This window comes from Mycobacterium sp. KBS0706, assembly GCF_005938675.2.
Taxonomy (GTDB): Bacteria; Pseudomonadota; Alphaproteobacteria; order DSM-16000; family Inquilinaceae; genus Inquilinus.
The window spans coordinates 1-55,249 of record NZ_VCCH02000028.1; the positions used below are offsets into that span (position 1 = coordinate 1).

A 55,249-nucleotide genomic window follows, 5' to 3' on the forward strand; every position below is an offset into this window, starting at 1 on the left:
AAGCCGCAATCGATTCGCGACGAGCAGGACGACCGCCTGGCCATCTGTGTCCTGCTGTGCCTTCTCGCCGCGCACCCCGACCTTGGCGAGGAGGTCGGCGAGGGCTTCGCCAGGATCGAGATCGCCGATTCGGGCCTCGATGCGCTGCGCCAGACCCTGCTGGCGCGAACCGCTGATCCACAGCCGACTCGATCCTGCCTGACTGTTCCCGAAGCCGATGGATTGCCGCCGGCGCTGGTCGACCGCATTCGCAGGAAATGGCCCTTCACCCGGCCGGAGGCTCCTGTGGAAGAGGCGCGCGCCGGCTGGGCCATGGTCATGGGGCATCTCGAGCTGCGCGCTCTGCGGCGCGAATTCGCGGATGCCGCGCGCGATATGGCCAGGCTGGGGACAGAGGCCGCGCTGGAACGCTGGCGCGGGCTGCGCCAGGAGATCGAACGTCGGACTATGAGCGCTGCGTAGCCTGGGCTTGGGCAAAGAGGCGGGATAGCGGCCACATCCGCTGAGGCACCTGTTGGGCGCGGCTCACCGCGGCCGGTTCCTATGTGGCCGCACCGGATCGACATCGCTCTCGGAGGGAGGCTCGGTTTTTGCCGCCCCGTGTGCCGGCGCCTGGCCGCGCAGTCCGGACGCCACGAAGCTCACCGGAGCGCCCCGCTGGGCGCTCTCGGGAAGGTCGGCAGTCCAGCCGACAAACAGGTGGCCGTCCTGCCGCATCAGAAAGTTCTCCCCCTGCCATCCGACCAAACGGCCGTCGTAGCGCTGGCCGGGCGTCGTCGTGGCGACGTAGAGCTCATTCCAGTCGAATGGCTTTCCCCCGACCTCCTTGATGCCGGCGAGGAAACGTAGGGCCTCGCCCAGCGGGCGCACGCGTTCGGGGTCGCTGATCTCGGCGAACATGCGCCGCATCATATCCGGCTGCCGCTTGCTCGCCTGGACGCTCGCCTCGATCATTCGCTCCTTGCTGATCACGCTGAAGTCGAGCTCGTGCCCGGCTTCGCCCGCCAGGGCTTCAATGAATGCACGTTGCGTCCGGCCGTTACCCTCACGGAAGGGGTGCAGAGCGTTGATGCCGGCGAAGAGGTCCGCTGCCTGGCGGGAGAAGGTTTCCCGGTCTAGCCCTTGCAGCTGATTGTGGTGCTCGAGCGCGGTGAAGATTCGCGCCGCGCGGGGGGCAATCTCATCCGGCGTGGTGAAGGCCGCCAGCGGTCCGCCGTCATATTCCCGCTTGTACAGGTTGGTGGTTCGAGGTTCCCCGGCCCAGTCGTAGACGTCGTGGAAGATGTACCGATGCGTCGCCTTCAGCCGTTCAAAGTCGAAGGGGCCTTGCGGCCCCTCCGTTTCGATCAGGAACAATCGCGCTCTGGAAAGATCGGCTTCCCGCTGTGAGAGCTCGTCCGCATCGGCGATGCCGAGCCGGTTGCGCAGCGTACCGTTCGGCTGGACATACGGGTCAGGCGCCATGCAGCGCCCGGGTCTGCGCTCCCATCTCCTCATTCGAGATCTCGCCGCGCAGCCAAGCCTGGGCGACGGCCTCGGCCTCCGGCGTTGCCGTCAGCCCCTCGATCCGCAGGCTGTGGGTGGCGCGCTCATAGGCGCGGCGGCGGCGCTCTAGCTCCTCGGCAGCGATTGGCGGGACCGGGGTCCGGCGAGCGGCGACAGCCATTTTGCCCTCCTCATCTCTGGTCAAGCATCATAGCTCTTTTTTGGCGGAATTCCAAACACTTAGGCTCTGAACCGAGCGCCTCGTCCACGCGGTTGTGTCGGGGCGAAAGGCGAGGCAAGGGCGCCAGCATCAGCCTCGCCGCCGACGTCATCACCACCGAACGGATCCTCTCCCACGTCCAGGGCTGTTTCGGCCGCGCGCCGCGCCGCAAGCCACCGCGAGAGCGTTGAAGCACTGACACCGATCTCCCGGGCCACCTCCGTCTGCGATCGTCCTGCGTCGAGCAGCGCCGCGGCCCTGGCCTCCTTGTCGGGGGTCATCGCTGTTCGGCGCGGGGCCTCGTCGCGCGCGGCGTCCTCGCTCGCCGCCACGAGCTCCTCCAGGGCCTGGTCGTCGATGTCCCAGCTCTGCGGTGACCCGGCCTCCGGCATCGCCGACGGGTGCCCAGCCTGTACCGTGGGCGGCAGCGTTTGCGACAGGATCTCCATCATCATCGTCTGGTGCCGCAGATTGGCGTCCGCCAAGCGCTGCTCCTTCCGAATCCGCTCTCGCGCCTGCTCGATGCCCGCGTCCCCGCCGGCGAAGCCGGCCATCGGCGACCGCACCGCCACGAAGTGCGGCAGCCGTAGCTCCTTCGTCTCGGGCATGTCGCCGGTGAAGTAGGAGAGGTATCTCACGACCCTCGCGCCGCCGCGGCCCGTCGCGTCGCCGGCGCCGACGATCATGGTGAACTCGCCGTCCTTCTGCTTGTTCAGGTCGTCGACGCTGATCCGCTCCCGTTCCTCCATCCGGCTGGTGCGCGACAGCTCGGGCGCCCCAATGTCGCCGGGGTGGTACTGCGCCTCCTGGATGACCTGGACCTGGGTGCGGCCGCCGGCGCCTGCGAGCTTGCGGAACGTGTCGGAATCGTAGCCGCTGGTCGTGCGGCCCGCATACTTGACGTTCGCGTTGCCCCAGGTCCTCTCGCCCTCGACCTTGTCACTGGCGAGCAGGTCGTCATAGGTCTGGATCCCGAACAGCAGTGAGACCAGGAAACCGCGCGCCTGGGCGAAGGCCTTCGCGAAGCCCTTCACCAGGTAGTAGCCGTACTCGTCGAGGATGATGAAAAACGGCGTCCGCGCGTTCTCGGCGGCGGCCTCAATGATCTGGCGCCGCGATCCCTCCATCGGGGTGTCGAGGAATTGGGCGAGGGCGCCCTTGATGGCGGCCACCGACAGGCGGCCTAACATCTCCGAGCCCTTCTCGCTGCGCTCGAGCGAGGGCAGCAGCACCAGCAGCAGCCGGCGATTCAGGATGACATCCCGGAAGTCCACCTCGCCGATCTCGTCGTTGTAGATCTTCCGATAGCCGAAGGTCAGCGTGCCGATCGCCGGCACCATCTGCGATTCCAGGTAGCCGTGCTGGTTGAGGGTCTCCTCGCGCGACAGTTTCGGCCCGTCTCCGGGCGGATCGCCGTCGCGGCCGATCGCCGGCCGGGGGTAGCAGATCTCGGCCTCGCCGTTGGGGCCCGGCCCTGGACCGCGCCAGCTGCGCTTGAACTCGATCCAGACCATCGGGTCGAATTCCGGAAGCAGATGCGGCACGCGCGGCCGCGTCTCGGTATAGGCGGGCAGCGAGTTGAGCGAGAACTCGATCAGCCCGAAGTCATGCGCCTTCATCTTGGCGAAGAGCTGGGCGAAGCCGCTGCCGCGCACCCTGCGGCCGTTGACCGTCTCGTTGCGGAGGTCGACCAGATTGCCGCGCAGGTCCTGGAACACCCCGAAATGCACCAGGTTCTCGATCCGCTGCAGGTTGACGAAGCGGGCGAAGAGCTCCGGGTTGGAAACGACGAGCCCGGCGCGGCTCAGCCGAGCCAGGCTCATGGTCACGCCCTGGACGAACGAGATCGCCCGCTCCTGCCAGGATCCGTCGCCGCTTCCGGTATCCGGAAGCAGGCTGACCAGCAGCTCCGATTTCATGTCGGCGGATCCAAGCGCGACCGGGTTGAAGGTGTGCGAGGATTTTGCGTCCTCGACCGCGTCGTGGTCGCGGCCGCCCTTGATAAAATTCATCACCAGGAAGTCCTCATCCCGCCCCATGATCCGGGCGATCCGGAACATCGAGTCCCGGGTCTTGTGATGGGCCTTGCCGTCGATCAGGATCGCGCCGGAGCCGAGCATCATGGCGTTGTGGACGAATCCGAGCAGCGCCTCTGTCTTGCCCGATCCGGTGGTGCCGACCATGCCGCCATGGGTGGTCACGTCCCGGCAGCTCGACCAGACCTCGCGGCCGGAATTGAACTCACGGCCGATATAGACCTCGCCGTCGCCGGGCTTGCCCGTCGTGCGGTCGAGGAAGGTGGAGCCGTCGGCGTTGACCCAGGCCGGCACCCGGAACGGCATGTCCCACAGGCGGCGCCGGTAACGTCCGCGGTGGTAGTAGAGGAAGAAGAGCGGGATGGCGCCGAGCAGCACGATCGCCTCCGGTAGAAGCGGCACCCAGCAGAACAGGAGGGACGCCCCGGCCATGGCGCCGAACAGCTTGAAGGTTCCTGCGGGGCTATCCGCCAGGTCCGACAGCTTCTGCGGCAAACTGCGGACGTCTTCAATCCGGGTGCCGTGTCGGATCTCCTGCTGGCGCTCCACCCCCTCGAAATGCACCTTCCTTCCGGCCATCGCCTAGTTCCTCTCAAGCCAACGGGCGATCTTGCCGGCCCGGCGCCAGGCCACGATCCCGCCAATCGCAAACACCGCCGTCAGCAGGACCGCCGCGACGAGCTGAAGCTCATTCCCGGATGTGAGGTAGAGGCCGAGCGCACCGCCGCCCGTCACGGCGCAGCACACCAGGGCGAGGACGACCGTACGCCGCAGCTCTCGCAGCACCCGGCTCGGCTGGCGCCCATCCAGGACCGGCTGCGGCGCCTCGGCCGCGTGCCGCGCTGAGCGCCAGGCCGCGGCTCCCAGCGCCCCCAGCTCGCTCGGGCGCCGCACAGGGTTGAGGAATCGGAGGACGCGCCAGATCATGGCTGCCCTCCCGGATCGTCGAGCATCTGGCAGATGTTATCGACGCCGATCTTCAGGCCGAACGTGTTGCCGACGAGGGTGGTCGCGTCGACGATGAAGAAGCACACGGTGCCGGCGATGAAGAAGACCCAGGCCTCGCCCATGCCGCGCCGGTGCCCGGCGGTCACCTGGTAGGAGACCATGAAGCCGCGGTGAATCGCGGTGACGCCGATGAAGAAGAAGAACAGCACCACCACGGCGTTGATGCCCTGGCAATAGGTGCTGCTGCCGACATCCGGCTTCGTGTAGGCGAAGATCGTTGTCTCTCCGGTGCCCCCCAGGACGAAGGTGTTGCCCGATTTCCACAGGAGGAAGGGCATCACCACCATCGCGCCGCCGATCAGGAGCTTGCCGACGACACCGAGCCAGGTGACCTCGCGCCGGCCGGGCGAGATCGCCATCGCATAGGCGTCGCCGAGTGCTCGCCCGGTTATGATCAGGCCGACGATCGCGATCAGGATCGTCACCAGCTCGGTCGCGACCGGGAACGCCGTGGCGAGGTTGATCAGAAGCCTGCCGAGATCGGCCGTCATCGCGTGGCCTCCTGTCCAATCAGCCGTCGCACGGCGAGACTGACGCCGATCATGCTGGCGCCGGCCATGGCGGCCGCCGTCAGTTGTGGCAGCAGTGGCGACGCCTCGGGGTCGCTGCCCCTGATCAGCCAGGCCATGCTCGCGGCCAGGAAGACGAAGCCTCCGACTTCGACCCCGAGGGCCAGCCGGCGGACGACCCGTCGCGCGATCGCGGACAGCGTCGAGGCGGATTCGGACACCGAGATCAGCTCGATCACCGCAAACAACACGACCGCGGAGGCGACAGCCCGCATCGATCCATCGCTCCACAGGGAGCTGTCCCCGCCCTCGATCCAGCCTGGGCCAAGGATCCACAGCGTTATGTGCAGCGAAGCGTGCACGGTTGCGATCGCTGCCAGCGTCGTTGCGATCACCTCGATCGCGATGTCGATCACTGTGAAAAAGGGATTGCGATCGCGTCTCATGGCGTCCGCTCCTCGCTTTGGGGTGGCTGCCGCTTCTGACGTTGGATCGCCTCGAGCCGGTCCAATCTTGCTTCGATCGCAGATAGCCTCGCGCCGAGCTCACGGATCTCGAGGCGGTCGAGATCCTCCGGCCGCGGCGGCAGCTGATAGGGTGAGACCGGCGTGCGATCCGGCACATATTCCGGCCCGGCAGCCTGCGCCGGCAGGGTTGCCAAGGCGATGGTGATCGCGGCTGCGCGCATCATGCGGCTCTCACCCGCGCCGCGGTCGCGCGCAGGCGCCGCACCGTGTCGTCCGTCAGATACTTCCGCGCCTCGACCCGGAGCGCCCGATAGGCTTCCGCGAATTGCGGCGTCTCGATCGGTCCTCCGGCCTGGCGCTCCGCCAGCCAGTGCGCCTGGGCGCCGGCGGCGATCGGCGTCGAGGCCGGCGCCCCCACGACGCGCACGAAACACCACAGGGGATAGTCGACGAATCGGAGCCACCGAAACGATTCCGGGGGGAAGATGCCGGCCGTCCTGGTTTCGACCAGCACCGTGGCGAGGCAGCCGGAGAGATAGTGGTTGCGCTTCAGAAGCCCGAGCAGCTCCGGATGTTCCCGTGCCACCGCGTCGGCCAGCCAGCGACGGTCCGGCGCCGCCGGATTGTCCTCGCGCAGCACCTCGGCAAGCGTCAGGCTGCCGTCGGGAGCGCCGTCGGCGCCGAGCACCAGCTTCGTGCCGTGCCGCGCCTTCAGCGCGTTGAGGTGGCGCCAGACATCGTCCATCCGGCGCGCCACCGCCGAGACGGTCCCGGCGAACGCTTCCGCGGTGCCGGCCTGGTCACGGCCCGCGATCCGTTCCAGCCCGGTCCTCAGCAGGATCGCGGCCGGCCAGGGTAGGGCCTCGATCGCCGCCTCGACGACCGGCATCGTCAGGAACGGGTTCGGCCCTCCCAGCGAAAGCATCAGCTCTTCCCGGAGCCGATCCTCCCGAAGCACGAGGTCGGGACCGGCATAGGTCCCCGCAGGCACCTCGCCCAGGGGCGGGTCGAGCACCTCGACGATCGCGCCCGTCCGTTCCAGCAGGTCCAGCGCCCGCTCGGGCATTCGCGCCGGGCCACGATCGAGTGGCATCGACGACAGGTCATAGTCGAGGAAGAACCGGTTTGCCGGATGCCGGCGGCTCTGGGCCTCCATCACCGCCCGCCATCCCCGCGGCTTCGGTGATGCGGCCAGCCCGTCCAGATGGTCCAGCTTGACCCTGATGATGGCCACGGCGCCGATCGCTGCCACCAGCACCGTCATGATCAGGCCGAAAGGCACCGACGCCTTAGCCATCGCCATGACCCCCGGCCGATAGGATGCGGCCTGGGCGAACACTTGGTCCCAGCCCCCGCTCCACAGCGGCCATGTTCCGGCACTCTCGACCATCCGCAAGGCGTGGAACGCCGACCCCAGAAGTCCCGGCTTGGCGAACCACAGCAGCGAGACCAGGAGATACAGGGCGCCGAGGAAGAACAAGGTCAGGCCCGGTATCGTCTGCAAGAACTGTTTGGGCCGCTTCTCCATCACTCGCTCCTCCGCGCCACGATGCGCGGCCCGTTGCTGAAGCTGCCGGCGCTCCGGCCTTTGCCGCGGCTCTTCCTCCCAGATCCCTTGCCGCCCGACATCACCTCGTCGATCAACGCCGATGCGCGGAGCTTGCTCAGGCTTGGCCAGCCCGGCGGTGCCTCCATCTGCCCTTTGTCGATTGCAGTCCGCAGCACTGCGATCTGCTTTTCGCTCGCGGGCTCGGCCGACAGGCGCGCCTTGGCCTGGCGGTCCGCCCGCTTGACCGCAGCATCGATCCAGGCCGAGAGCTTGCCGCGGTCGGCCGCCACCGCGGGGTCCAACGCCTCGCCCAGCCGCTCCGCCAGCTGGGCTGCGAAGACCTTCTGCGTCGCGGACGGCGCCGAGCCTACGTTTTCATCGAGCCAGGTCCTGCAGGCGGCATAGGACCCTTCCACATTCTCCGGCAGGACGAGGCCCCGCTCGGCGGCAACCGCCCTGGCCTTCGCGATCATCGCCTCGCTCGGCGGCCGCTTGATGGCCCCCTCGCTGGCCGCACTCTCCTCGGCAAGCTGTGCATGCAGCCGGGACACCACCGAACGGTAGTCGGCGCGGCCCTCTGCGATCGCGTCGAGCTCCTCTTCCATCGCCCGCGTGAAGGCCAGCTCGATGAAGCCGAACCGGCCGCAAAGCGCGTCGACCACCATCATGCCCTTCGCCGTGGCGCTCAGCTGCCGCTTGCCGTCGACCGCCACATAGTCGCGCCGCACGATCGTCTCCATGATCGCCGCGTATGTCGACGGCCGGCCAACGCCTTCGGCCTCGAGCGCCTTGACCAGCGTCGCCTCCGTGTATTGGGGCGGCGCCTTCGTCTTCTTCTCGACCACCCGCCCGCCGGAGGCGCCGAGGATCCGGCCCGGCTCCAGAATTGGGACCGGATTCGCCACCACCTCGTCCTCGCCCTCCCCCTCGCCGGCGTCGGTCTCGACCGCGGCCAGCGCCATCCATCCGGCGAAGATCCGCGTGCGGCCTGTCGCGTCCAGCCGGATCGCGGCCTGGTCGAGCGGTTCCGCTGCTTGCAGCACGGCCTTGCGCACCTTGAACCGGGCGTCGGCGAGCTGGCTCGCCATCGCCCGCTCCCGGATCAGGGCGTACAACCGCCGCTCGGCGTCGGTTTCCCCGGCCTCATCCGCCTCGAAATGCGCCGGCCGGATCGCCTCATGCGCCTCCTGGGCGCCGTCCTTCGCCTTCCAGCGCCGCGGCTGCGGCGCCACCTCGAGCCCCAGCTCGCGCGCCCGGCGCCAGATGGCCACCACCGCCTCGTCCGAGAGGTTGGGGTTGTCCGTCCGGTGATAGGTGATGGCCCCCTGCTCGTAGAGCCGCTGCGCCGCTTCCATCGCCGCCTTCGGCCGCAGCTTCAGCCGCGTGGACGCAGCCTGCTGCAGCGTCGAAGTCGTGAACGGCGCCGGCGGCGCCTGCGTCTCCTCCTTCTCGGTAAAGGCTTCGACGGAGAAGCCGCGCAACAGGGCCACCCGTTGCGCGAAATCCCGGTCCAGCCAGTATTCCTGTCCCGGCGGCAAGTGTGGCTTGACGCGCCACAGAGCGGTCCACGGGCCGCCCTCGCCATCCGGAAAGGTGATCTCCACGCCGTAATGCCTGGTCGAGGAGAAAGCCTCGATCGCCCGCTCACGCTCCACGACCAGCCGCGCCGCCGGGCTCTGCACCCTGCCGGCGCTCAACCCCGCGCCGCCCTGGCGCGACAACACCGCGCTGACCATCCATCCGACCAGCCGGTCCAGCGCCCGCCGCGCCTCCTGGGCCGCGACGAGCTTCAGGTCGATCTGCCGCGGCTCCGCCATAGCCCGGCGCACCGCCGCAGCGGTGATCTCCGTGAAGGTGACACGCCGCGGCTGCTTCAACCCGAGCACCTGCTGCAGGTGCCAGGCGATCGCCTCGCCCTCCCGGTCCGGGTCGGTCGCGAGATAGACCTCGTCTGCCCGGGCAACCGCCGGCTTCAGCCGAGCCACCACCTCCGCCCCGCGTTCGGTCAGGACGTAGCGCGGCCGGAACGCAGGCGGCTCCACGCCGATATCGCCCTTGTCCGGAAGGTCGCGAACATGCCCGACGCTGGCCACGACCTCGTGGCCAGCCCCGAGATACTCGCGGATCCTCCCGATCTTTCCGGGACTCTCCACGATCACCAGTCGCATTGGACAGGCTCCCTTTCGCGCGCCGGTCAATGCGGCCGGTTTGTCTGCCTATGCTCTTGCCGGTGGTCGTTTCCCTGGGTGGGGAGCGGCGCCGGCGCCTGGCGCGGTGCCGGGGTGTGCTCTGCCACGCGATCTATCACGACGTCGGTCGTGTAAACCTTCTCCCCGTCCTTCTCGTATGAGTTCTGGCCGATGGTGCCCGTCAACGTCAGGCGGTCGCCGACCTGGGCTGTCTCCAGCTGGCCGCGAACACCTTCGTCGAACGCCTTGAAGCTGTGGTACCGCGGTTCTCCGTCCCGGCTTTCCGAGACAAGGCTCCCCATGGTGACCTTGTCGTTCGCCAGGAAGCCACGGCGCACCTCACCCGTGACCGTCAGCGTCGCCTCATGCGCTGCGCCCGGGTCCTCGCGGTCGATCCGGCGCGCGATCACGTCGGTCCGGTAGGTCTCCTTGTCACCCTTCGGAAAGACGTTTTCGTGCACCCGGGCGTCGAACCGAACCGTGGCGCCGTCCTCGATCGCCGACGCGACGCGGCGCGCCGCGGCGTCAAACAGCAGCACCTGGTTGTACCGGCTGTAGCCATCGGCCAGATCCGACCGCACCGTCACTGCGGTCATGCGGTCGAACTCCGTCTTGCGCTCGACCGTGCCGGTGATCGACGCATGCGCGCCCGGGATAAAGTTCTGCTGCTGGGACTGATTGGGTTTCATGACTTCAGACCTTTCGATCGGTTGCGACAGATCGGTCCGAGAGTTCGTCTCCAAGGGTTGAGGTAAGGTGGAATGGGTGGTCGCCGGCGCGATGCCAAGAGTCCTCTGCGCCAGATCGAGTGCTTCGGCTGCGCGTTCTGCGGCGCCCGCGGCGGTTTCGGACACGATCATCCGCTCGCGGTCGTTCTCCAGCCAGTATTCCAGCTGCATCGATTCTTCCTGGGCCACCTCGCCAAATGCCGCGAAGCGCTCCCAATCGGTGTCGGCCAGATGGAAGAGCTCATCCACGCTGTACTTGGCGGCCGCGACCGCGTCATATGCCTTCCATTCCGCACGCAGCTGATCCGCTCTCGCAGCCAGCTCCTGCGCCCAGACGAGTCGCGCCGCGGCATCCGGTTCCGGCCAGAACTCCCGGATCTTCGCCAGATCCGGCAGCCCGCGCACCAGGTCCTCCGGCTCGCCCAGGCTCAGCGCCTCCGTGTTCCGGTACATGTCCAGGCTGAACGCCTCTTCCGGAGACAAGGCCTCGCCCCTCTCCTGTCTCGCAATGGCCTGCGACACCGGCGGCAGCAGGGACTGCATCTCGAGGATCGCGGCTGTCGCGGCGTCGTGCGCAGGCCATTTCCGGTCCAGCTGGAGGTTGGATCTGGCATCCCGCATCTTGGTCTCGATGCTGCGGAGCGAGCGCTCCCGCTTCCAGGCGACCTCCCAGTCTCCGGCCTCAGCTGTCAGTTCTGCCTTCGGTTGGGCAAGCGTCTGTTCCATGGGCTCGAACCTTTCGATCGGATGCGATGGATCGGTTCGAGAGTTCGTCTCCAGGGGTTGGAAATTGTATGGGGCCGACCTCAATCGACAAGCCCAGCGGGCGGCGGCCACCCGCTGCCGATTTTGACCTTGCCGTCCTGGCCCCGGATGACGAACGCAGGGACGCCTTCGATCTCCTGCGGCCAGCCGCGCGCCAGGGCCAGGAATCCTGCGGTATTCTCCTCGGACTTGGCCCGCAGATCCGCAGTCATCTCCGCCGCCGGAGGCGCTGGTCCGAACGCCGCCTCGAGCACAGCCTTGCCCTCGCCGGCCCGGCCGAGCACGGCCGCGACCCGTGAAGCGTTCGGCGCCTCCCGTCCCAGCGCCGTCACCGGCAGCCACAACAGGTCCATGTCCTTGGGGGCCAGATCCGTCCAGGCGGCATGGCAATAGGGACAGCGCGGGTCGAAATAGACGATGCCGCGCGGCTCGGCGCCGGCGACCGGTGCTGGCCGCACGCCGGTCAGCACCTGGCCGAGAGCCAGCATGTCCTCCGCCGACGCGGCCTGGTGCGGTGCCGGAGCTGGTTGGGCCGACGCGACGGACGGTGCGGCCGCCATCAGGGGCGACGGCTGTACCGGCATTGCCGGCCCCGCAGCGGGCACCGGAAGAGCCGGCGTGCTGGACGGCCTGCCAATCGCTTCCGGAGTCCCCGACGCCGCGAGGGCTGTCGGTGCCCGTGGCTCGAAGACACCGAGCTCCGCCAGGTCGCGCCCAGTATAGGCCAGGATGCCGACGCTGATCACCAAGGCGCCGGCCCAGATTGTCGTTCGCGCCAGTCCGGCTGATCCCGAGTGAACCTCCTGCATAGAGGTGGGTGGATGGTGTTCCACCCCATGGGCCAGCCGTACCGCGATGCGCTCCAGCCGCGCCCGTTCTTCCTGAAGCTCCCGGATCGCCCCGACGATCGCCCGCGACTGCCAATGGTCATGGTTCCTGCTCATGATCTCATTTCCTCATGCTGCACGGGTCTAGCCGCCGCCCTCGGCGACAGGACGGCGGAACAGCCTCTTGAGAGCTTCACGATTCTGCTGGCCGCGCCCCATACGACCCGGCACCGCCGGCAGCGTCGTCGCGCCACGGCCGAGCGGCCCGGCCGGGTTGACCGGCGCCACCACATGGTCGGACAGGTGGTCTCGGCCCATGCTGCCGACGTAGCCGCCGATCAGCCCCATCACGCCGTCCCCGAGCCCGGAGATGAAGCGGCAGGCCACCAGCACCACCACGAAGCAGGCGATGCAGTAGAACACCGCCAGGATCCCGAAGAAGACGATGCCGAAGAAGCCGCCGCTCGGGTTCGCCAGCACGAACATCGTGGCGAACACCAGGTCGACATAGGGCGCCACGATCCGTGTCGCCGCCATCATCACCACCAGGCCGGCCACGATCAGGAACGGCCGCAGCAGCAGCCCGAACAGCGTCTTCACCCCCGGCAGCGCCGTGTCCAGCCAGGTCCCGCCTCGCGCCGGGGAAAAGAATGTCACCAGCAGCACCGGCACCGAGAACATGCACTCGATCACCAGCCCCAGCCAGCCGACGATCGCGCCGACGTAGTAGAGGATCGGCACCACCGGCAGCACCACCATCAGCGCGATGCCGGCGCCGCCCACGATCTCGATCATCCGCTCCAGGAAGCTGTCGATCGTCGTCACCGCGCCGCCCACAAAGGGCAGGTCGGCGCCAAGAGACGACAGCATCTCGGCCGATGCCAACACACCCAGCACGTTGAACATGCTCGCGCCGAGCTGCTCGTACTGCAGCATCGGGTCCGCCGCCCGGTCTCCGGTCATTGTCCGGGTCAGGTCGGCCCAGGTCCGGCCGAGCGTCGCCTTCGCCTCCCCAGGTTGGGTCAATCCGGTCCCCGCAGTACCGGTCCCGTTCGTCTCCTCGCCGGGGGGTGTCCACACATCCTGTAGCGTCGCGAGCCGGGCCTGATGATCGTCATTGGCGCGGACCAGGCCCGCCAGCGTCGAACTTTGCTCGATCGCGCTCGCCCCGAAATACTGCCGGGCCGACGACGGCGTCCGCGGCACCTCCACGGCCATCGCCGCACGCAGCCCTGCGACTGCCCGGCTGATATTCGCCCCCATCCGCTGCCAGCTCGCGGCAAACATCCATCCGTCGCCGCGAGCGGATTCCTGCAGGCTTTGTCCGAGCTGGAATTCCCCCATTTGCTGGGTCAGGCCGCCGCCGACCTGGCCGAGATACGTCTTCGCCGCCAGGACCGGCGCCGTCGCCGCGATCTGTTCGATATCGGCATCCGTGCCCTGTTGTGTGCCGCGGATTATCCCCGCGATCCTGAGCGCCTGAGGGCCGAGGACGTTCTGCACAGCATCGATCCCCGCCTTCATCGTGACGTTGACCGCCAGCGCATCAATCTTCTCGCCCATGTCGATCGCGGTCGATCCGAACTTCAGGTCGCCGAGAGATAGTTGGTCGGTGTTGAGCCCCGACTTCACGAAGATCTTCACGCTGCCGCAGAGCGCCGCGCTGTAATTGTAGTTGTTGCGGTTCGCGTTCTCCCAGCCCGGCCCGCCCGCGCCGGGCGGAGGCTGTGGCTTCGATGTGTCCCGGTACAGCCAAAGCCTTGTCGTCCAGCCGCTGAAACCGCCATCGACCGTCTCCATCGACAGCGACGGCGATTCCAGAGCGAGGGCGTTGGCGATGTCGTCGAAGTCCCTGGCGCAGACCTCCATCGCCGTCATCTGGCGCAGCACCGCCGCGAACTTCAGCACCGTCTCACGGTCCGGCCGGTCGATCCCCGCACTCGGCGACGTCGTGTAGTCGCCGGCCGACACGATGGCGTCCGCCGTCTTCGTCCAGGCGTAGTCGGCGAGGCCGATCCCGGAGGCCGCCAGCCACACCACCAGCAGCTGGATCAGGCTCATCCCCCCTTTGATCGGAAACAGCAGCACACCAGCGCCTGCAATCCGGCCCATTGTCCGGAACGGGCTCGCGCCGCGCCCGCCGACCTGTCCAGTCGTCGCGCTCTCCGCCGAGCCCTCGAGGAAAGTCAGCGTCGCGATGATCGCCGCGAACACCAGGATCGCCAGATTCAGCGTCCCGTAGATCGTCCCCAGGATCGAGCCCTGGGTCTCGTAGCTTCCGCTGCCGTAGAACGCCCAGCTCGCCGCCCCGTTGCTGATCTGGTCGAGGAAGCCGACCCCAAAGGGGCCTTCCCGCGGCGTGAACAGGCCGGTGGTGTTCTCCATCGCCTTACTCCGTTGCCGCCAGCGACGTCGCCAGCGTCGCCGTTTCCAGCTCGTCGAGCTGGGATTCGAGCCGCGCCAGGTCGAGCAGCACGGCATCGAGCCGCGCCTCCTCCTGGTCGAGCCCCCGTGGACCCAGAGTCACGAGCCCCAGGCGCCAATCCTGGTTTTGCGGGCCGGCGCCGTAGCGCGCGATCACCCAAGCCAGGGAGTCAATCACCGACACCTTCCCCAGCTCGGCCTCGGCCGCGGCCCGCACCGTCTGCAACGTTCGGACCAGCGGTCCCCGCAACGCCCGCAGCCGGGCCGCGTCGACCGCCGCGGCGGCCAGGGCCACCGTCCCACTCCCGCGCTCGCTCGCGCTCGGCGGCGGCAGCCCCCCGATCGCCGAGATCGTGCGGTCTTTCACCTCTGCCGGCACCGAGGCGTCGAGCAGCACTGCAGCCTTCTGCTGAGCCGTCCAATCTTCGAGCCGCGCCCGCGTCGCATCGCCGAGCCGGGCATCGGGGCTGATGCTGTCGATCTCACCGGGCTGGCTCAGCGTTCCCGCCCGCGCGTCGAGCTGCGTGACGCCGTCGCCCAGCTGCGCGCCCTTTTCGGCCGTCACGCACGGATCCAACGCCTGCCCGGCCGGGCCGTAACTCTCCACGGTCTCGGACAGCGCCTGCCTGCGCATGATCTCGCTCGAGGTGGCGGCCAGCGCCTGCGCTGCCGCTCGCGCCGCCGTCGCATTCTGGTCACCATCCAGCGATTTCTGCTTGGTCAGGACGGCGATGATCGAGGTCAGGATCTGCGTATTGATCGCCTGCTGCTGCGACACCGCCGCGCCGAGCCCGTCGACGCCGGCATTGAGGCTGCTCTCCGCTGAGGAGTGGCCGCTCCGCCACTCGCCGTCGTTGACGTATTTGCAGGCCGCGACGGCCGGTCCCGACGCCAGAGCCACGACCGTGGCCAAGCCCGCGACCGACAATGGGCCCTTCATCGCGCACCCCCCGCCAGTCCGGCGCCCGCGTCGATCCGCACCGCGGCGTCGGCCGCGACCGCCATAAGGCGGCGCAGGCGTCGGTCGAGCCGGTCCGCCATCATCGCCGCCTTGGCCGCCTTGATCGCAATCGTGTCCAGCTGCGTGCCGCGACTGTCGCCTGCGACCATCGTCGCGCTCCATGCCATGCCCCCGTCGAGGCCTGACCAGCGCCGGGAGATCGGATCCATCGGCGCCGGCGGCGCCACCGCCACCATCGCCTCGAGCGCGGCCGAGCGCCGGGCGCCGGCCTCGCGCTGCGCCACCAGCCGCACCGCCTCGTCGGCGCCGGAGCCGTCTCCAAGGGGCTCCGGCGGCCCCATGACGAAGTCGATCCAGGCTTTCGCCTTCTCCTGGTCCCCCGACAGGAGGTCGTCCGGGCTCGGCAGCGCGCTGCCGCCATTGAACCGCTGGTACCAGTCGCGCCGTTCCTCTTCGGTGCCCGTCTCCCCTGGCCGATTGGACACCGCGTTGCGCAGGTTCTGCCGATATTGCGGCGTGGCAGCGATCTGGCCCGCCGCCGTCGACGCCAGCGTCACCAAGTGGCACGGCTCGTAGCCCACCGCCTGGAAGCGGTCGACCTTCTCCTTCAACGCCAGCGCCTGCCACTGGGCGTTCATCACCCCAGAGGCAGCCTCCAGGCTCTTCGTCAGGGCCGTAGAGGCCGCCTCCGACGACAGGTTCTCCTGGCGATTCAGGATCGCCAACGCCGAGCTCAGCTGCTGCTGCTCGGCCACCGCCTGGGCAACCAGCTTCGACTGCACGCTTCCGATCGTTTCCGCAACGGAGCCTTCCAGCTCGCTCGTCCGTTCGAGCACCCGCTCCTCGACACCGGCACACGACGCGGCCAGGGCCGCGCCGGGAACCGCCGTGATCAGTGCCGCGACCGCTAGAGCCGCCCGCCTCACCGCTTCCTCCCGGGAGACGATATTTCCGCTATTCCCGACATCACGGCTCCTCCCTCTCTGCGGCGACCGCGTATCGCGCCGCCATCACGGATGCGGCGCGGCGCAGTTCGGCCCAACGCCGAACCTGGTTTGCCGTCGATGCGGATGCCGGCGTCACCGGCGGCAGCGGCATCCCGACCGCAAGCAGCGTGGCTCTCTCGCCGCCCTCCTCGTCCCCGACCTCCGGCACGGGCCCCACCCCGGCGAAGGCGCGGCGCGCGTCGCTGTTCGCCAGGCTGCGGCCCGTCATTCCTGCGTCGTCGACCGAGCGGTTCCCGGCCCGGCCTGCCGATACCTCCGGACACGTGCGCCGCGAGGTGGCGTATTCCCGAGCCGCCGGCAGCTTAGCGAGCGCCAGGCGCTGCGATTCCGTCGCGCCGGCGAAGCCCTCGACCGACTTCCTCAACTGCACCGAGACCTGCTCCTCCGACAGCCCCGTCTGCCGGGCCATCGTCGCGATACCGCTCAACAGGCCGTCGACCGTCGCGATCCGGGCTGCGAGCGCACTGTCTGTCGCCGACTGGGCCCGGGCTTCCGGCACGAACGCCGACGACGCGAGCACGGCGACGGTGATGACCACCGGCCTCATGAAGGGCCTCCATGGGGCGCCTTCGGCCCCGAAAGGGTGCGGCCGCGATCCGTTTCCCCTACTCTCGACCGACAGGCCGCAGCCTGACGAGCTCCCCTCCCGCAGGGGACGGACCTTGGTGTTCTCGGCCGGACCGCGCGGCCTCTGGAGACGCGGGAGGAAACCATCAGCCGCACTGCCCCAGAAAGGCGCAGCGCAAGCGCTTCTCTTCGTCGGATTGTCCTGACGTCGTCGGGGACGACGAGGGCGGCGGCGCCGGCGGCGTGTAGGTCAGGACTGGTGGTGGCGTGAAGCTCTGCGACTTCAGGCTGTAGTTCGACCCGCCGCCGCCGTAACTGCCCAAGCCCGTCAGGTTGATCCGGTCGAGACCGCCCCGGTTCGTCACCCGGTCCAGCGCGTCCTGGATCGCCCGGTCCGGGCTCACCACCTGGTTCATCACCCGGCGCATGTTGCCGACCGCGCTGCCGAGCTGATCATTCAAGACATCGCAGACCTTTTGCTTGGCCGCGTTCAGCACGTTCTGCCCGAGCTGGTCGGTCAGCGTCCGAACGAGGCCCAAGGGGTCGGGAATGATCGACGACACGTCGAAGGTTTGTAGAAGGCTGCTGTCGATGCAGCTTTTGGCACCCGAGAAGAAGTCCGCCGGGTCGACCTTCAGGCCATCCAGCAGTTGGATTTCCCGCTGCAAGGCGGCGTCCGCCGCCTGCGACACCGGGCACTCGGACGCGGCCCAGGCCCCGCCCGACCACAACAGCACCGCTGCCGCGACGCCGACCACGCCACCACGCATCGTATTCACTCCAATGATGCCCCAGCACCCGGCTGGGACGTGCCGTTGTCCGCGCGGCGCCGCTCGAGGCGGTCGACATCCGCCAGCACACGCATCGCCCAGAGCAGCCCCAGCCGTCGCTCCGCGTCCATGCGCTGCGCCTCGATCTGCAAGTCCTTGTTCGCCATGATCGCCCGCTCGATCGCGATCCTCTTGCGATCGGCAAGGACCTCCGCTTCCGAATTCCAGGTGTCGCTCGATTGCGGCGATCCCTCGACCAGCGGCGGCACACCGGGTTCTGCCGTATCCGGCACACCAGGCTGAACCGGCTGCAGGTTCGCATAGGCGATACCCGTGATCGCCGAGACGTCGTAGCCGACGCCCTTTCCGAAATACGTGCACACCGAGACGCCGTTGCCATCGATCGCCGGCGACGTCCCCCGGCCCGCCTTCGGCGCCTCGCACCCACCCCGTATAAAGGCCTGGATGCGGCCCAGTCCGAACTGCATGCCGAATAGGATGGCGCTGTCGTCGATGACGAAGCTTTTGCCGCCATAGCTCACTTGCTGGCCGCGCAGCTGACCGAGATACGGTCTGACCTGGCTCCAGCTCGTCCGCGCATACGTCAGGTAGACTTGCACCTGGCCCGGGCGATCGGCCTTGAACTGTTCCTTCGTGCCGCCATAGAGGCTCGTGAACGTCGCGCCGCAGGCCTGGAAGAATCCGACACAGCCGAATTGATTGTCGGATTCCCAGCCGCCCTCGGCCAACGAGATCCGGGCGGCGAACGGTGCCAGGTTTTCCGGCATCCCGCTGGCGATCAGTTCCGATTGTGGCACCCCGGCCCAGGCCGGCACCGCGGCGCAGCTCGAGACCAGCACCAAGGCCAGGGTGCCCGCCCTCACTTCAAGGCGCTCCGGTCGAGCGCGAGCACCCCACCCCGCCCGCCGGGCCACACGGCCTTGCCGTCCGTCCCGGTCCCACCATCGAGTTCGCTGAGATCCGAACAGACGCGGTAGATCATGTCCGCGCCGCGCTCCGGACTGGCCGGCGTGCCCACGTAGACATAGTCGTCGAGCAGCACCGCATCCGGCTTGCCGGGCCGCCGCAGCACGACCCGAACGGGACACTCCGCGTTGCATCCCGGCTCCTCGAGCCGAGATATGACGACCTCGCCGTCCGCGATCTCCGCGGACCCAGCCTCGACATCGACGCCGAAGGTGAGCGGGCGCCGGGCGGCGCGGATCTCCTCCTTTGACCAGATCCCGGCTGGGTCTGTGCCGGTTAGCGTTGTCGGGTGCAGACGAACAACCACCCACGGGGCCCTCTCCGCCGCATGGATCGGCTGCATCACGGTCGTGGCGAGCGCCATCATGATGGCGGGCATAAGAATAGTGTTGCGAGACAAGAGTAGATCTCCCGTCGATGATTTGAGTGAGTGGTCCCGATCCGGCCAGCACGTCTAATCGTGTCATGGCGGGTGCTTGCCGTCCTTTTGGGAGGCGTCGGGAATTTTTAGGGGGTGAGCGAATTACTATTGCAGGATCGCAAACCTAGCCGCATACTACAAGGGGTAATCTTGAGATGGGCAAAAAATGTTCAGTCCCTCCAAGCTCTCCGACAGCATGATCGGACTATTCGTCGGAAAGGCGCGGCAATGGCGTGTCACGCCCGTGAGCTTTGCTACCGGCCGAGAGAATGTCCTTTTGTCCAGCCAAGTCGACGCCATGGTTTCGACACGCGCGCGATGCATCGCGCTTGCGATCGCTCTCTGGATATTCGGCCTGCTGAATGCCGCCGGCGTCGCTTGGGCCCTGTCCGGCCGTCTGGACATCGAACCCTATGTGGCCGACGGCAGCATCTTCGGATGTCAGCCGACCGCGGTCCAGGAGCCCGCCCAATGAAGAACTTCGAGGTCATCCTCACCGAGGCTGCCGTCGTCACCGACGCATTGAACCGCGGCAAGCTACTGTCCTGGCTGCTCGGCGGCTTCGTCGCCCTTTCTCTCTTGCTCAACCTGGTGCTGGGCTACGCCCTGCTGCACGTCTACCCGATCAAGGAGTTCCTCTGGACCAGCGATGCTCGCGCCGTCTGCGCCGCGATCCCGCTGAGCGAGCCCAATATTTCGGCCGCGCGCGTCAAGGACTTTGCAGCCGGGACCGCCGTCACGCTCTGGAGCTTCGACTACCAGAACTGGAAGCGCACCATCGATACGGTGCTCTCCGCCAACTTCACCCGCGAGGGCCGCGCCGCCTACATGAACGAGCTGCAGAGCCTCGGCATCATGAAGCGCGTGGTCGACGACAAGTATGTCGTCACCGCCATTTCCGACGGCGAGCCGATCATTATCGAGGAGGGCAGATCCGCCGGGCGCTACTTCTGGAAGATCCAGGTGCCGATCCGGGTCTTCTACCGCACGAACGTCGATGTCAGACCCGAAAACCGCGTCTTCGAATTCACCCTGAGACGGGTCGACCCCTCCCCAGCCAACACCAACGGCATCGCGGTCGACGCCGTCGCCTCCAAGCAGCGGATGGAGACTCGATGAGACGCGCCATTCTCCTCTTGGCTCTTGTCGCCGTTTCCTCCGCGCAAGCCGCGGACGCACCCGCGCCCCGCTCCGCCCGGGTCACCTGCCCAGCCGACGGCGCCAAGGCCGATCCCGTCGCGATGCTCGAGATGGAGGCGCTGCGCCGCCGCATCGTCGCGCTCGAGGAGCGCGTCGAGGGCCTGGAGCTCCAGCTTCAATCGGAATTCTCCGCAACCCCTCAACCCCAGGAGGACAGGCCATGAGGCGCTTCCCGCTGGCGGCGTCGCTGGCCGTGGCTGCCATTCACACCGCCGCCCTCGCGCAGACCCCCGCCACGACTGTCCAGGCCATGCCCGAGACCGTCTCACCGCAGCAGGCCGGTCAGGCCACCGTCACCCAGCCGGCGGCCGCCAACCAAGGTGAGCCGCCGCCGCCGGCGCCGCTTACGCCCGAGGATCTGGAGCGGCTGCGCCTGGAGATGCTGCAGAACGACAGCGCGACGCAGCTCACCCCGGGCGAGATCGGCTCATTGCGTGACCGCAACCGTGACACCCAGAGGGCGCTTTCCTATCCCTCCTACGAGACCACCCCGCCCCCCGTCGGCCAGCGCCGCGAGATCCAGGTCTCGCCATCGCCCAACACCCCGCCGTATCCGCTGGTGCTGTGGAAGGGGATGGTCACGGCGATCACCTTCCTCGACCGCACCGGCAATCCGTGGCCCATCCTCCGGGTCGCCCGTGATCCGGGTGCCTTTGCCCTGAACGGGCAGGGTTGCGCCGCCGGCGGCGAGCAGAGCGAGATGTCCGCCGGCGAGGGCGACCGCATCACCACCATCACCGTCATGCCCTGCGCATTTTGGTCGTGGGGCAATATCGTCATCTCTCTCGACGGCATGACCGCCCCGATCATCTTCCAGGTGTCGAGCGGCGCCAAGGAAGGCTATGCCGCGGCCGTCGACATGGGCATCACCGTTCATCTGCCCGGCACCTCGCCCCTCAAGCCGCAACGTCCCGCGGGATATGCCGCCGCACCCGACGACGCGACCGGGTTCCGGCCCGATGCCGCCCTGTCGGAATTCCTCAACGGCACACCGCCCAAGGCCGCTCGCCCCGCCAAGGTCCTCAGCAGCGCCGACGCCGCCGCCTGGATCTACGGCGGCGCTCTCTACCTCCGGGGCAACTTCACCGTCGTCAACCCGGTCCATCAGGCCCGCGCCGCCTATGGGGAGCTACAGGTTTGGCGCTTCGACCAGCCGGTTAGCCGCATCCTGGTCAAGGATCGCAGCGGCGCCGAGCAGATCGTCACCCTCGACTTCTGAGGTCCGCCATGCCGTTCGATCCGAAACACCGCATCTACCTCTACGCCGGCGTCGGCGCCCTCACCGCCATCGCGATCGCGGGCACCATCGCGCTCGTCAGCCTCAACCGAGGTCCGGCCTCTTCGGGCATGGCCGGCGCCGAGCTCAACAGCGGCGTCCCCGCTCTGCGCAACGACTACATGCGCCCGGTCGGTGAGGCCGAGGCCTCGCGCCGGGCCGCCACCAACACCCAGCAGGTCGACGCCGCCGCCGCCGAAGGCGGCACCGCCATCGCCCAGCCGGTCATCGCCGAGAGCTACCCGGCCGGCTCGGATCGCGACGAGATGCTCCGCGCAGCCCAGCCCGATGCCTCGGCGCCGACGCCTGCGCCGACTGCCCAGACGAGTCCGGCCGCGGCCCAGCAGCCGATCATCATCTACCAGACCGCCCCGCGTCCCGCGCTTTCGCCCGAGCAGCTCTCCACCTATCGGGACAGCATCAGCGCGCAGATGAAGCTCACCGCACCGGTCCCTCCCCGCTTCACCGTCGTGACGTATCCCAAGCCCGCTCCGCCGGCCCCTGCAGCGGCGCCTGCGGCGGCGCCGGCACAGGGCGGCACCGCTGCCGGCACGGCCGGGCCGCTGGCTTCTCGCGTCCTCGCCCAGCCCGGCGACATCGTCTATGCGACCCTCGACCAGGGCTTCAACAGCGACGATCCGCGGGGCCTCCCGGTCTTCGCCACGATCCGCGATCCCCGCGACGGCGGCCGCGGCCCGCTCGACGGCGACCGCCTCATGGGCAGGGTCACCTACTCCGCAGAGAACGCCTCGCTCACCTTCCAGAGCCTGATCCTCAACGGCCGCTCGGTGCCGATCCAGGCTATGGCGATCACCGAAACGGACGCCCGGACCGGCATCGCTGGGGACGTCGACCACCACACCCTCGAGCGCTACGGCTCGCTCTTCATCGCCGGCCTGCTGCAAGGCGTCGGCGAGGTCGGCCAGATCCTCGCCCAAAACTACGACGCCACCGTCTATCCCGACGTCGGCGCCATCCGGTACAGCAACCGCGATGTCGACTGGGCCACCGCCGGCATGGGCGTGCTGCGGCCGCTCGGCACCCAGATGTCCAGCTTCGCCGGCCGCGGCTTCGACCGACCACCAACCGTTACCGCCCCGGCCGGCATGGGCATGGGCGTCATCTTCACCCAACCCGTCAGCCTCTGACCCTCCAGAGACATTCCCGTGACGTCCAACCAGTCGACCCGCTCCCTCGGCCCGGTCATCGCCATCGGCCTGATCGGCTTCGCCGGCTACGTCATCGCCATCGGGGCCAGGAACGTCGCCAGAGCCCTAACTGTGCCCGCAACCCTCGCGGCGATCGAGCGGCCCCCGACGTGGCAGCTCACGGTTCTCGCCGTCGTCCCCCTTGTCGTTGTTGCTGTCCTCGTCGCGACCTTCATCTGGCGAGCCCAGCGCTGGCGATCATCCCTCTTCCGGCACGTTCTCCAGGCACTGGACATCGGCGCCGCCGCGACCGTTGCGCTCGGCATCGCAGCCTATGTCGCCTTCGCTGCCCGCTACCGCCCGCTCCAATCCTATTTCGACCAGTTCCCCGACGACGCCGGCGCCCAGTTGGCCGCCGCCCTTTATGCCTCGGCTTGGCTGACCATCGCCTTCGGCGTTGCCCTCGCGGCCATCGGATTTCTCGCCCGACGCTTCCTCCTGAAGGCAATGACAACATGACCGGCGATACCCTCACGCTCGCCGACGTGCTCAGGGGCATCGTCGACATCCTGAAGAACGGCGTCGCGGACCTGGTGATCATCGTCTGCGGGGCCATCGGTGTCGCCCTCTGCCTCTACGCGATGTGGCGCCTCTACCTCAGCACCATCGAGTCCCGCGCCATGGGTGACGATGTCCGCACATCCACCGGCGCCACGGCCGCCTTCGTCATCGCCGCCCTCCTTGCGCTCGTCGGCCTGGTCGCCGCGCGCATCTCCTCCCTCTACACCGGGACCTGACTATGGCCGCTTACGTCGACCGCTACTGCGACCTCGCGGGCATGGAGACCGACAGCGCTCTTAAGGTTCTCCTCGGCTCGGACGGCTCCTTCTGCACTCTGATCCGCGTTCACGGCGCCGCCACCATCCTGTCGGCCGAGGAATTCGCCGAGGCCATGTCCCTGCGCCTCGCCGAGCCGCTCGGGGCCCTCATGAAGAAGCCCGGCCATCTCCTCTCGATCAGCTTCGAACGCCACACCAACACCGATGCCTCCGCCGATCGGGCCGGTGCCTTCATGCGCGGACGCTCAGACGGCAAGGCGCTCGACGTCGCCGGCCTGATCGCGGAAACCGAGACCATCATCCGCCAGCAGACCGTCGAGGAAACCATCCTCATCGCCTGCTGGACCTTTCCGGAGGCGGCGGCCGCCTCCGAACGGGCCCGCGATCGTGCCGAGAACGCCCGCCAGGCCGCCGCCGCTGGTCCGCTCGGCATCGGCCTGGTGCGATCTCTCCGCCTCAAATGCCTCGACGGCCTTCACACCGCCTTCGTCCACCAGATCACCGAGGCCCTCGAGAACGCCGGCCTCGCCCTCGAAATCCTCTCCGGCCGTCCCGACGGAACCCGGCCCGATCTCACCGAGATCAGCCGCGCCCTCCTCTTCCATCAGACGCCGTCCGACTGGCGGCCGCGCGCTGTCAACGAGGCCACCTACTTCCAGCCCCGACCTGTCGGCGCCGAAACAGACCTCTCCGGATTCTTCGCGCCGCCTCTCTCTCACCAGCTGATGAACGCGGGCGCGACCGTCTCGGCCGATCACACCGAGATCGCGTTCGGTGGACGCCGCTACTCTCTCGCCGTCGTCACGCTGTTTCCCCGCTACCTGCCTCCGTTCAACCTCATCCCCCGGGCGCTCGCGCATCTCCGAGTGCCCTTCCGTGTCGCCTTCCATCTCGAAAGCGGACCGGTTGCCGGCGACTGGACGATCGTCATGAAGCGACTCCTCGCCGGCGTCATGGCCAAGCTCTCGCCCGCCAATTCCAACTTCTTCCACGCCGTCCGCGCCATCGAGGCCGCGACCGGCCAGGACCTCGCGAGCTTCGCGCGCACGCGCATCGTCGCCACCACCTGGATCGAACCGTCGGAACCCGCCGAGCTGCTGCCGCGCCGTCGGGCGCTCCTCGTCCAGACCCTCATATCCTGGGGCGAAGCCAGCGTCGCCGACATGACGCCTGATCCCTTGCGCACCCTCGTCGAGACCGTGCCGGGCGCCACCATGAGCGGCGTCGCCGCCCCCGCCGCGATCGTGCCCATCGAGGAGATGGTCCGGGCCCTCCCCCTTCATCGCCCCGCACCGGTCTTCACCCAGGGCGAGACCGTGTTCCTCGATCCTGTCGGCAAGGTTTCCTATCACCAGGCCCTCAGCCCTTCGCTCGCGCACTGGCTCCTCCTGATCTTCGCCAGTCCGGGCAAGGGCAAGTCGATGTTGCTGAATCGCCTCAACTTCGATTTCTGCGCATACGGCGCCGGCGGTCGCCTACCGCTTCTCGGCATCATCGACAAAGGCATCTCGTCCTCCGGCTTGATCCGCACGCTTTCCGAGGCGCTGCCGGTTCACCGCCGGCGTGAGGTCGCCTATGTCCGTCTCCTCAACAATCGCGACCACGCCATCAATCCGTTCGACCTCGGCCTCGGTCTTCGCTCCCCGCTCGAGCGTGAGCGCATCTTCATCAAGAACTTCCTCAAGATCCTGCTCCGGCTCGACGATGAGGTCGGATCCGAACTCGTCGACCGCGTCATCACCCGGGCCTATCGCATCAAGAGCGACCTCGGGATGTCCACCTCGCCGAACCGCTGGCAGCGGGGCGACAACCCCGAGCTGGACGCCTTCTGCGCGCGCGAGGGCATCCCGCTCCACGATCGCACCACCTATTGGCAGATCACCGATGCCCTGATGCTGCGCGGCCATCACGACATGGCTGCGATCGCCCAGCGCGGCGCCGCTCCCATCCTCGAAGACATCGTGGGGGTCCTGGCGCTGCCCGAGCTCGAAGCCGACTATCCCGATCACTGTCGCCGGGCGGCGCGCACCGCGGAGGCCGCGGTCGCCGAATTCCCCCTGTTCGCACGGCCGACGGTCCTCGACCTCGGCGATGCGCGCGTTGCGTCGATCGACCTCAACGACGTTCTGATCAGCGACCCGGCCTCACCGGATGCGAAGCGCCGAAACGCCCTCATGTTCCTGGTCGCGCGTCATCTCTTCCTACGGCGCATCTCCGGCCGCGACGACGAGATCCCGCACATGGATCTGCCCGCCGCCGATCCCGATGTCCGCGCCGCCTATAACGCCTGGTGGCGGCGCCACTTCGCAATCATGCAGGAAACCCCCAAGCGCCTCTGCATGGACGAGTACCACGTCACCGGCGGCGGGTCCTCCATCGCGGCCCAGGTCGAGGCCGACACGCGCGAAGGCCGCAAGTGGGGCCTCGAGATCATGCTCGCCAGCCAGATGCTCAGCGACTTCGGCCTGCTCCGGAATCTCGCCTCCGCCGTGTTCATCCTGAACGCAGAGAACGACGAGGTCCGCGCCGAGGCGAAGAAGATCTTCGGCTTCTCGTCCGTGGTCCATGACGTGATGCTCCGCGACCTCACCGGACCACGCGAAGGCCGCGGCGCGAATTTTCTCGCCCGCTATGCCCTCGACTCCGGCGAGCGCTGGCTGCTCCTCAACAATCGGGTCGGCGCCCGCCTCCTTTGGGCTCTCACCACCAAGCTGGAGGACCGCCTGCTGCGCGATGAGATGTATCGCAGGCTCTCCACCTCCGAAGCCCTGGCCTTCCTCGCCCGTCGCTTCCCTGACGGCACCGCGCTGTCCTACTGGCAGCGCCTGGTCGAAGAGATCAGCGACGAACCTGTCGCTGTCCGCGCGGCGAACGCCCTGCTCGCCGGGTACCTCCGCCTAGTCGACGACACGTCGCCGGCCGGCACCTCCCACCGCAGATCCGTCGCTTGAAGGAGATCTCCATGCGAACCCCGTCGCGTATCGTTGCCGCTGTCGTCAGAGACCGCATCACGACGTTCACGCTGCTGCCCCAGGCACGGCTCCATCTGCTGCTGGCGGCGGCCACCGTCATGGTCGCTCGCAGCGCGTTCGCTCAGACCACTGCCGACCCGTCCGCACCCCTGCCCCAGATCTCGGCGGCCCAGACCGCCGCCAAGAAGTCGACGCTCAATGTCACGGACTTCAAGGCTGGGTCGACCAACTTCACCGACGTCCTGATCTTTGGCGGTGCGGCCGGCGGTGCCGCCTGCGTCCTTTATGCCTTCTACGAGATGTATATGGCGAACAGGGACGAGAGCGGGCGCCGATCGAGTGGCCGAGCCGGCGTCAGCCTCATCATTGGCGCATGTCTCGGTGTCTTTGCCGTGTTCATGGCGCTGGTCCAGAACTACGCCACCGGCAACCAGACCGCCGGCTGATGGCACAGGCGGCGGCTCCGGTTGCGGCGTGCAGCGCGCTCTCAGCCCGCGTCCGGCGGTGTCTCGCGCGCACCCTCGCTCGGAACCCCCGGCAGCTCGGCCGGTTCCGCTGCCGCCTGCTTCTTTTCCGCCGGCGCTGCCTTGCGCACAATGCTGCGCAGGTAGCCCGGCGTCACCTTCACCCCCGCCTGGTGGAGGTGCTCGGCGATCGCCGTCAGCGGGATTTTCTTCTCTATCCCCTCTCGGATCACCGGCATCAGCTTCTCCACCATGGCCCGCGTGCCGAGCGGCTTGTCCGCCGGCGCCGGCCTGCTGGTGGCCCGGTACAGCTGCCGAAGCTTCGATGCCGCTTCCTTGCTCACGCGATCGAAGCTGGCGCGGTCCCACTGCTGCGCTTTCTGTGTCGCGGCGCTCGTCATCTCAATGCTCCTGTTGTGACGCGTCGAGTGCCGCGAAGATACGAAGAGAGTGGCGCGCTTGTCGATACTGGAAAGATGTCGATCTGTTCTCAGATTGTAGCGCCCTTCGCGATGGTAGAAGGGCGTTTCAGTGTTGCACTACAAGTAACAAGGGAGAGACAGGATAGGGGATGTCCGTACATGAAACGCAAGCGTTCATGTTCCGGCATCCCATCCTGTGCGGCCGGTCTCGGCGCTGCGCTTCTCAATCCGGCCGATCAACGTCACTCGGCATCCATCGCTGTCACCAACAAGGACACCACGGAATGACACCTCTTCCGCCTCGCGGCACGACACTCCTGGCGCCCTCCGACGAGGGCTTCGTCCAGCACGAAGACGGCACCTTCGCCGCGTGGTCGGAGGCGTTCGAGCACATCGATCAGGCGACGCTCGACGCGCTCGATCGTGAGCGCGATCGCGTTACGCGCGGTGATGCCGCCCGTCGCGCCGGCGACGCCTCCTAACCACACGCCGCGATGCGCCAGATGACCAAATCCGAAAGACCCCGCGGCGGCCTTCGCAGCGACCGGCGCCATTGGAAGAGCTTCCGCGTGTCCGATGTCGAGCTTCTCGAGCTGGAGGCGAAGGCCCGGGCTGCCGGCGTCACCGTTTCGGACCTCATCCGTGACGAGCTGCTCACTGGCGAACCCGACCCGACACCACGCGATGGAGGCACAGGGCATGACCGCTGAGGGGAGCTCCGCTGCCAGCAAGACCCGGCGCTTCGAACTGCGCCTCAGCGACGACGACCGCGAGCGGTTCCAAGCGATGGCCGACAATGCCGGCATCACTCTGTCGGAGTTGATCCGGCGGCGCCTTCATGGGGCGAAGGTCGTTTCGCGTCGCGATACGACCAGGCTGTTGAACGAGATCCGGCGGCAGGGCGGGCTGCTCAAATACCTCCACATGCGTGGTGAACCGGTTCTCGATACGGCACAACAGGTCGCCAGCACCGCGGATCGCATCGAGGCCTTCATCGTCGCGCTCGACGATCCGGCCAGCAGGGGCACGGAACCGTGAGCTCCTCGGTCGTCGCGAAGAAGGTCCCTGCCGGCACCCTCGCCAATGATGGCAAGGCTGGGCGGATCCGTCGCCTGGTCGAGTACATCCTGGCGCCGGAGACCGACAACGCGGCGGAGAAATGCGTCCATTGGAGCGAGCAGGGATTCGGCTCCAACGATGGGCGCGCGATCAAGCAACAGATGATCCTGTCCGCCGAAGCCGCGACGAGAAGCTCCGACACGGTCGCGCACTACGTCATCTCCTGGCAGGCCGGCCTCGCGCCATCCAACCGACAGATCGACGATGCTGTGAAGGAACTCCTCTCGGCACTCGGCGCGGCCGAGCACCGCGCGGTCTGGGCGGCACACAGCGACACCGACAACATCCACGTGCATGTCGTCCTGGATCGCGTCCATCCCCTCACGGATCGCGTGCTCGACCTGTACCGCGACGTGCCGAAGATCCACCGTGCCGCGAAGACGATCGCACTCGCCCAGGGCTGGGGTCCGGTGATGGACAGCCGCTACACCGTCGACCGTGCTGCGGCACGCGACCGGGAGCCTGCCCTGTCCCAGAAGGCGATCCTGATGGAGGCGAAGACCGGCACGATCTCGGCGCAGCGCTACGCCCAGACCGTCGTGCCGGACGCGATCGCCGGCGCCAAGTCATGGGAGGACCTGCACGCCCGCCTGGCGCAGGCGGGGCTCTCCTTTGCGCCCCAGGGCAGCGGCGCCGTCATCCGCATCGGCGACACCTGTGTCAAGGCCAGCCGTGTCAGCCGGAGCGGGTCGCTCTCGCGTTTGGAGAAGACGTTCGGCCCCTTCCGTCCCGCCAGCCCGGCGCCACACTCCACGCCCGAGCGCAAGGCGATTCTCGGCGAATTCCTCATTGCCAGGGATGCACATCGCGCAGCACAGGACGCGGAGCGGAAGCTTCTTGGCCAGCAGCAGGCTGCGGCTCGCGCTGCCCTGAAGACGGAGTTCGGCGCTCGACACAAGTCCATTGTCGGCGACCGGTCCATACCGTGGAAGAAGCGCGACCTGATGCGCCGTGTCCTGGCCGCCCAGCGCGCCAAGGCCATGGCGTCCCTGATCGAAGCACATCGCCTCGAACGCGCCGTTCTCCGGCGCGGCCAGGAGCGCTTCCCGCGATACCGCGATTGGAAGATCCAGAAGGACGCCGCAGCTGCAGCGCTGGCCAGGCCCACAGCTGTCGGTGTCGGTGCCGGCGGCACCGCCTCGGGCCGCGGCGTACGACCCGAGGCGATCGACATCCGTGGCTACACCGTCACCATCTCGGGCGACGAGGTGCACTACACCCTCGCCGGCCGCTGGCAACCCTCGATGATCGATCACGGCCGCTCGATCGCGATCTACGACGCCAACGACGCCGCGATCCGCGCGATGCTCCAGCTCGCCAACACCCGCTGGGGCGGGCTGACCCTCAGCCAGGCAGCCCCGGAGCTTCGCGCGCGCTTCGCCGAGATCGCAAAGGCGGACCACTTCGCCCTCTACGACGGCACCGGCGCCGCCCTCTCTCCTGCTGCGATACGCCACCAGGCGGTCGCCGCCCCGCAACCCACCACGACACGGAGGCCATCGTCCCGATGACACCGACCGCATCCATGCGTCTCGCCCTGTCGATCATCCTGCTGGCATCGGCACTCGGCGCCTGCACCGCCCGGCCGGCTGCACCGACCGACGGCGGCACGATGAAGTTCGTCGCCGACACGCTCACCGCCAAGGGCGTCCGGCCGTGACACGCGACATTCTCGACGAACTCAGGCAGCGCATCGCCCTGCACCGCGGCGGCGGCTACCCGACCAACTTCTACGAGCGCGTCGTCGCCGAAATCGAAGGGCTCCGCACCGCCAATGCCGCGCTGGCCGAGAAGCTGCGGGCAGACGCATCCGTGCGGTCGCCCAAGGCATCCACGAAGGACAACCGATGATTGACCGTCACCACCTGGGCGCCATCACCGCTGCTGCGTTCCTGTCGTTCATCTCGCCGATCGCCGCGGCGGCTGCCACGCCTTCGCCACCTCAGCCGCCAGTTCTGGACGGCGCATCTTCGCCGTCGCTCAGCGATCTCAGCGATGCGGACAGCAGCTTCTACGAGGGCGCCCGCGAACAGGGTGAGGAAGGCGGCATCCGCGAACGCACCCTCGCCGAGGCCGCACGTGGCGTCGGCATCCGCGGCGGCTATGCCGACGAGGCCCGGCGCATCAATGCCGCGCTTGAGCGCCAGTTCGCCCAGCGCCTCAACCGTCGCTTCGGCTTCTCGTCGCTGATGCTCCGCGACGGCACGGTCGTGCCTCCCGTCGTCACGATGATGACGTCGGTGGAAGAGACGTCCGGCGACACCTTCCTCTACACCTCGGTTGGAGCCTACGAGATCGTCAGGGATGCCCGGGTCGCGATCAAGACACCCAGCTGGCGCGAGTATCTGACCCTGCCGGTCGCGGACCCGACGCCACCCCAGGGCTTGTCGCCCAAGACATCCGACGAGCGTGAGCTGTGGCGCAAATCCGTCAACGAGGGGTGGCGGAAGGGAATCGATGAGGCTCGAGAGGAGTTCGCAGCCTCGCTCGACCGCCTCATCCGCGACTATGACGGCATGCTCCGCTACCGCGACCTGCAGCGGCAGGGCATCCTCTCCGCCCCGACCGTCACCAAGCGGAACGCCGGGTATCGTGTCACCGATGACGGCCGCCGCGCCTTCGTCGACGAGTCCGTGATCCGCATCACCGTCATGCCGAAATTCAAGGCCCGGGCGCCCAGGGGAGCGGGCCGGCCCTGATGATGAAGCTTCCCACCTTCGCCGCGATCGTCGCCCTGGTCGCGGCACATGACCCGGCGTTCGCTGCGAAACAGCACGGCCAGTCCGTGGCTCTCGATCCCGGCGGAATCGAGGTCGTCGACGGCGACACCATCCGTGTCGCCCGCGGCTACCGCCTCGGTCCTGACGATCCGATCGGCCACGGGCGCATCCGCTTGCTCGCCATCGATACGCCGGAGCTGCACAACCCTCGCTGCGCGAATGAACGCGTCCAGGGACGCGCCGCGGCTGACAGGCTGCGCGAACTGCTACAGCGCGCCGCCGTCGCGCGCATCGTCCTGACCGGCGACCGCGACAAGCATCGTCGGCCTCTCGCGCGCCTTCTCCTCGGCGACATGGATGTTGCCGACATCCTGCTGCGCGACGGCCTGGCTCTGCCCTGGCGCCCCGGCCGCCCGGCCTGGGTGCAGCGCGGGCTGCACTGGTGTCCCGACTGGCAGCCACCTCCCGAGAACTGAAAGGACCAGCCGATGAGCCGTTCCACGAACCTCGTCATCTTGTCGGGGCACCTCGGCAAGGGTATCGATTTCCGCACCACGGGCCGCAACAAGCCCGTCGCCTCCTTTTCCCTCGCCACGGACGAGGGCTACCGCAACCGCGAGACCGGCGAGTGGATCAACCGCGCCGCCTGGCACCGGGTGGTCACGTACCAGCCGGCACTCGTGGAAATGCTCCGGAAGCATGGCACCAAGGGCCGCTTCGTCGAGGTTGTGGGCAAGCTGCGCCACCGTGCCTATCGCCGGCCCGGGGAAGATGCCGATCGCCAGGTCGCCGAGGTGCTCGTCGAAGCCTCCGGATCCATCATCTTTCCGGTTCCCGAGCGTGTTCCCAGCGAGATGGAGGAGACGCTCGACACCATCCAGGCCGACATCGACCAAGCCCGCGCCGAGGGCCGGCTCGGTGGCGACGACAACGTCGGCGCCGACGATCGGGAGCTTCCGAAATGACCGGCGTCTGGGAGGGACCCCATGCCCCCGAGGTTTGGCAGGGGCCGCAGCTCTCCGACCGCGAGGACCTGGTCCAGCTTCTCGCCCTCGCTGCCCGCCTGGGCGTCGCCGACGTTCTCTTCCAGACCGGCCGACCGGTCCTCTGCAAGCTCCACGGAGAGATCATGGCGCTTGCCCCGTGGCCGCTTCAGAAGCTCCACGTCGAGCGCGCCATGAAGTGGATGACCGGCGACGACTCCATCGTCGCCCGTCTGATCGGCCGTCAGGACGTCGATAGCGCCTTCAACGTGCCCGACCACTCGCAGCGCGATGAGCAAGGCATGCCGGTGCAACATCGCTTCCGCTTCTGCGCAACAGCCTGCGACCACGACGGGGGCACCGGCTACCAGGTGGTGCTTCGCTACATCCGCAGCCGGCCCCCGACGCTCGAGGAGGTCGGCTTCCCTCCCGAGCTGGTCGAACGCATCGCGCCGCGGAATGGCGCAATCTTCATCGCCGGGCCCACGGGCTCTGGCAAGAGCACCACCTTCGCCGCCTGCATCCGCCACATCCTCGAAGGCCATACGGCCATCTCCGGCAACATACTCACCTACGAGCACCCGATCGAATACCTGTTCGGCGACATCCCCTCCCGCTGCTGCACCATTGCCCAGCAGGAGATCGGTGTTCACCTCCGCAGCTTCGCCGATGGCGTCCGCAATGCCCTGCGCCGGGCTCCCGACCTCACCGTCGTCGGCGAGATGCGGGACGCTGCGACGATCGAGGCCGCGACCACGCTGGTGAAGACGGGCCATCCGCTGTACGGCACGGTCCACGCTGATTCTGCCGCTCAGGTTTTCCGGCGCCTCGCCCAGACTTTCTCCTCCGGCGAGCAGGACCAGGCCCTCGCCGATCTCCTCGACACCACCAATCTGATCATCTTCCAGCAGCTCGTGCCGGCCGTCGCCGGCGGCCGCATCTGCCTGCGCGAGTGGCTGATCGTCGACGACAGGGTCCGCGAGGCCGCCCTCTCCGCCCCGCGCCTCGCCGTCACGAGCGTCCTCCGCAACCTGATCGCCACCGGCTCCGCCGGCCGCTCCCTCGTCACCTCCGCCACCCGCGCCCGCGCCGAGGGGCTGATTTCCCCCGAGACCGAAGCCCGCATCCTTCACAGTGCCGGCAGCGCGGGAGACACACATCATGCGTAGGCGCCACCTCCTCCTCGCCATCGCAGCCGCGGCCTCCTTCAGCCAGGCCGAAGCCGCCGAGCTCGCCAGCGCCGAGGCAGCTCTGGCCTCGGACCTGGATCGGCTCTGGGTCCGGCGTGACGATCCCCTCTGCCCGGAAATCGATCTGCGCTTCCGCAAAACCAACGACCGCTCCGTCGACCGCGACGCCCTCCTCCACCTCTCGTGGTTCTGGCGTGACATCAAGGACCATCAGCGCGCGGTCTGGATCGATCCCGAACTCTTCGACCTCCTGTCGCGGCTGCAAGGGGCCGCGGCGGCCCTCGCCGGCGTCCGTCGGCCCGTCATGCTGCTGTCAGGCTACCGCACCCCCGAACGCAACCGGACCCTGGAGGGCGCCGCCCGGCGATCGATGCACGTCTTCGGCCGCGCGGCCGACTTCACCATTCCAGAGTTCACGCCCTCCCAGGTCGGCGCCTTGGCCGCCATCCTCGGCGCCGGCGGCGTCGGCCTCTACGACCGCTTCACCCATGTCGACACCGGCCGTCCCCGCGCCTGGGGCCGCATTGCAACCCGGAGAATCCGCCGGTGAACACCGACCACATTGACTGGCGTTGGACCTCCGCATCGCTGTCCATTCTCGGCCTGCACTACTCGGTCCTGATCTTCCTGCCGCTGCTGCTGTTCTCTCAGCTCAGTTGGTGGGTCGTCATCGCCTGCGCGATCTACTGCGCCTTCCTGGCCTGGTGCAGGCACAAGAAACTCGCCCCCTGGGCCATGGTCCAGTTCCTCATCGTCCGCCTCCACCACGGCGATCGCTACAGCATCCGGAGCTGGCGGTGAACTCGACGGCCCGACCCGTCCGCTGCCCGAGTTCGGCACCACGTTCGGCATCGGCGCTGCCGGGCCGATCGGCCATGCGTAGCCGCGCGCCTACCACTCCGGGCGGGCGCGCGATCGCGCCGGCCAAGTCGCGAGCGGCTGGAGAGACGGCCGAGAGACCGAGCCTCGCGGGAGTTGAGATCTTGGGCTTCCCCGTCGCACCGACGGCTTCGCCGCTGCCGCCGCAGGGGGCACGGCCCCCTGCACCCCCAAGGGGAGCGCGATCACCATTGGCCCGAGCCGCCTGCTGGCTGGGGATCCTCCTGGCGCTTGCCGCCGGCGCGAGGCCCCTGGCAGCGGCGGAGCCAGATCCGTGGTCGTGTCCGACCTGGATCGCTATCGCCGAGCGCGCCTACGGCATCCCGCCCCAGCTCCTGCAGGCGATCGGCCGGGTCGAAATCGGCGATGCCATCAACCGTGGCAAGACCGGATCCTGGATGCTCAACATCGCCGGCCGCACCGTCGCGCCGGCCTCCTTGGCCGAGGCGCTCGATACCATTATCCTCACGCCAGAAACCTCGATCGACGTCGGCTGCCTTCAGATCAACCTTCGCGCCCATGGCGCGACCGTTTATGCGCGGGGCTGGCTTCTCTATCCGAAATACAACGCCGCCTACGGCGCCTGGTATCTAACTTCACTGTTCCAACTGCACGGCAGCTGGGGGAAGGCGGCCGCAGCGTATCATGCGGGCTCCAATCACGAGCGCGGCCGCAGTTACTGCCGCCGCGTCGCCGCGGCCCTCTCGCTGATTCGCCGGGCCGACGCCGGTGCCTTCGTCCTGTCCTGCTGATCTTGAGAGAGGTCGAGAGCATTCCCCTGGTCCAAGGCCCAGGCAACCGACGAAGCTGCTCGAGTCAGGCGGTCTGCTTGGCGCCGGATATGGTACGCGGAGCGTTGCGAGGCTCAAGATCGACAGGCCTGATCCCGGGGATCTGCCTCAGCTCATCCGCTCCCGCTTCATAGACCGCGACAGAACCTCGGTAGCCGCATTCTCGCGCGAACTGCAGCAACCGACTGAAGTCTCTATATGTCCGGTCGGAGCCTCGGGTAGTGCGAAGAATCCGGAATTCAGGTCGCCATGAAGTACTGAAATAAGGTGCGTACTCGCTACCAGCGTCGCCTGAGCGTTCTACAACAATCAGGCGGAGGATTGTTCCGTTATCGCGGATATTATCTTGAATTTCCGACTCTAGGAGGCCGGCATCGGCGAATCGCCCGTTCTCAATCGGTAGCATCTGGGCGTGAATTGCTGGTGTCTCTGTCTTGATCTTGCGAACGAGCGCATCGAGATAGACTGCTAGCGCGCTTTCAATAATCTCCCGATCACCATCGTCAAATGGGGGGAAGGTATTAACCTCGTGGCGGTTGCCCACGAGCATTGCACATCCACTTGGCTTGTCGAATGCCCACATAAGGTATGGCACCCCAATACAAGCTCTCAAGGTGAGAGCGGCTGTTTCGGCTCGATCGGTGGTGCCAGTCGTGTAGTAAAATGCTGGAGGGCGGGGGAGGTCCAGAGTCTCAGGGGGGCGCGAGCTCGAAAAGCCCGTTGATGCAAGTATCGTGAACGTGCTTGAGCTGGCGTCGGCAACCCGCAGCAGCATCGCGCGATCAAATAGCGCGTTCTCACAGATTATCGCCAGCGTCTCCGAGTTAAACGAATTGGAGCCCGTGTTCCGGTCCCATAGCCGATAGATCTCGCGCATCAGCCGGATTACGGTTCGTCGCCGATGAGATTCCCGGAAAGTTGCAGCCTGCTCTTCGGTCGCGCGCGACAGGCGAGCCCCGAGTTCATTACACTCGCGCTGGTAGTAAGCCAGCTCCCGCCTGAGACGGTCTAGATCGTCGGCTCCGTCCGTCACGGGTTGTACCGCATCACAGCGAGGAGGCCGGTCCAGTCCAGCGCGCGAGGCTCACCATCGAATGGCGCAATCTCGACGCCAGAGTATAGCCCGATCAAGGGCGCCGATTGATCGAGGCCGTCGACCACCAAGCTCGCCTCCTCGCGCGCGGCACCGCTGCGGATGCTCGCCCGGCCTGCACAATCGATGTAGAGCGAGAACAGGGTGTCTCCCTGCCCGATAATTTCGTTTGCCGCCCTTACCCCACGACGGACCGAGTCCAGCATCAAAGCGTTATCCCTGGCCATGATCTGCACCTTGGCGCCTAACTCGAAATCGGCTTCGAAAAGAGTAACCGATCCCTCGGCGGGATCACCCGTCAGAATGAGACGGTTCACATAGCTGTGCTCGTCAAAAGGAGCGAATTGGTCACCTTGCTTTTGCCCCAGCGTTGCAAGCAGGGAGATCGTGCCTTCAGGCCCCGTTGTCATCGGGCGTCCGAGGCGCTGTTCCAACACACTCAGGGCCGGCTCACCGTCAAGTTCATAGACCACCGCTCCGTCAATGCGAGTGATCTCGAGGAATGAAGACGCAGGGACACACCCGTTCATGACAAAAGTGTCCGCTTTAACGCCCGACGGCCAGGCCAGGGCAACCAAGCCGTGCTTTCGCACGTCTCTGCCGTCGAATATCCAGCCCTCCGACAAATTGAGATCCGTTAAAAGTCCACCGCCTAGGACCGTCGGCCTCTTGTGTCGGCATCCGTCCATAAGGCCGGCCACGATTCTGGTAGCCATATGCAGCTTCAGCGGAGGATTTGCCGCAACGCTGTCGTAGAATAGCGTTATCGTATCGCCGTAATTGATCCTTTCGGAAATCTCGACGCCGAGTCGTCGTGAGACTTCGTATTCGCCATCAGTAAGGTCATCAGCGATTAGTACATGAGGTGTAACGGAATCAGAAAGTAGAGCTAGAGCCGTAACTTCAAGGCCGCTGTACCCAAACGATTCTCCAGCGATGGCGCCTGCGGCTGCCCCGCCTACAATTGGAATATCTCCGTATTTGTCCCGAAATTGTGATAAAATTCGGAAGCCGTCGAGCTTCCCACCACAAAATACCAGCAACATTTTGGGACTTACGTTGCCAATCGCTTCAATGCACTTGAGGGCCGCAAGTTCGGGGCTCGCTGCGCGGCCATATCCCGTGACAACCGGCGATTTTGCTGTTTGCAGCAACATCAGTCGACCGCTCCACGCATCCTCTCACCTTGGCTGAATCAGCCATACCACACGTGGCGAAGGCTGTCTCTCTTTCGGGAAAATCAATCGTAACACGATTTTAGAATTTTGGCGCTTTCCAAGCGCCCCGCAGCGTGGCACAAAATCCTAAAATCGCATGGGCCGATTTTCCCATTCCTCAGGTGGAGTTTAGGACTTGAGACAGGCGGCTAGAATCACCCACGAGAGGCCATTCACTTGGCGCCCGCGGATCTTCAGGAGCTGGTGCTCGGACCAATCTCATGCTGCCGGGGTGCTCGAATCTACACGCGTGTTTTCGGCCGCCGACAAGCTCGAGATGAAGGACTGGCTGAAGCGGGCAGCGGATTTCGGCTATAACGCCATCTGCAAAGGCATCGCCGATCGTCCAGAAAACCTGATCGAGGTGTATGGGCCACTTGAGCTTGTCCCAGTCGCTATCGTGTATCCGGAGGGCGATCACGGATACGTATTCGAAGGGTTCGACGGAGAGATTCGCGAGACGATGTCGCTCTGCGATGCCCTAGACTTCGTTCGCTACGGATGACCGGCCACGCCTTCAATTGGCCGCGGGCAATGTTGGGCACTGACTATCGCATCCAAGCGACGGCATCTTTTCCGCATTGGCCAACAGGCTGTCTCTTCTCGACCTACTTCGAGCCTGACTTATCCGCTTTGTCAGCGCGTGCTCGCGCTCGCCGGCGTCGTCGGATTTCTGCCTCTACTGCTGAGCGCACGAACGCGGCCCTGTCCTCGCCGGGGTTCAGCACGCCATCTAGACGTGCAAAGGTTCCCTCAACGAACCGAGCTACCATGTTCTCGATGTACTTCTTCGGCCGCGCCATGCGCAGCGGTTTCGGCCAAGTCTCCGTCGGCGTCAACGCGATATCTCCTCGCCCAGACAAAGCGCTTGCGAACAATGCGCTTAACAGATATCTATTAAACCGGCAATGCGAGATATCGCGTAAGGATCATGCATTGCGGCAAAAGCCCGTAACTTCTGGAGGTTGCCTCCTCCAGCGAGATAGCATGTGACACATAGCGCATGTTGCGGGATGGCGTGGTGAACGTCGTCGCAAAACGAAATGGTACGGACGTAAAAATGCACATCGTTTGTGACGCGACGGCAGATCCCCCTATCCGATTCGAGGGTTCCTCGCGGTGCCCTTTGCATTCCAAGAACCGGGGAGATTTGAGCGAATAAGACAACGGCAGTGAAATAGAGCAAGGCCGGACAGGTGTTCCAGCACCTGCCCGGCCGCACCGAAGGGTGTTCCAGCACCCGACGGAAGTTGCCCCGAACGCCTCATTGACCGGGAAGTCTCATGACTCGCCAGAGCAGCATGGACGATACCACGTCCGCGCAGAACAACAGCCATTCGACTGTTCGGTTCCTCGCCGCCCGCCTTCCACGGCGTGACACGGCCGACACTCCTTCTGTTCGTGCCCGCCGGATACGGCAGCACGAGGAGTTCGACCTGCCGCTCTATCAGGCTGCGCTCGCCTCTGACGCGGGCGCGATCCGAAAGCTTTGTCCTCAAGTCTCGCTAAAGCGCGCCGGGGTCATGATCGCAACGGCACGGGCGTTCGCCCGCATCTCCACGGGATGGGACGGTGATGCCTTTTACACCGTGGCGTTCGACCAGACTCTTGGCGTCTGGCGTCGGGTCCTGCTGTTCAGCGGACCCGTCCCGGTTCCGCACTGTGCCGTCTGCGGGCGCCCTTCGATCTACCGACTTCGGGACACGCCCTTCTGTCGAAGGCACAGCCCAGACCACCTTGACCGCCGGGCCGAGTCGCTCTTCTCCGGTCCCGTCGTCAGCGGTCACTGCCACACCAGGCCGGCAGCCGCACGGGATCTACCCATCAACCACTGAGGAGGCGCCATAGAGACCCAGCAGATAGCGCGAATTACACGAGGCCGGTCGGTCTGTTCCGAACGCCCACCGGCCTTCTCCCTTCCAGCGGGAAACCATCAGCCGCTGCAGCAACCCGGGGCACCAGACTATGGCACCGTCACCCCACGGCCCGGAACGTCCAGCCGCAGGCTCGCCTCGGCATCTCGGCCCGATCCTGCACTACCTTCTGCACCGCGTGGTTTGCGGCTTCTACCTGTCCCTCCGCCTACTCGTTGTCTGGCCAGGGGCCTGCCTGGGTGCCATCGTCATCCGCCTACCCCTGCTGTTCGGTGGCCCGCAGCCTGTCGTCGATGCCTATTACCGCGACCTGCCGGCCTCGGTCGCCCGAGGTCCTGCGGCAAAGCCCGCCCATCTCAGGGTGCCCGTTTGCCCAGAGGAACGACCGCGCGATCATCCCGCCCCATGTCCTGCGTTGGGTGTCGAGGAAAGGGCCATCCCGGAGCTCGTGAAGGGCACAACCGCTGCAGCCCTGGGGCTTTCCCTCCTCACCGTCTTCGTGTCGGCCCTCTTCGCCTGCTTCATCTGGACCGGTAGGGGCAGGAAAACCCTCAGAAGCCACGCCCCCGCGCCTCCGATCGTGCCGGGCAGCCGTTCGAAGGTCTCGCCGTGAGCACCGCAACTTCCTCCAGCGGCCAGGGGACCGGCAGGCCTGACACCTCTTCGCCGGCTGCCGTCGCCTATCAGGGTAAACCGCTCGATGCCTACACCAAGAAAGACCTCATCTCGATCATCGAGTTCCTCGTCGCGGACTACGACCTCCTCGCGTCGGAACTCACCGACTGCCGGCAAGTCCTCGACCGGGCCCTCCGCGTCAGCAGCCGCGGATTCGTCCGCGGCCGCCTCCCCCGCCCCTGACATGCCGCCGATCCTTTTCATCCCCTGCCGCCCTCAGGAGGGTGAGCTCCAGCCTTATGGCGAGATCAACGGATATTGCCTCGGCCGCCTCGCCCCCGAGCTGCGCCGCTACTACCGGCCAGGCGGGCGCATGGCACCCAACTCCTGGATCTTCACCGGTGCGCCGCCGGACATCCCGCGCGGCATCTTTCGGCCGCGATAGCCATGCGCCCCGGTTCCTCCCCCCATCTCCGTGACCTTGTTCCAACCCCTGCCGGTCGCTGTGCCGTTCCAGCGCTGGTCCAGGAATGGCTCGACCGCGACGATCTCCACGCCCGCAAGCCACCGGTCGTCGCCCAGCTCCTCGCCTGGCACCGCATCAATGTTCCCGGTGGCGAGCATGCCATTATTCTGAAGAACGCCAGTCTCCTGCCCAGGATTCTCGATTATGAGAACGCCCGCCAAGCGGCCCGCGGCGCTGCGGGGCATCCCCATCGCCGGATCCTCGACCTCGAGCCGCTGCCGAGCCCGATCCCGCATATGCGCTTCGACCCGAGCCGGGTCCGCATCGGCCGGGGCTGGCGCCTGCAGTACAAGGGCATGCAAGGCTCCTTCCGTCTTCGACTGACCGACTCGCACCAGATTTTCTTGATCGCCTGGGGGCCCACCGCCAAGACCACCGAGATGGCGATCGGCACTCGCGCCGCCTTCGAGCTCCTGTACGAGCGGTTGGAGACCCGGCGCCGTCGGTTGCAGGTCAACGCTCCCAAGCGCGGCCTGTGGCGGCTCGACGACACCGAAGTCGGCAACCGTCGGGTGACGTTCTTCGAGCCCGCTGCGCTCGACGCTCCGAGCGCCCTCCGCTTCGCCAGCCACCCCGCGTACCCGGTCCTCGAGACCGATCTCCTCGATTTCTTTGGCAATATCGGCTGGTGGACCCGCTACAGCCAGCCGGGCATGCGCAAGGTCCTCATGGCCGGGCCGCCGGGGACCGGCAAGACCTCCATCGCCCTGGCGCTAGCCGCCAAGCTTCACCCGGGTTTCCTGGTCGTCCAGGCCCGCGACAGTGTCGACGTCGTCCATGCCGCTGAGCGCGCCGCCGCGGCCGGAAGGGCCACCATCATCCTCGCCGAAGAGATCGACATGTTCCGTCGCCCGGACGGCGAGGCCCTCAATTGGCTCGACGGCAGCGCCACCCCACGCAACCCCTCCGGCACCTATCTGATCGCCACAACCAACTATCCACGCTCGATCGATCCGCGGATCCTCCAGCGCCCCGGCCGCATCGACCGGATCTTCCGCGTCGGCGCTCTGAGGACCCGCGCCGCCGGCGACGTCGCTATTTCCTATCTCGGCGAGGATGCCGCCAACCTGTCAGCTCGGGAACTTGGCCAGGTGCTCGACCGCACCACCCCGGCCGAGGTCCGCGAGATCATTAACCTGGCGCTGCGCTCGCTGCCGCCCGGCACTCCCCTCTCCCCCCAGCATCTTGCCGAGACCCGCTCCGCCCTGAAGCAGAGCCTCGCCGGTGCCGTCGACCTTGGCGATGACGATCCCGAGTCCCGCGAGCGTCTGCATGACCAACTCGGCCCCATTGATGAGGAGGCCTGATGCGATGCCGCCGGCCACCGCTGTCTGCCGCCGACCGTTCGTTGCCAACGCCCTCGACGTGTTCGGCGGCTTTGCCGGCATATTCTGCTGGGCTTGGTTCGTCGGCACGCGTCATTGTGTCGATGCTTCAAGGCATTGTTTCTGTGGAGCGACTGCACACCAGCCTTTGTGCCGGTGTGTCTAGGTTTGGGGTTCGTCTCGTTGCGGGCGCGAGGCGAATCCCCATACCATTCATGAATCCGCAACCGCGCATGAGGGGGCCGCCGATGATCCAGTAGCCCAGACAGAACGAACCCCGACCGAGAGGCCCGGCCGGGGGTTCACAAAGTTCAGTGCTCGCAACCCTGAATCTAAGCGAACCCCCACAAGCCGGTCAAGCGAAACCGATTCCTCGGCGCGGGACGACTCATCCTCAGATTCGGAGTGACCCGCATGACCGCTGCTTCGCAGCCGGCAAACGATGGTCTGCACCCGCGATCCAGGCCGACGGCTCAGAACAAGTTGGCTCTGCTTGACGCTTCGTGGGTGTGCCATCACTTGCCGGAGCTCGCTCACCTTACACAGGCCGACAAGGCCATACTCTGTGCGCTCATCCGCCACATTGATCAGGGCAGCCTCGACGCAGGCCGAACGACCGTGTTCCCGTCGACGCTCTGCCTCGCCCTCGACACCGGATACACCGTGCGCCAGGTTGTGCGCTCGCTGGCCCGGCTCGAGACGTGCCAGCTGATCCGCCGGTTCACACAGCCGCGCTGGCGAACGGCGCACACTGATCTCTCCGGCTTCATGGCAGTCGCCGCCGACGCGCTGGAGGCACATGCACAGGAAAAGGATCGGCAGATTCAGACGGTCCGCCGGGGACCGATCGCCGTCCTCGTCGAGCCCGACATAGAGTCCTCCTCAGAGGACATTGAGTCCTCTCCAACAGAAACAGACATTGAACCAGAAATACCTGTCAAACAGAGTGACGCTCCGCGCGGTCGATTTCGTGGGCGGCCGGACTCGCCGGCCGCACCTCATCGCACCATCAAGCCCACCACCCACGCCAGCGCCGACGGCGAGGCCGCAAATTGCTCGCCAAGTCGAGCAGGCTTTTCCGCCGGCGCTGAAACGGGACCATCCATCCCGGCGGAAATGCCCCGCGCCGCGCTTGTGGCGGCGTGGGAGGCGGCCCCAACGTTCCGCCGGCTGGTCGATGTCGACCAGCTGCACTCCGCTCCCGTCGAGGAGCTGGCGGCCGCCGTCGAGAGCGACTACCTGACGACGGTCACCGGGGTGCGCAATCCGCACCACATCTGGGCCTGGGCCGTGAACCGGCATGGCGTCCTCGGCGCCGTCCGCGGCTGGCTCGTTGCCTGCGACACTCCACCCTCGGCGGAGCGGCCCGATCGCAACCCCGGCGGCTGGTTCACGACCTTCGCCACGTCGGAGAAAGCCTGGGACCTGTCCCGCAACCTGCGCCAGATCGCCCGGGCGGCCAAGGCGGCTCCAGCTCCGGTGGCTGAGGAGGAGCCGCCAGCGGCGTCTCATGTGGCAGAGCAGAAACTCGAGGCCGGGCTGACGGCGCTCGATGCCGAGGCTTCTGCCAGCACTCTTGCCGCCTATCGCTCGGCCTGGATCAGCGCTCTCAGCCGGCGTGTCGGCAGTTTCCGCGCCGAGGCGGTCTGGAAGAGCTGGTTGAGCCAGGCCGAGGTGATCGGTGTCGATGATGATCGGTTGCAAATCCGGGTCAGGGGCAAGGCAACGCCGGGCCACCTGTTCCAGAATTTCGGCGACGTTTGTCGTATCGCTGCCCAGGCCGTCGGCTATGACGGAGCGGATTTCAGCGCAGGTCTGGCGGTCCGATGAACGCCGGCGTTCTCGCCCGCCGAGGCGGGCCGTGGGGGCCGAGGGCTTCGCCCTTCTCTCCCCCGAAGCAGCTTCCGCCCAGCTGCCTCCCTTCGGTCGTGCAGCCGGTTCCCCGCGAAGCCGCTTCTCCCCTTCCATCCCACCGGTCGCCCGGCTCCGGGAAGCATGTTCACGAACATGCTTCGCCTTCAACAGGAGGACTGGATGGTCGACTTCAGTAAGTTCCGAGATTGCACGGCCACTGAGAGACGATGATGGGACGCAATTCGATGCCCACCTTGGGTGAGTGGCGGGACGGCAAGATGTACCGGTTCGCCATGCCCGGCGACCAGCCTTGGTACGGCGACATGAACCGCGAGCTGATCTCGTTCGAGGTCCACACGACGACATTCGGCTCGCGCGGCTCTTCGGTGGAGTCCTCCATCCTCGCGACGGCCTGGGCGGACGGAGTAACCGAAATGCTCGCGGCCTTCTACAGCGCCGGGTACAGCAAGGGGCTTCGCGACGGCGAGGCGCAAGCCCGGCGCAACATCCGGTTGGCGCTTGGGCTGCATGAGTGAGGGAAGACAGCTATGGGCATCAGATACGCCGTCTCCTATCTGCGCGAGCAGATCAAGGCCGCTCCCGATACCCTCTACATCTTCGGGGACAACTTCGAGCGAAAGGGCTTCGGCGGCCAGGCGGCCGAAGCGCGCGGGGAGCCGAACGCTGTCGGCATTCCGACGAAGCGCGCTCCCTCGATGCGGCCGGACGCCTTCATGACGGATGCCGACCTGGAAAGGCTTCAGGCGGAGGCACGACTGGCGCTGGACCGGCTGCGCCGACACCTCGACGCCGGTGGCGATGTTGTCATGCCCGAAGCTGGGATCGGGACCGGTCTCGCCCAGATGGCGACACGGGCGCCGGCCTGCTGGGCCTGGCTGTGCGCCGAGCTCCGATCCCTTGGCATCGAGAATCCGGCTTCTTGACCTGGGCGGTCTCGACGAGATGGGAGCGGTTGCGGGAGCCCGGCTCCTGGCATGGTGGGGGGAGCCCGGAGCCGGACTGCCGGAAGGCCGTATCGGTTGCGACCCTCAGGTGCATTGCGCTCCGATTTTGTGATCCGATCCAGGACCGACGGCCCCCCTTTTTTCAACCGTCACAGGTTGCACCGGGACGGTTCCCCAGGTGCCTTCGCCCTCCCGCATCGAGACGGCTCGGCTGCCGGCGCGGAACCGGAACGCGCTCCACTCCGTAGGTCTGTCGAGGAGGTGCTCAGCCATGACGAAGCGCGAGCTCATCGATACCGGCACCGACAAGCGCTATGTGCGCCGCAATGAAAAGGGCCAGTTCAAGGAGTCCGACGATGTCGGTCGGTCGTTGTCGCGGGATGTCCGAAAGAAGGCCAAGACGGTCTCGAAACCAGGCCAGGGCGACCGCGGCGACCGTCGCCGCACGAAGTAAGGATCACGAGTGGGCCCGCCCCGTCGCGGTCCGCGACAGGCCGGCATGGGCCATGCCATCCGAAGGGGACCGTATCGAGGGCACGGGGGTGCTCTACAGTCCGCGGAGCGGGACAAGCTGGACGGGTCGATACCGCGTCGCCTCCCGCATCCGTCGCAATGCATCAGCCCATCGCCCCTACGGCGCCTTCCTCACCGACACCGACGTCGATATCGGCTATCTCGACGAGTTCATCGCTGGAGCGGACCTTTTGCTGCAGCTCGAAGATGGCCGGACGGTGAAGGTCAAGGTCGGGGGCATGGGCTACCGCAAGCTGGGGCTGTTCGGTGCCCGGATGCAGTGATTGTCCGGATCTCAAAAAGCGTGATTACGGTGACCGGCCCAGGTGAGCCCCGGCCGACTGTTTCAGCTCCACATTGCTCTCGCCTTGGCGCCAACATCGACGCGCGCCCGAGCGGCGTTCGGCCCCGCCGCCTGGGCGGCGACGGCGCTGGACCAGGTTGAGACCTCGAACAATCCAAGGATCTGTGATGGGATGAAGCGCGTCCGCGGCGCGTAGACGTGCCGGTCGCCGCGCTTCACTTGACTGTGAGTGTAGAATCGATGGGGCATGACCAGGTGCAGATCGTCCTTCGCCCGGGTCATGCCGACATGGAGAAGGCGGCGCTCCTCCTCGATCTCCTCCGTCGACCCGGTGCCGAGATCGGACGGAATGCAGCCATCGACCGCGTGCAGGATATGGACAGACCGGAATTCGCGGCCTTTGGCGCTGTGGATGGTGGACAAGATCAGGTAGTCGTCATCGAGCAACGGCGGCCCGGCCTGGTTGCCGGTCGCGTCCGGAGGATCCAGCGCCAGGTCGGTGAGGAACTCCGACCGCGAGGCGGAGCTGGTGGCGATCTGCGCCAGCTGGACCAGATCGGCCGCACGGATCTCGGCTTCCTCATGGATCCGTTCCAGGTGCGGCGCGTACCAGTGCTGGATCGCATCAAGCTCTGCTGGCCAGGCCAGGTCGCGATCGCGCAGGACGCGCATCAGGGCGGCCAAATCTGGCCAGGCTGCAGCCGCGGCTGCAGGTGGCTTTGCCCCGGCGAGCGCTGCAAAAGGCATCAGCGCCGATGCCATCTCGTCCAGCACCCGGCCGGAATGGGCCGGGCCGACGCCGGGCAGCAGCTGCAGAACCCGGAAGCCCGCCACGCGATCGCGCGGGTTCTCCGCCCAGCGGAGGACGGCCAGCAGGTCTTTGACGTGCGCGGAGTCGAGGAATTTCAGGCCGCCGAACTTGACGAACGGAATGTTCCTCCGGACCAGCTCGACCTCGAGGGCGCTCGAATGGGTGGCGGTCCGAAACAGCACGGCCTGCTGCTTCAGCGGCACTCCGGCCTCGCGGTCTTCGAGCACGCGATCGGCGACATATCGGGCCTGCTCGATCTCGTCCGCGACAGTGACGAGCCGCGGCCGCTGCTCCGAGAGCCGCTCCGACCACAGCTCCTTCGCATAGCGCTCTGGGGCCAGGTTGATGACCGCGTTCGCCGCCGCCAGGATCGGCTTCGTCGACCGATAGTTCCGGGCGAGCGTCAGCACCGTCGCTGGCGGCGCGAACAGCCCCGGGAAATCCAGGATGTTGCGGACCGTCGCGGCGCGGAAGCTGTAGATGGCCTGTGCATCGTCGCCGACCACCGTCAGGCCGCGGCCATCGGGCTTCAGCCCGGTCAGGATGGAGGCCTGCAGGCGATTGGTGTCCTGGTACTCATCGACCAGGACATAGTCGAACCGGCTCTGGATCTCGGCCGCCAGGTCAGGATCCTCCATCGCTTGAGCCCAGTGCAGAAGCAGGTCGTCGTAGTCCAGCACCATCTGGGTTTGCTTGGCCTCGACGTAGGCGGCGAACAGCCTGCGGAGCTCGTCGCCCCAGCTGGCGCACCAGGGGAAGGTGCCCTTCAACACCTCGGCCAGCGGCAGCTGCGCGTTGACCACCCGGGAATAGATCTCGAGGCAGGAGCGATTGGTCGGGAAACGCTCTTTTGTCGCGGATAACCCAAGCTCATGGCGGATCACGCCTATCAGGTCGGCCGAGTCTTCGCGGTCGTGAATCGAGAACGAGACGTCCAAGCCCAGCTGGTCGGCATGGTCGCGTAGCAGTCTGGAACCGATTCCGTGGAAGGTGCCCGCCCAAGCGAGCGTCGCGGCGGCACCCTCGCCCAGCGCCCGCGCGGCGATCCGCTCCGTCCGGCGTTTCATTTCGTCGGCCGCACGGCGAGAGAAGGTCAGCAGCAGGATCCGGAACGGATCGGCGCCAGCCTCGATCAGCCGCACGACCCTGTGTGCCAGGGTGTTCGTCTTGCCGGTGCCCGCGCCGGCGATGACCAGGAGCGGCCCCGCGGGGTCGTCGCCAATGCCGAACTCGACGGCCGCGCGCTGTTCCGCGTTGAGCGTGTCCAGATAGGTCAGGGGCTGAGCGGTCGACTCGGCGGCGTTCATCCAACCAGTCAGCATCATTCGCGGTTTGTTCGCAATGTGCTTGGGGGTCCAGTCGCGCTGCTGGTCTCGCCGTTTGCCGGTCACAAGCTTGGCTCGACTTGAATTGTACCTCACTTGATGCCATATTCGGCGTCAAGTGAGGTGAAGCCATGACTGCTCTAGCCTTGTCGCCCGAAAGTCGCAGGATGCGGCCGCCGGTTCAGACCTTTGCTGAAGAGGAGGGTCGGCGCCGCCTGACGCCGGCGGCGCTGACGGCGGTTCGCAACCTCGCCGTGGCGTGGAACGTCACCGTCGATCAGATCGCGGCGCTGCTCGGCGTGTCAACCAGCACCTGGGACCGGATCCGCTCCGGCTCGTGGCAGCAGTCCCTGTCGCAGGACCAGCTGACTCGAGTGTCTGCCCTGGTCGGGATCTACAAGGGGCTCCATCTGCTGTTCGCAGACGATATGGCCGATCGTTGGCCGCAGCTGCCGAACTCGGGACCTCTGTTCCAGAACCTGACCCCGGTCGAGACGATGCGGACGGGTGGCATTCCCGTCATGCTCGAAGTCCGCCGGTATGTCGACGCCCTGCGCGGCGGCCTCTGATCCTCCATAGCCGCACCGCGGGAGCTTTTCGTTGGCTGATCTGTCCTACCCGGTCGAACGGCTCGCTCTTCAACGAACCGTTCGACTGGTCTCCACGGCGCGACTTCGAGATCCTGTCCTTCTAGGCTTGGTCGCAGGCGACCAGCTCGGTGACCTTGAAGAGATCGAGAGTGCGACCAGCGGCCGTCTGGTCGCCAAGCGGCAAGGCACGGATGGGATCGCTGCGGACGAATTCATCGGCAGTCATCCCCATGCAAACTTCATCAACGCTGCCTTCGCCTACTTCCGGCCTCGGGCGCTGAACCGCTTCAACGGGCCGGGCCGCGGCGCATGGTACGCCGCTTTCACGACGGAGACCTGCCTGCGCGAGGTGGTTTGGCACATCACTCGCGAGCTCGACTATGTGCGGGAGTATCGCGCCGTGGTCGAGTATGCCGAGCTCTTCGCCAGCTTCGCCGGGGAGTTCATCGATCTCCGAGGGGTGACGCCGTCGCCGGCGTGCCTCGATCCGGATCCGGAGATCGGATACCCCCACGGGAACGCACTTGCCGATTCCGCTCGCGCCGCGGGCTACAACGGGATCATCTATCCCTCGGTGCGCGATCCCGAGGGAACTTGCCTCGTCGCCCTCTGGCCGCATGCGGTGCAGTCGGTTGCGCAGGGCGCTGTTTGGCGGGTTTCCTGGTCGGGAAATCGGGAACCCGATATCAGTCAAGCGACCGCCTAGGACGCGGCCACGGAGACGCTTTGCCCTACAGAGCTGCCATTCCGGGCACGTAAGCTCCGCCGGGTAGGGAATGGTCGGCCGGCGATGTTTTGCGAAAATGCGGTGGAACCCTGGTTCGGTGAAGCACCGTTCTCCTGTGGTGATCAGACTGCCCCCAACTGCATCTTTGGACAGAATCCCCGGGATCGATGTTCCGCTCTCGCTGGAGCCGATGGAGGCCGAATCCGTGAGCGGGCTGCCGGAGGGCTCGCGCTGGCAGTATGAGCCGAAATGGGACGGGTTCCGCTGCGTCACCTTCAAGGATGGCGATCGCGTTGAGCTCCAGTCCCGCAATCAGAAGCCGCTCGGCCGCTACTTCCCCGAGCTTGTCGAGGCTCTGGTCGACCTACCTCTCGACCGGTTCGTGTTTGATGGAGAGATTTTGGCGTTCATCGAAGGTGAACCGACCTTCGAGGTGCTGCAGCTTCGGCTCCATCCGGCCGCGAGCCGGGTGGCGAAGCTTGCCGAGCAGCAGCCCGCCACCTTCATGGCGTTCGACCTGCTGGCGGGCGAGGATGGAAAATCGGTCATCTCCCGCACTTTGCGCGAGCGACGTGCTCTCCTCGAGAGCATGTTCGAGGGCATCGACCCTGATCTCGCAAGGGTAATGCTGTCGCCGGCGACCACAGACCGCGACCTCGCGCTCCGGTGGTTGCGGGAGATCGGGCACGGGCTCGATGGCATCGTCGCGAAGCGGCTCGATCTGCCGTACCAGCCCGGTGATCGGGCGATGCGAAAGTACAAGCTGTGGACCACCGTCGATTGCGTTATCGCCGGCGTCTACTACAAGCAGCCCGGCCAGCAGCTTGATTCTCTGTTGTTGGGCCTCTATGACCGCGAAGGGCTGCTCCACTACGTCGGTCGCGTGCGTGTCGGAAAGGCGGATCCGGAAACGGAGCGGCGGATCCGGCCGCTGATCGGCGGCAGGCTGGCATTCAGCGGTCGCGCGCCAGGCGGACCGAGCCGCTGGTCAGGTCGGGAGCGCAATCCGATACCGGTGAAGCCGAAGCAGGTGGTCGAGGTATCCGCCGACCACATCACCGACAACCACATGCGCCATGGCGCCCGGCTGCTGCGCTGGCGGGACGACAAACCGCCGAAACGCTGCACCATGGACCAGATCGCTGGCGGGCGGAGCGGTGCTCAGGAGGTCTCATGAGCGACGATGACGGCCTGTGCCCTTGCTTTCCAGTTTGCGGCTGGACGATGGGAACGCTGCCGGAGCGGGGCTGCCTGGTCCAGATCCGGTACCTGCCGGCGCCGATCTCCTCGAACGAAGTCGCCCTGACCATCCCGCTCGCGCTCACCGCCGAACAGGCGCGGGACCTTTCGAACCACCTCGCCTGGCTGGCCAATGAGGCGGAAGGCCGGACCGATCCGATGCCACTGACGAGGCAATAGCGTTGCCCGACAGGAAATGCGGCCTGGGAACCATCATTCGCTGCGCTCCGTCATTCATGGCGTGGAGGTAACAGCCATGAGCAAGCGAGAACTGATCGATACCGGCACCGACAAACGCTACGTCCGCCGCGACGAGAAGGGCCGGTTCAAGGAGTCCGACGACGTCGAGCGATCCCTGTCACAGGACGTTCGGAAGAAGGCGAAAACCCCCGCGAAACCGGGCCAGGGCGACCGCGGCGATCGTCGGCCTTCCAAGTAGCCCCCCGATGTCGAAGGCGAAGCTCGCACCCTATCGAGCCAAGCGCGATTTCAGAAAGACGGCGGAGCCGAGCGGCAACGTCGCGATCGCGCCCTCGGACCGGCTGCGCTTCGTCGTCCAGAAGCATGCGGCGACGAGGCTGCACTACGATCTCCGCCTCGAACTCGATGGCGTGTTCAAGTCGTGGGCGGTGACCAAGGGGCCGTCGCGGGATCCAGACCAGAAGCATCTCGCGGTCGAGGTTGAAGACCACCCGCTCGACTATGGCGACTTCGAAGGCACGATTCCGAAGGGCCAATACGGCGGCGGAACGGTACAGCTCTGGGACCGCGGCTACTGGCACCCGACCGGGAGGGCGTCGGCGCGCCAGGCGCTCGCCAAAGGCGAGCTCAGGTTCACGCTCGAGGGCCAGCACCTGAAGGGCGGATGGATCCTCGTCCGGTTGAAGGGGGAGCGCTACGGCGGCAAAAAGACGAACTGGCTGGTGATCAAGCACCGCGACGAGTACGCGGTCGAGGGCGACGACGCGTCCCAGCGGCCGGACAAGTCGGTTGCTTCGGGCCGGTCGATGGCGGCGATCGCTGCCGGCCGGGGCCGCGGTCCCCGCCCCTTCATGATGGCAACCGGCGCCGCGGCGCCGGCCGACGCTGTCTGGGATTCGAAGGCCAGAAAGGCGGATCGGGCGGCGGCCACCGCGCCGTCGGCACGGGCAAAACGCCGGCGCGCAGCGCCGCCTGAAATGCCCGATTTCATCGCCCCGCAGCTCTGTCTGTCGGTCAGCCGGCCGCCGACCGGCGATGGATGGGCGCATGAGATCAAGTTCGACGGCTATCGCCTCCAGCTGCGCGTGCAAGATGGTGAGGCCGCCCTGCGCACCCGGAAAGGGCTGGATTGGACGCGCAAATTCCAGGCGATCGCCGAGGCGGCCGAGCAAATCCCGGACTGCATCATCGACGGCGAGGCTGTGGCGCTGGACGAGAACGGCGCACCGGACTTCGCGGCGCTGCAAGCGGCCCTGTCCGATGGCAGGTCTGAGGACCTCGTCTTCTTCGCCTTCGACCTGCTGTTCCATGGGAGCGAGGATCTCCGCCTTCGGCCCCTCTCCGAGCGGAAGCAAGCCCTGAAGGTCCTGCTGGAACAGGAGGGTCAGGGAGTCGCGACCCACATCCGATACAGCGAGCATTTCGAGGAGGCAGGCGACGCGGTTCTCAAATCGGCGTGCCGCCTGTCGCTCGAAGGCATCATCTCGAAAAGGCTCGACGCACCCTACCAGTCGAGACGATCGGACAGCTGGACCAAGGCCAAATGCCGCGGCGGCCAGGAGGTCGTGATCGGCGGCTGGACGACGACCGGGAAGCGCTTCCGATCGCTGCTGGTCGGTGTCCGACGAGGCGACCATCTCGTCTATGCCGGCCGGGTCGGCACGGGCTTCGGCGAGGCTGTCGTGTCGAAACTGCTGCCTCGGCTGAAGAAGGCCGCGTCCGACACGTCGCCATTCAGCGGAATCGGGGCGCCACGCAAGGACGCCTCGACGCATTGGGTTCGCCCCGAGCTGGTTGCCGAGGTCGAGTTCGCCGGCTGGACCGGATCCGGCATGGTGCGCCAGGCCTCCTTCAAAGGGATCCGGGAGGACAAGCCGGCAGCGGAGGTGCGGGCGGAGGAGCCGGCGCCCGCAGAGGAGACGGAGCTGGCCCAGCCCGCACCCGATGGCCGTGCGAAATCCGCGCGGCCACAGCGAAGCGGCCGAGCGGAGGTGATGGGCGTTCCGATCAGCCATCCGGACAAGGCCATGTGGCCCGATGCCGGCGATGGCAAGCCGGGGACCAAGCTCGACCTGGCGGAATATCTTGCGGCGGTCGGTCCCTGGATGATCGGCCACATCAAGGGCCGGCCCTGCTCGATCGTTCGCGCTCCCGACGGCATTGATGGGGAGCAACACTTCTTCCAGCGGCATGCGATGCCAGGGACGTCGAGCCTGCTGACGCTGGCCAGGGTGTCCGGCGACCGGAAGCCGTATCTAAAGATCGACCGCGTCGAGGGGCTCGCCGCGATCGCACAGGTTGCCGGCCTCGAGCTCCACCCATGGAACTGTCAGCCCGGGGTTCCTGATCAGCCGGGCCGGCTCGTCTTCGACCTCGACCCCGGGCCGGAGGTCGAGTTTGCGATAGTGGTGGAGGCCGCACGCGAGATGCGGGACCGGCTCGAGGCGCTGGGCCTCGTCAGCTTCTGCAAGACGACCGGCGGCAAGGGTCTCCATGTGGTCACGCCGTTGGCCAATCGGCGGCGCGGGAAGGCTGTCACCTGGCCGGAGGCGAAGGGTTTTGCCCAGGCCGTTTGCCGCGAAATGGCTGGGGACCAGCCGGACCGCTATCTCATCAACATGGCGAAGAACCGGCGCACCGGCCGGATTTTTCTCGACTACCTGCGCAACGACCGGATGTCGACGGCCGTCGCCCCGCTGTCGCCGCGCGCCCGTCCGGGCGCGACGGTATCGATGCCGCTGACCTGGTCTCAGGTCAGATGGGATCTGGATCCGAAGCGGTTCACGATCCGAACCGTACCCGGTCTTCTGTCGAAGACCACGGCCTGGGATGGGTATTGCGACGCCGAGCGCTCGATCGCGGATGCCATCAACCGCCTCAGCAGCATGAGGGCGGCCGCATGAAGCGCGCGTCCGCTCGGCCCGGGCATCGCTTCCCGCGACCCGAGACTGGCGGTCCCGGGGGATAGCGTGGCAGCACGTTTTCGGCTTGGTGATCGTGTGCGCTTGCGATCCGAGGTCGCTATCGGAAGCCTCTGGGCGTACAGGGGGGCCGTCGGGATTGTGATCGATACGGTCGAGCTTCCGGGCTCCATCCACCGCGTAACGGTGAATTTCACGCTCAAGTATCTGAAGAACCTCGAAGATCAAAACGAAGCGATGTTCGAATTGATAGCGCGGGGCACATCCTGATCATCTTGATCATGCTGCAGATTCCCCGGGGTTGAGTTCGGCAATGGGAAAGGTCAGCGTCATGACGAGACCCTCTCGAGGCCACTGCCTTTCTACAGCACCCTTCAACTGCGCCTTTACCGTACCGTCGATGAGCCTGGTGCCGAAGCCGTCTGTACGGGACGACGGCGAGAGCTCCGGCCCGCCGCGCTCGATCCAACTCAAGCGGACCGTAGATTCGTCCATGTCGAGCGAGATCTCGATCTTTCCATCGCAGGTCGAGAGCGCGCCGTACTTTGCAGCGTTTGTGGCGAGCTCGTGGAAGGTGAGAGCCAGCGGCGTGATGGCGTTACCAGATACCGGGACCTCTGGACCGATGAGGGAAATACGCGCTCCGGCCGAATCTTCGAAGGGCGAGACAATCGTTTGAACAAGCGCCTGAACGGTTGTCGGCGTTGGGAGACGGTCCCGCGTGAGGTCGGTAAGAGTCAGCTCGTGAGCGCGAGACAGGGCTCGGAGCCGGCTCTGGACCGCGGTGATCAGCTCCTGTGCTGAACCGCCCGACCTGCCGCTCAGGGAGACAATGGCGCTCGACAGGGCGAAGAGGTTTTTGACCCTGTGGCTCATCTCATGAAGGAGAAGTTCCTGTCGTTCCTGCGCTCGCCTCTGCTCGGTGATGTCGCGAATGATCGTTGATGCCCCGATGATCTTGCCACCGGAGTCCTTGAGGGGTGACACGGACCAGGAGACTTCGACCAAACTACCGTCTTTCCGGCGCCGGAGCGTCTCGAAATGATCAGTCCTCTCGCCAGCGCGGATTCGTGCGAGGAACCCGATCTCTTCGTCCCTTCGGTCTTTGGGAACCAGGAGAGTCAGTGGCCGGCCGATGACCTCCTCGGCGGAATATCCGAAAAGCCGTTCGGCTGCGGCGTTCCAGCTCCTGATTATCCCGTCGAGGTCTTTCGACAGGATGGCGTCGTCCGAGGATTCCACGATCGCTGCGAGCCGCATGGCGGCCTGCTCGGATGCGTGTCTCTCTGTGACGTCGATCATGATGTTCACTGCGCCGCTCAGGGCCCCTGCGGCGTTGAACAGCGGAGTCGGATACGCGATCACATGCACGGTGCTGCCGTCAGGACGCTCGACAATAATGGCCTCGCCGGCGATAGACCGCCGTTCCCGAAGCGCGCGGGCAGTCGGCGCTTCGTCGTGAGAAATTGGATTGCCGTCGGGCGAGAGCAGCTTATGCGCCGCATTGAACCGCGCTTCGCCGATCGTGGGCCGGCTGCCCCAGACCGTTATCGCGGCCTCGTTGAAAAAGGTGATCCACCCCGCGGCATCGGTCATATAGACCGCAACAGGAAGTGTCCGCAGAAGTTCTTGCCATTGCAGCTCGGTGGCGAGGTTTGTCAACCTCAGCCGCGTACTTGGCCCGGGCGCCGTTGCCTCTGATCCATTCATCGAAGAAGCCTGCGCCTGCGCCGCCCAACGACAGTTGCCGTAACGCCTTGAGACGTACGATACCACGATCCTGAATGGTTAAAAGGCCGCACGTTTGGAGTGCCTGCCCCCTAGGGACATGCGCGGCTTTACAGGAAGGAGCGCAGGACAGCTTCGATTTGATGGGGCTGGAACGGCTTGGCCACGACGGGACGGTCAGCGTGGGAGGGCGCGATTTGGTTTCGCGGTTTAGAGGTCACGAATGCGAAGGGGACCTGCCGATTTTGAAGAATGTGGGCAACGGGATAGACCTCGATTCCCGGAGCGAGTTCCACGTCCAGCAGGGCGGCGTACAACTCTTCCGTCTCGGCAGCTGCCAGAGCAGCCCTCAGGTCTCCTAACGGGCCGACAACCTCGAAACCTGCACCTGAAACAATTGCTTCAATTTGGGCTGCAACCATCCACTCATCCTCAACAACGAGGACGCGCCGCCTATCATTCGAGCTGGTCATGCCGGTCTCCGCGAACCGCTCTCCC

The 55,249-nt window shown here is 66.6% G+C and carries 62 protein-coding genes; 36 read left to right on the top strand and 26 right to left on the bottom strand.

The window, feature by feature from the left end; genetic code table 11:
- The coding region (locus FFK22_RS43000) for a hypothetical protein (RefSeq protein ID WP_221938646.1) at positions 1–462 on the top strand (462 nt) is incomplete at its 5' end.
- 63 nt (positions 463–525) lie between these two features.
- Here FFK22_RS43000 and FFK22_RS16715 read toward each other — a convergent pair.
- The 18 genes from FFK22_RS16715 to FFK22_RS16800 all read right to left on the bottom strand — a co-directional run bounded on the left by FFK22_RS16715 (position 526) and on the right by FFK22_RS16800 (position 18,899).
- Positions 526–1,464 carry a Fic family protein gene (locus tag FFK22_RS16715; RefSeq protein ID WP_186002500.1) on the bottom strand — a complete coding sequence of 313 codons (939 nt, stop codon included), beginning with the start codon at positions 1,462–1,464 and terminating at the stop codon, positions 526–528.
- Positions 1,454–1,666: an antitoxin VbhA family protein gene (locus tag FFK22_RS16720; protein ID WP_138889824.1), complete on the bottom strand. Its 213-nt coding sequence runs from the start codon at positions 1,664–1,666 to the stop codon at positions 1,454–1,456. The genes FFK22_RS16715 and FFK22_RS16720 overlap by 11 nt, the downstream gene beginning before the upstream one ends.
- 59 nt (positions 1,667–1,725) lie before the next feature.
- A complete protein-coding gene (locus FFK22_RS16725; RefSeq protein WP_138889825.1) occupies positions 1,726–4,320 on the bottom strand; it encodes a helix-turn-helix domain-containing protein in 2,595 nt (864 codons plus the stop codon).
- Positions 4,321–4,323: 3 nt separating this feature from the next.
- Complete coding sequence (locus tag FFK22_RS16730; protein WP_138889826.1) at positions 4,324–4,668, bottom strand: hypothetical protein; 345 nt, start codon at positions 4,666–4,668, stop codon at positions 4,324–4,326.
- Entirely contained in the window at positions 4,665–5,240 is a 576-nt protein-coding gene (locus FFK22_RS16735; RefSeq protein WP_138889827.1) for a hypothetical protein, read from the bottom strand. The genes FFK22_RS16730 and FFK22_RS16735 overlap by 4 nt, the downstream gene beginning before the upstream one ends.
- A complete protein-coding gene (locus tag FFK22_RS16740; RefSeq protein ID WP_138889828.1) occupies positions 5,237–5,704 on the bottom strand; it encodes a hypothetical protein in 468 nt (155 codons plus the stop codon). Before FFK22_RS16740 ends, FFK22_RS16735 begins: the two co-directional genes overlap by 4 nt.
- Positions 5,701–5,946 carry a hypothetical protein gene (locus tag FFK22_RS16745; protein ID WP_138889829.1) on the bottom strand — a complete coding sequence of 82 codons (246 nt, stop codon included), beginning with the start codon at positions 5,944–5,946 and terminating at the stop codon, positions 5,701–5,703. The genes FFK22_RS16740 and FFK22_RS16745 overlap by 4 nt, the downstream gene beginning before the upstream one ends.
- Complete coding sequence (locus tag FFK22_RS16750; protein WP_138889830.1) at positions 5,946–7,253, bottom strand: hypothetical protein; 1,308 nt, start codon at positions 7,251–7,253, stop codon at positions 5,946–5,948. The genes FFK22_RS16745 and FFK22_RS16750 overlap by 1 nt, the downstream gene beginning before the upstream one ends.
- Entirely contained in the window at positions 7,253–9,442 is a 2,190-nt protein-coding gene (gene topA / locus FFK22_RS16755) for a type I DNA topoisomerase (RefSeq protein ID WP_138889831.1), read from the bottom strand. Before topA ends, FFK22_RS16750 begins: the two co-directional genes overlap by 1 nt.
- Positions 9,443–9,468: 26 nt before the next feature.
- Positions 9,469–10,917, bottom strand: coding sequence for a hypothetical protein (locus FFK22_RS16760; protein WP_138889832.1), 1,449 nt, complete (start codon positions 10,915–10,917; stop codon positions 9,469–9,471).
- Between the two features lie 80 nt (positions 10,918–10,997).
- Positions 10,998–11,900 carry a DsbA family protein gene (locus tag FFK22_RS16765; RefSeq protein WP_138889833.1) on the bottom strand — a complete coding sequence of 301 codons (903 nt, stop codon included), beginning with the start codon at positions 11,898–11,900 and terminating at the stop codon, positions 10,998–11,000.
- Between the two features lie 27 nt (positions 11,901–11,927).
- A complete protein-coding gene (locus FFK22_RS16770; protein WP_186002501.1) occupies positions 11,928–14,168 on the bottom strand; it encodes a DotA/TraY family protein in 2,241 nt (746 codons plus the stop codon).
- Between the two features lie 4 nt (positions 14,169–14,172).
- Positions 14,173–15,147 carry a hypothetical protein gene (locus tag FFK22_RS16775; RefSeq protein ID WP_138889835.1) on the bottom strand — a complete coding sequence of 325 codons (975 nt, stop codon included), beginning with the start codon at positions 15,145–15,147 and terminating at the stop codon, positions 14,173–14,175.
- Positions 15,144–16,094, bottom strand: coding sequence for a hypothetical protein (locus FFK22_RS16780; RefSeq protein WP_138889836.1), 951 nt, complete (start codon positions 16,092–16,094; stop codon positions 15,144–15,146). Before FFK22_RS16780 ends, FFK22_RS16775 begins: the two co-directional genes overlap by 4 nt.
- A 40-nt stretch (positions 16,095–16,134) precedes the next feature.
- Positions 16,135–16,722 (bottom strand): hypothetical protein, encoded by a 588-nt coding sequence (locus tag FFK22_RS16785; RefSeq protein ID WP_138889837.1) that lies wholly within the window; start codon positions 16,720–16,722, stop codon positions 16,135–16,137.
- A 166-nt stretch (positions 16,723–16,888) separates the two neighbouring features.
- Positions 16,889–17,512, bottom strand: a complete 624-nt coding sequence (locus tag FFK22_RS16790; RefSeq protein ID WP_138889838.1) for a hypothetical protein — start codon at positions 17,510–17,512, stop codon at positions 16,889–16,891.
- A 5-nt stretch (positions 17,513–17,517) separates the two neighbouring features.
- Positions 17,518–18,396, bottom strand: coding sequence for a hypothetical protein (locus tag FFK22_RS16795; protein ID WP_138889839.1), 879 nt, complete (start codon positions 18,394–18,396; stop codon positions 17,518–17,520).
- Positions 18,393–18,899, bottom strand: a complete 507-nt coding sequence (locus tag FFK22_RS16800; protein ID WP_138889840.1) for a hypothetical protein — start codon at positions 18,897–18,899, stop codon at positions 18,393–18,395. Before FFK22_RS16800 ends, FFK22_RS16795 begins: the two co-directional genes overlap by 4 nt.
- 187 nt (positions 18,900–19,086) lie before the next feature.
- Between FFK22_RS16800 and FFK22_RS43005 the strand changes: the two genes are divergently transcribed.
- The 9 genes from FFK22_RS43005 to FFK22_RS16840 are packed head-to-tail and all read left to right on the top strand — an operon-like array spanning position 19,087 to position 26,801.
- On the top strand, positions 19,087–19,395 hold the full coding sequence (locus FFK22_RS43005; RefSeq protein WP_186002502.1) for a hypothetical protein: 309 nt from the start codon (positions 19,087–19,089) through the stop codon (positions 19,393–19,395).
- Complete coding sequence (locus FFK22_RS16805) at positions 19,392–20,039, top strand: DotI/IcmL family type IV secretion protein (RefSeq protein ID WP_186002503.1); 648 nt, start codon at positions 19,392–19,394, stop codon at positions 20,037–20,039. The genes FFK22_RS43005 and FFK22_RS16805 overlap by 4 nt, the downstream gene beginning before the upstream one ends.
- A complete protein-coding gene (locus FFK22_RS16810; protein ID WP_138889842.1) occupies positions 20,036–20,284 on the top strand; it encodes a hypothetical protein in 249 nt (82 codons plus the stop codon). Before FFK22_RS16805 ends, FFK22_RS16810 begins: the two co-directional genes overlap by 4 nt.
- Positions 20,281–21,339, top strand: coding sequence for a DotH/IcmK family type IV secretion protein (locus FFK22_RS16815; RefSeq protein WP_138889843.1), 1,059 nt, complete (start codon positions 20,281–20,283; stop codon positions 21,337–21,339). Before FFK22_RS16810 ends, FFK22_RS16815 begins: the two co-directional genes overlap by 4 nt.
- Positions 21,340–21,347: 8 nt before the next feature.
- Positions 21,348–22,544, top strand: a complete 1,197-nt coding sequence (locus FFK22_RS16820) for a DotG/IcmE/VirB10 family protein (RefSeq protein WP_138889844.1) — start codon at positions 21,348–21,350, stop codon at positions 22,542–22,544.
- A gap of 18 nt (positions 22,545–22,562) precedes the next feature.
- A complete protein-coding gene (locus tag FFK22_RS16825; RefSeq protein WP_138889845.1) occupies positions 22,563–23,063 on the top strand; it encodes a hypothetical protein in 501 nt (166 codons plus the stop codon).
- The gene (locus FFK22_RS16830; RefSeq protein WP_138889846.1) at positions 23,060–23,341 is read left to right on the top strand and encodes a hypothetical protein; all 282 of its coding nucleotides are present in this window, start codon (positions 23,060–23,062) and stop codon (positions 23,339–23,341) included. The genes FFK22_RS16825 and FFK22_RS16830 overlap by 4 nt, the downstream gene beginning before the upstream one ends.
- A 2-nt stretch (positions 23,342–23,343) precedes the next feature.
- Positions 23,344–26,334 carry a hypothetical protein gene (locus FFK22_RS16835; protein ID WP_138889847.1) on the top strand — a complete coding sequence of 997 codons (2,991 nt, stop codon included), beginning with the start codon at positions 23,344–23,346 and terminating at the stop codon, positions 26,332–26,334.
- An 11-nt stretch (positions 26,335–26,345) separates the two neighbouring features.
- The gene (locus tag FFK22_RS16840; protein ID WP_138889848.1) at positions 26,346–26,801 is read left to right on the top strand and encodes a hypothetical protein; all 456 of its coding nucleotides are present in this window, start codon (positions 26,346–26,348) and stop codon (positions 26,799–26,801) included.
- Positions 26,802–26,842: 41 nt separating this feature from the next.
- Here the strand turns inward: FFK22_RS16840 and FFK22_RS16845 are convergent, their stop codons facing one another.
- Positions 26,843–27,220 (bottom strand): hypothetical protein, encoded by a 378-nt coding sequence (locus tag FFK22_RS16845; protein ID WP_138889849.1) that lies wholly within the window; start codon positions 27,218–27,220, stop codon positions 26,843–26,845.
- A gap of 263 nt (positions 27,221–27,483) precedes the next feature.
- Positions 27,484–27,795, bottom strand: a complete 312-nt coding sequence (locus tag FFK22_RS16850; RefSeq protein WP_138889850.1) for a hypothetical protein — start codon at positions 27,793–27,795, stop codon at positions 27,484–27,486.
- A gap of 15 nt (positions 27,796–27,810) precedes the next feature.
- Between FFK22_RS16850 and FFK22_RS43010 the strand changes: the two genes are divergently transcribed.
- The 12 genes from FFK22_RS43010 to FFK22_RS16900 all read left to right on the top strand — a co-directional run bounded on the left by FFK22_RS43010 (position 27,811) and on the right by FFK22_RS16900 (position 34,884).
- The gene (locus tag FFK22_RS43010; RefSeq protein WP_186002504.1) at positions 27,811–27,951 is read left to right on the top strand and encodes a hypothetical protein; all 141 of its coding nucleotides are present in this window, start codon (positions 27,811–27,813) and stop codon (positions 27,949–27,951) included.
- Positions 27,941–28,279: a hypothetical protein gene (locus FFK22_RS16855; RefSeq protein WP_138889851.1), complete on the top strand. Its 339-nt coding sequence runs from the start codon at positions 27,941–27,943 to the stop codon at positions 28,277–28,279. Before FFK22_RS43010 ends, FFK22_RS16855 begins: the two co-directional genes overlap by 11 nt.
- Positions 28,276–29,871 carry a TraI/MobA(P) family conjugative relaxase gene (gene traI / locus FFK22_RS16860; protein ID WP_138889852.1) on the top strand — a complete coding sequence of 532 codons (1,596 nt, stop codon included), beginning with the start codon at positions 28,276–28,278 and terminating at the stop codon, positions 29,869–29,871. The genes FFK22_RS16855 and traI overlap by 4 nt, the downstream gene beginning before the upstream one ends.
- Positions 29,868–30,020 (top strand): hypothetical protein, encoded by a 153-nt coding sequence (locus FFK22_RS43015; protein WP_186002505.1) that lies wholly within the window; start codon positions 29,868–29,870, stop codon positions 30,018–30,020. Before traI ends, FFK22_RS43015 begins: the two co-directional genes overlap by 4 nt.
- Positions 30,017–30,211, top strand: coding sequence for a hypothetical protein (locus FFK22_RS16865; protein WP_138889853.1), 195 nt, complete (start codon positions 30,017–30,019; stop codon positions 30,209–30,211). Before FFK22_RS43015 ends, FFK22_RS16865 begins: the two co-directional genes overlap by 4 nt.
- The gene (locus FFK22_RS16870) at positions 30,208–31,059 is read left to right on the top strand and encodes a type IV secretory system conjugative DNA transfer family protein (RefSeq protein WP_138889854.1); all 852 of its coding nucleotides are present in this window, start codon (positions 30,208–30,210) and stop codon (positions 31,057–31,059) included. The genes FFK22_RS16865 and FFK22_RS16870 overlap by 4 nt, the downstream gene beginning before the upstream one ends.
- Positions 31,059–31,556 carry a thermonuclease family protein gene (locus tag FFK22_RS16875; RefSeq protein ID WP_138889855.1) on the top strand — a complete coding sequence of 166 codons (498 nt, stop codon included), beginning with the start codon at positions 31,059–31,061 and terminating at the stop codon, positions 31,554–31,556. The genes FFK22_RS16870 and FFK22_RS16875 overlap by 1 nt, the downstream gene beginning before the upstream one ends.
- A gap of 12 nt (positions 31,557–31,568) precedes the next feature.
- Positions 31,569–32,045 carry a single-stranded DNA-binding protein gene (locus tag FFK22_RS16880; protein ID WP_138889856.1) on the top strand — a complete coding sequence of 159 codons (477 nt, stop codon included), beginning with the start codon at positions 31,569–31,571 and terminating at the stop codon, positions 32,043–32,045.
- Positions 32,042–33,232 carry a type IV pilus twitching motility protein PilT gene (locus FFK22_RS16885; protein WP_138889857.1) on the top strand — a complete coding sequence of 397 codons (1,191 nt, stop codon included), beginning with the start codon at positions 32,042–32,044 and terminating at the stop codon, positions 33,230–33,232. Before FFK22_RS16880 ends, FFK22_RS16885 begins: the two co-directional genes overlap by 4 nt.
- Positions 33,225–33,803, top strand: coding sequence for a DUF882 domain-containing protein (locus FFK22_RS16890; RefSeq protein WP_138889858.1), 579 nt, complete (start codon positions 33,225–33,227; stop codon positions 33,801–33,803). Before FFK22_RS16885 ends, FFK22_RS16890 begins: the two co-directional genes overlap by 8 nt.
- Positions 33,800–34,054: a hypothetical protein gene (locus tag FFK22_RS16895; RefSeq protein ID WP_138889859.1), complete on the top strand. Its 255-nt coding sequence runs from the start codon at positions 33,800–33,802 to the stop codon at positions 34,052–34,054. Before FFK22_RS16890 ends, FFK22_RS16895 begins: the two co-directional genes overlap by 4 nt.
- A 269-nt stretch (positions 34,055–34,323) precedes the next feature.
- Positions 34,324–34,884: a transglycosylase SLT domain-containing protein gene (locus tag FFK22_RS16900; RefSeq protein ID WP_186002506.1), complete on the top strand. Its 561-nt coding sequence runs from the start codon at positions 34,324–34,326 to the stop codon at positions 34,882–34,884.
- A 64-nt stretch (positions 34,885–34,948) separates the two neighbouring features.
- Here FFK22_RS16900 and FFK22_RS16905 read toward each other — a convergent pair whose 3' ends face one another.
- Both FFK22_RS16905 and FFK22_RS16910 read right to left on the bottom strand, forming a co-directional pair.
- On the bottom strand, positions 34,949–35,800 hold the full coding sequence (locus FFK22_RS16905; protein WP_138889861.1) for a hypothetical protein: 852 nt from the start codon (positions 35,798–35,800) through the stop codon (positions 34,949–34,951).
- 152 nt (positions 35,801–35,952) lie between these two features.
- Complete coding sequence (locus tag FFK22_RS16910) at positions 35,953–37,173, bottom strand: FIST N-terminal domain-containing protein (RefSeq protein WP_138889862.1); 1,221 nt, start codon at positions 37,171–37,173, stop codon at positions 35,953–35,955.
- A 337-nt stretch (positions 37,174–37,510) separates the two neighbouring features.
- Between FFK22_RS16910 and FFK22_RS16915 the strand changes: the two genes are divergently transcribed.
- Positions 37,511–37,738: a hypothetical protein gene (locus tag FFK22_RS16915; protein WP_138889863.1), complete on the top strand. Its 228-nt coding sequence runs from the start codon at positions 37,511–37,513 to the stop codon at positions 37,736–37,738.
- 796 nt (positions 37,739–38,534) lie between these two features.
- Entirely contained in the window at positions 38,535–39,068 is a 534-nt protein-coding gene (locus FFK22_RS16920; protein WP_138889864.1) for a hypothetical protein, read from the top strand.
- A gap of 432 nt (positions 39,069–39,500) precedes the next feature.
- Here the strand turns inward: FFK22_RS16920 and FFK22_RS16925 are convergent, their stop codons facing one another.
- Positions 39,501–39,986: a hypothetical protein gene (locus tag FFK22_RS16925; protein ID WP_138889865.1), complete on the bottom strand. Its 486-nt coding sequence runs from the start codon at positions 39,984–39,986 to the stop codon at positions 39,501–39,503.
- A 183-nt stretch (positions 39,987–40,169) separates the two neighbouring features.
- On the opposite strand from FFK22_RS16925, the gene FFK22_RS16930 reads away from it, so the two are divergent.
- The 6 genes from FFK22_RS16930 (at position 40,170) to FFK22_RS16955 (ending at position 45,189) form a co-directional block, all read left to right on the top strand.
- Entirely contained in the window at positions 40,170–41,555 is a 1,386-nt protein-coding gene (locus FFK22_RS16930; protein WP_138889866.1) for an ATP-binding protein, read from the top strand.
- A 432-nt stretch (positions 41,556–41,987) separates the two neighbouring features.
- Positions 41,988–43,403 carry a helix-turn-helix domain-containing protein gene (locus FFK22_RS16935; protein WP_138889867.1) on the top strand — a complete coding sequence of 472 codons (1,416 nt, stop codon included), beginning with the start codon at positions 41,988–41,990 and terminating at the stop codon, positions 43,401–43,403.
- 251 nt (positions 43,404–43,654) lie between these two features.
- Positions 43,655–43,963 (top strand): hypothetical protein, encoded by a 309-nt coding sequence (locus tag FFK22_RS16940; protein WP_138889868.1) that lies wholly within the window; start codon positions 43,655–43,657, stop codon positions 43,961–43,963.
- Positions 43,964–43,975: 12 nt separating this feature from the next.
- Complete coding sequence (locus tag FFK22_RS16945) at positions 43,976–44,371, top strand: hypothetical protein (RefSeq protein WP_138889869.1); 396 nt, start codon at positions 43,976–43,978, stop codon at positions 44,369–44,371.
- Between the two features lie 292 nt (positions 44,372–44,663).
- A complete protein-coding gene (locus FFK22_RS16950) occupies positions 44,664–44,846 on the top strand; it encodes a hypothetical protein (protein ID WP_138889870.1) in 183 nt (60 codons plus the stop codon).
- A gap of 52 nt (positions 44,847–44,898) precedes the next feature.
- Positions 44,899–45,189 (top strand): hypothetical protein, encoded by a 291-nt coding sequence (locus FFK22_RS16955; protein WP_138889871.1) that lies wholly within the window; start codon positions 44,899–44,901, stop codon positions 45,187–45,189.
- 62 nt (positions 45,190–45,251) lie between these two features.
- On the opposite strand, the gene FFK22_RS16960 is transcribed toward FFK22_RS16955, so the two are convergent.
- Positions 45,252–47,411, bottom strand: coding sequence for an ATP-dependent helicase (locus FFK22_RS16960; RefSeq protein WP_221938647.1), 2,160 nt, complete (start codon positions 47,409–47,411; stop codon positions 45,252–45,254).
- A gap of 101 nt (positions 47,412–47,512) precedes the next feature.
- Between FFK22_RS16960 and FFK22_RS16965 the strand changes: the two genes are divergently transcribed.
- The 6 genes from FFK22_RS16965 (at position 47,513) to ligD (ending at position 53,005) form a co-directional block, all read left to right on the top strand.
- Positions 47,513–47,914: an antitoxin Xre-like helix-turn-helix domain-containing protein gene (locus FFK22_RS16965; protein ID WP_221938648.1), complete on the top strand. Its 402-nt coding sequence runs from the start codon at positions 47,513–47,515 to the stop codon at positions 47,912–47,914.
- Positions 47,915–47,945: 31 nt separating this feature from the next.
- Positions 47,946–48,641 (top strand): RES family NAD+ phosphorylase, encoded by a 696-nt coding sequence (locus tag FFK22_RS16970; RefSeq protein ID WP_221938649.1) that lies wholly within the window; start codon positions 47,946–47,948, stop codon positions 48,639–48,641.
- Positions 48,642–48,780: 139 nt separating this feature from the next.
- Positions 48,781–49,839: an ATP-dependent DNA ligase gene (locus FFK22_RS16975; RefSeq protein ID WP_373683748.1), complete on the top strand. Its 1,059-nt coding sequence runs from the start codon at positions 48,781–48,783 to the stop codon at positions 49,837–49,839.
- Positions 49,836–50,081 (top strand): hypothetical protein, encoded by a 246-nt coding sequence (locus FFK22_RS16980; protein WP_138889874.1) that lies wholly within the window; start codon positions 49,836–49,838, stop codon positions 50,079–50,081. Before FFK22_RS16975 ends, FFK22_RS16980 begins: the two co-directional genes overlap by 4 nt.
- A gap of 76 nt (positions 50,082–50,157) precedes the next feature.
- Positions 50,158–50,340, top strand: coding sequence for a hypothetical protein (locus tag FFK22_RS16985; protein WP_138889875.1), 183 nt, complete (start codon positions 50,158–50,160; stop codon positions 50,338–50,340).
- Between the two features lie 7 nt (positions 50,341–50,347).
- Complete coding sequence (gene ligD, locus FFK22_RS16990; RefSeq protein ID WP_138889876.1) at positions 50,348–53,005, top strand: DNA ligase D; 2,658 nt, start codon at positions 50,348–50,350, stop codon at positions 53,003–53,005.
- 297 nt (positions 53,006–53,302) lie between these two features.
- Here ligD and FFK22_RS16995 read toward each other — a convergent pair whose 3' ends face one another.
- Positions 53,303–54,685, bottom strand: a complete 1,383-nt coding sequence (locus FFK22_RS16995) for a PAS domain S-box protein (RefSeq protein ID WP_221938651.1) — start codon at positions 54,683–54,685, stop codon at positions 53,303–53,305.
- Between the two features lie 176 nt (positions 54,686–54,861).
- Positions 54,862–55,224, bottom strand: a complete 363-nt coding sequence (locus tag FFK22_RS43020; RefSeq protein WP_186002507.1) for a response regulator — start codon at positions 55,222–55,224, stop codon at positions 54,862–54,864.
- Positions 55,225–55,249 lie beyond the last annotated feature (25 nt).

Coding starts and splice junctions, on each gene's coding strand:
- FFK22_RS16785 (WP_138889837.1), bottom strand. CDS start 16,722: ATGAGGCCGGTGGTCATCACCGTCGCCGTGCTCGCGTCGTCGGCGTTC.
- FFK22_RS16870 (WP_138889854.1), top strand. CDS start 30,208: ATGATTGACCGTCACCACCTGGGCGCCATCACCGCTGCTGCGTTCCTG.
- FFK22_RS16725 (WP_138889825.1), bottom strand. CDS start 4,320: ATGGCCGGAAGGAAGGTGCATTTCGAGGGGGTGGAGCGCCAGCAGGAG.
- FFK22_RS16820 (WP_138889844.1), top strand. CDS start 21,348: ATGCCGTTCGATCCGAAACACCGCATCTACCTCTACGCCGGCGTCGGC.
- FFK22_RS16910 (WP_138889862.1), bottom strand. CDS start 37,173: ATGTTGCTGCAAACAGCAAAATCGCCGGTTGTCACGGGATATGGCCGC.
- FFK22_RS16955 (WP_138889871.1), top strand. CDS start 44,899: ATGCCATCCGAAGGGGACCGTATCGAGGGCACGGGGGTGCTCTACAGT.
- FFK22_RS16855 (WP_138889851.1), top strand. CDS start 27,941: ATGACCGCTGAGGGGAGCTCCGCTGCCAGCAAGACCCGGCGCTTCGAA.
- FFK22_RS43005 (WP_186002502.1), top strand. CDS start 19,087: ATGTTCAGTCCCTCCAAGCTCTCCGACAGCATGATCGGACTATTCGTC.
- FFK22_RS16905 (WP_138889861.1), bottom strand. CDS start 35,800: ATGCGCGAGATCTATCGGCTATGGGACCGGAACACGGGCTCCAATTCG.
- FFK22_RS16720 (WP_138889824.1), bottom strand. CDS start 1,666: ATGGCTGTCGCCGCTCGCCGGACCCCGGTCCCGCCAATCGCTGCCGAG.
- FFK22_RS16735 (WP_138889827.1), bottom strand. CDS start 5,240: ATGACGGCCGATCTCGGCAGGCTTCTGATCAACCTCGCCACGGCGTTC.
- FFK22_RS16875 (WP_138889855.1), top strand. CDS start 31,059: ATGATGAAGCTTCCCACCTTCGCCGCGATCGTCGCCCTGGTCGCGGCA.
- FFK22_RS16880 (WP_138889856.1), top strand. CDS start 31,569: ATGAGCCGTTCCACGAACCTCGTCATCTTGTCGGGGCACCTCGGCAAG.
- FFK22_RS16920 (WP_138889864.1), top strand. CDS start 38,535: ATGGACGATACCACGTCCGCGCAGAACAACAGCCATTCGACTGTTCGG.
- FFK22_RS43020 (WP_186002507.1), bottom strand. CDS start 55,224: ATGACCAGCTCGAATGATAGGCGGCGCGTCCTCGTTGTTGAGGATGAG.
- FFK22_RS16915 (WP_138889863.1), top strand. CDS start 37,511: ATGAAGGACTGGCTGAAGCGGGCAGCGGATTTCGGCTATAACGCCATC.
- FFK22_RS16775 (WP_138889835.1), bottom strand. CDS start 15,147: ATGAAGGGCCCATTGTCGGTCGCGGGCTTGGCCACGGTCGTGGCTCTG.
- FFK22_RS16810 (WP_138889842.1), top strand. CDS start 20,036: ATGAGACGCGCCATTCTCCTCTTGGCTCTTGTCGCCGTTTCCTCCGCG.
- FFK22_RS16790 (WP_138889838.1), bottom strand. CDS start 17,512: ATGCGTGGTGGCGTGGTCGGCGTCGCGGCAGCGGTGCTGTTGTGGTCG.
- FFK22_RS16935 (WP_138889867.1), top strand. CDS start 41,988: ATGACCGCTGCTTCGCAGCCGGCAAACGATGGTCTGCACCCGCGATCC.
- FFK22_RS16750 (WP_138889830.1), bottom strand. CDS start 7,253: ATGGAGAAGCGGCCCAAACAGTTCTTGCAGACGATACCGGGCCTGACC.
- FFK22_RS16740 (WP_138889828.1), bottom strand. CDS start 5,704: ATGAGACGCGATCGCAATCCCTTTTTCACAGTGATCGACATCGCGATC.
- FFK22_RS43015 (WP_186002505.1), top strand. CDS start 29,868: ATGACACCGACCGCATCCATGCGTCTCGCCCTGTCGATCATCCTGCTG.
- FFK22_RS16840 (WP_138889848.1), top strand. CDS start 26,346: ATGCGAACCCCGTCGCGTATCGTTGCCGCTGTCGTCAGAGACCGCATC.
- FFK22_RS16885 (WP_138889857.1), top strand. CDS start 32,042: ATGACCGGCGTCTGGGAGGGACCCCATGCCCCCGAGGTTTGGCAGGGG.
- FFK22_RS16730 (WP_138889826.1), bottom strand. CDS start 4,668: ATGATCTGGCGCGTCCTCCGATTCCTCAACCCTGTGCGGCGCCCGAGC.
- FFK22_RS16945 (WP_138889869.1), top strand. CDS start 43,976: ATGGGCATCAGATACGCCGTCTCCTATCTGCGCGAGCAGATCAAGGCC.
- FFK22_RS16760 (WP_138889832.1), bottom strand. CDS start 10,917: ATGGAACAGACGCTTGCCCAACCGAAGGCAGAACTGACAGCTGAGGCC.
- FFK22_RS16805 (WP_186002503.1), top strand. CDS start 19,392: ATGAAGAACTTCGAGGTCATCCTCACCGAGGCTGCCGTCGTCACCGAC.
- ligD (WP_138889876.1), top strand. CDS start 50,348: ATGTCGAAGGCGAAGCTCGCACCCTATCGAGCCAAGCGCGATTTCAGA.
- FFK22_RS16850 (WP_138889850.1), bottom strand. CDS start 27,795: ATGGCGCCGGTCGCTGCGAAGGCCGCCGCGGGGTCTTTCGGATTTGGT.
- FFK22_RS16835 (WP_138889847.1), top strand. CDS start 23,344: ATGGCCGCTTACGTCGACCGCTACTGCGACCTCGCGGGCATGGAGACC.
- FFK22_RS16930 (WP_138889866.1), top strand. CDS start 40,170: ATGCGCCCCGGTTCCTCCCCCCATCTCCGTGACCTTGTTCCAACCCCT.
- FFK22_RS16845 (WP_138889849.1), bottom strand. CDS start 27,220: ATGACGAGCGCCGCGACACAGAAAGCGCAGCAGTGGGACCGCGCCAGC.
- FFK22_RS16890 (WP_138889858.1), top strand. CDS start 33,225: ATGCGTAGGCGCCACCTCCTCCTCGCCATCGCAGCCGCGGCCTCCTTC.
- FFK22_RS16940 (WP_138889868.1), top strand. CDS start 43,655: ATGATGGGACGCAATTCGATGCCCACCTTGGGTGAGTGGCGGGACGGC.
- FFK22_RS16770 (WP_186002501.1), bottom strand. CDS start 14,168: ATGGAGAACACCACCGGCCTGTTCACGCCGCGGGAAGGCCCCTTTGGG.
- FFK22_RS16745 (WP_138889829.1), bottom strand. CDS start 5,946: ATGCGCGCAGCCGCGATCACCATCGCCTTGGCAACCCTGCCGGCGCAG.
- FFK22_RS16950 (WP_138889870.1), top strand. CDS start 44,664: ATGACGAAGCGCGAGCTCATCGATACCGGCACCGACAAGCGCTATGTG.
- topA (WP_138889831.1), bottom strand. CDS start 9,442: ATGCGACTGGTGATCGTGGAGAGTCCCGGAAAGATCGGGAGGATCCGC.
- FFK22_RS16965 (WP_221938648.1), top strand. CDS start 47,513: ATGCGGCCGCCGGTTCAGACCTTTGCTGAAGAGGAGGGTCGGCGCCGC.
- FFK22_RS16830 (WP_138889846.1), top strand. CDS start 23,060: ATGACCGGCGATACCCTCACGCTCGCCGACGTGCTCAGGGGCATCGTC.
- FFK22_RS16715 (WP_186002500.1), bottom strand. CDS start 1,464: ATGGCGCCTGACCCGTATGTCCAGCCGAACGGTACGCTGCGCAACCGG.
- FFK22_RS16765 (WP_138889833.1), bottom strand. CDS start 11,900: ATGAGCAGGAACCATGACCATTGGCAGTCGCGGGCGATCGTCGGGGCG.
- FFK22_RS16815 (WP_138889843.1), top strand. CDS start 20,281: ATGAGGCGCTTCCCGCTGGCGGCGTCGCTGGCCGTGGCTGCCATTCAC.
- FFK22_RS16925 (WP_138889865.1), bottom strand. CDS start 39,986: ATGAAAAGGATCGGCGGCATGTCAGGGGCGGGGGAGGCGGCCGCGGAC.
- FFK22_RS16985 (WP_138889875.1), top strand. CDS start 50,158: ATGAGCAAGCGAGAACTGATCGATACCGGCACCGACAAACGCTACGTC.
- FFK22_RS16980 (WP_138889874.1), top strand. CDS start 49,836: ATGAGCGACGATGACGGCCTGTGCCCTTGCTTTCCAGTTTGCGGCTGG.